Genomic DNA, 55429 nt, shown 5'->3' with positions numbered 1-55429 from the left:
CGTGAACATGACCGGTGTATTCCTCACCTGCAAGCACGCCATCCCGTCCATGCTCGCAGCAGGCGGGGGATCGATCGTGAACGTGTCGTCGACGGCCAGTATTCGGTACACCGGGTTCGACTACCCGAGCTACAGCGCGACGAAAGGCGCGGTCAATCAGCTCACCGTGGCGCTGGCGCTGCAGTACGCATCGAGGGGTATCCGTGCAAACGCAGTCCTGCCCGGGTTGATCGACACTCCACTCGTGTCCAACCAGTTGGCAGCAGATCCCGATGCGATCGCCGCTCGGCATGCAGGCAGTCCCACCGGACGCATGGGAACGCCGTGGGACGTGGCGTACGCAGCAGTGTTTCTCGCATCCGACGAGTCGGCCTACGTCAACGGCGTGTGCCTGCCTGTCGACGGTGGGCTTGCGGTGAGAGCACTGTGACCGCTGTCGTAGCAACCGAATCCGTTCGTGCGGTGATCGACGGTCTGCCCGCCGAGATCGTGGTGGTCGATCCGGACATCGTTCTCGGTTACGCCCGTGATCAATCGGGGTTCACCGACAACGCGTTGCCGGCGGCCGTCCTCCTGCCACGCACGACGGACGAGGTCTCGGCGTGTCTCGCTGCAGCACATCGACACTCCGTCGCCGTTGTTCCTCGTGGCGCGGGAAGTGGACTGAGCGGTGGGGCGAATGCGACCGAGGCATGCATCGTGTTGAGTCTGCATCGAATGACCGCGATCGTGGAGGTCGACGCGGTCAATCGCATCGCGGTGGTCGAACCGGGCGTCGTCACCGCTGATCTACGGGCACGCGTGGCAACCGACGGACTGTTCTATCCGCCGGACCCTGGAAGCGTCGAGTTCAGCACCATCGGCGGCAACGTCGCGACCAACGCCGGCGGAATGTGCTGCGTCAAATACGGTGTCACAGGCGACTTCGTCCTCGGACTGCAAGTTGTCCTCGCAGACGGTCGTGTCATGCGCACGGGTCGACGCACTGTGAAGGGCGTGGCGGGATACGACCTGACGCATCTGATGGTCGGCTCGGAAGGCACTCTGGGTGTGATCACCGAAATCACCGTGAGGTTGCTCCCCGCGCCCCGGCCTGCGCAGACTCTCGTTGCCTCCTTTCCGACTCTGGATGGAGCTGGACGCGCTGTCTCGGGAATATCGGCGTCGGGTTCGACGCCGTCGATGCTCGAGATATTGGATCGCACGACGGTCATGGCCGTGGACGAGATGGCGAAGATGGGAATGGGCGAGAACACGGCTGCACTGCTCCTGGTACAGAGCGACGATGTCGATGCCGATGTGGTCCTCGCCGACATCGCCGCCCTGTGCACCGGTTTCGGGGCGGAGGACGTGGTGGTCAGCTCCGATCCGGCAGAGGCGTCGATGCTTCTCGAAGCCCGCCGACTCGCGCTTCCCGCTCTGGAAGGACTCGGTGACTGGCTGCTCGACGATGTTGCCGTGCCCCGTTCTCGCATCACCGACCTGATCGCCTCCGTGGAACTGATCGCCTCCGAAACCGGGTTGACGATCGGAGTGTTCGGGCACGCAGGTGACGGAAACCTGCATCCGACGATCATCTACGACGACAGCGACGATGCCAGTCGAGCTGCTGCGATGTCGGCATTCGATGCGATCACACGACGTGCTCTCGAACTCGGCGGAACCATCACCGGTGAACACGGTGTGGGACGTCTCAAGACCGGCTGGCTCAGCATCGAGCAAGACGAGACCGCACTATCGGTGCAGCACGCCGTCAAGGCAGCTCTCGACCCGTCGGGAATTCTCAATCCGGGGGCAGTGCTGGCTCGGTGAGGTTGGCCGCGCCGACGATACCTGGGCATAAACCGGACATCTTTGGCATGGTGGTTCTCATGCAGCGGCGAACGGGCGAGAGTTGGTCCGCTGGGCCGATCCCAGGGGTAACCCCTGGGCGAGAGAGAAGAACTGGGCACTGCGTCCGATGCCGGTCCGCACGCTCCGCGTGCTTGACGGCGCCGAGTACGAAAGATTCAGGTCGCCCGTCGCCGCTGCACCTACGCCGAGAGCCCCGATGAGCCGCCAGTTCAGCCCGCAGATGGCCGCGTGGCTCGCTTCCCTGGCGGCTGAGGCGCCGTGGACACGGGGCGGCCTGGAGGAAGCGTTCATGCCGCTTCTGGGTGACAAAGCAGCGCGCCTCGCCTATCGCTTGATCGACCTCTTGCCTTCCGCGCCGTACGACACGGAATCGTTGCGTGGTCTCATCACCGGTCTTCCGCTGTTGCCGGAACCCCGCTCGGTCGAGCCTTCTCGCCGCAGGGACGGCGTCAAACCGTGGCTGTTCGAGGTGCCGCGGTATGTGACCACCGGCGACCTTGCCGAGTCGCTGAACCTGACGATTCCGGAGATCGAATGGTTCGCCGACGCCCACTCCCGCCTCACCGTCGCGCCCGAACCACTGCGGCACTATCGCGTCACCCCGATCCCGAAGAGGGTCGGCGCGCGTCTACTCGAGATCCCGAAGCCGCGACTACGCGAGATACAGCGAAAGATTCTGCGACGCATACTCGACAACGTTCCAGCGCACGCTGCGGCCCACGGTTTCGTCAAAGGTCGAAGTCCACGTACCTTCGGGATTCCGCACGCCGGACGCGAAGTGGTCATGTCTGTCGATCTGAAGGACTTCTTCCCGACGGTCGGGATCAACCGTGTGGTCGCAGTTTTCGACGCCCTCGGATATCCCAGGAACGTGGCGTGGAACCTCGCATACTTGTGTACGACGAGTACTCCCGCCGGCCAACTGGGCGGAATGCCCTATGCCACAGCGTCGTTGTTGCGATCGCGCCACCTCCCTCAAGGAGCCCCGACGTCGCCTGCGCTGGCGAATCTCGTTGCGCGGAGGTTGGATATTCGCCTGACGGGCCTGGCTCGTTCTATGGGCCTGCGCTACACCAGATACGCCGACGACCTCGCCTTCTCCGGCTCCGCGGATGTCGACGCGGTGCTGTGGGTGGCTCGGCAGGTCATCGTCGACGAGGGATTCGTCGTCAATCCCGTCAAGACTCGGGTTCGCCGTGCCCACAAGAGGCAGATCCTCACCGGCCTGGTCGTCAACGACTGGCCCGCCGTACCGCGTAAGGAGTACGACGAGCTCCGAGCCATCCTGCACAACTGCGCCGTCACCGGTCCCGAGCCGCAGAACCGCCATGGTGTCCCCGATTTTCGTGCCCATCTCTTCGGGCGAATCGCGCGTATCGGCGAGACGAACTCGGCGAGGCGTCGTAGATTGCTCGAGATGGCCGAGCAGGTGGACTGGGCTTGACCCTCACACTATGTGAGGCGGAAACCTCGGAGGGGTCATGTTCACCATTGGAGAGTTCGCATCGATCGGCCGAGTGTCGGTTCGCATGCTCAGGCACTACGACGAGATCGGGCTGCTGACGCCGGCGAAGGTAGACAGGTTCTCCGGCTACCGCTTCTACGACGGTCGGCAGTTCGAGACGTTGGGCAGAATCCTCGAGTTCAAGGACTTGGGCTTCCGCCTCGACGACGTCGCTCGGATCGTCCACGGGACCGTCGACGAGGACGAGTTGCGAACCATGCTCGCCGACAAGCGAGCCGAGCTTGCGGGTCGTCTGGCTCTCGACGAGGCCCGCCTCCGCCGCATCGATGCGCGTCTCCAGCACACAGAAGGAGTTTCGGCCATGATCACCGTAGAAACGAAGTCCTTACCGGTACAACGCATCGCGCAGCTCAGCGGGCACGCAGACGGGTTCGGTAACGCGAACATCGGACCCGTCATCGGGCCGCTCTACGCGGCGCTGGCGGAAAGACTTGTCGCTGCCGGCATCGGATTCGGCCCGTCGGCGTTCGCGACCTACGAGGCTCTCGACCTTGGAATCAAGGTCAACGCCGCATTCCCTGTTTCCGGTGAGGTCGAGGTTTCCGAGCTTTCGGGAACGGGTGGGGGCTTCGAGGTGGTCGAGTTGCCGCCGGTCGAACTCGCTGCGACGACGGTTCATCACGGATCGATGGCGACGATCGGCGACACCTGGGAATCGTTGATGACGTGGGTCGGTGAGAACGGATTCGAACTGGCCGGGGTGTGCCGCGAGCGCTACCTTGTCTCCGAGCCCAAGCCCCAGGACGAATGGGTCACCGAACTCCAGCAGCCGATCGTCAGGAAGCTCTGAGAAGTTCGATCTCACCGACGCACTGGCATCCACCGGTGATCTCGTCGCACTCCAATATCAGGAAATGACGAACGTACTCGAAATCCACGCAGTCCGGCTCCGTGCATTCCGCGTCGCCGATTGCGTGGATGACGAGCGTTCCTTCGCAACGATCTTCGATGCTGTGCATGGGCACTCCCTTCGCGGTTGTCTCCTTCAATTCCTATCACCGGGTCCCGACAAGTCCGGGAGAAGAGATGCGTGTTCGACGCCTGACCTGGGGCAAGGTCATGGCCGGCACTGTCGCCCCAGGCTCGAGGCGCCAGGGTCAATACCGCGGCGCCGTTGCGTTCGGTCCACGCCAGGATAATCGCTGTCGGCAGGTTTGCGGGTGCCGCTAGCATCACCTGCATGGCAACTCCACACGACAAAGTATTCTTCGGCAACGGCATCGTCGACGCACAGGACGCAAAGCTCGGAGTCGCCACCTCGGCCGTTCTGTACGGCCTGAGCGTCTACACCGTCTTTCCGGTGCACGGCTCATCCACTACGCGCACGGCCTTTCGGCTGCCCGATCACTATCAGCGTCTCGTCGAGTCCTGCAAGATCATCGGCATCGACACGTTCGCGTCCGAGTGGACGTACGAGAGGTTCGTGGACGCAGTGCGCGAGGTGGTTGCCGTCAACGATCCGCAGGATGAGGTCTACGTCCGCGCGACCGTCCACGTCGACGAGTCCATCCCCGGCACTCGTGTTCGCGGCCTGCACACCACGGTCAGCATCTTCCTGTACGACGCGGCTCCCATCGTTCCGCAGGACGGTATGCGCCTGAAAACCAGTGTGTGGCGACGAATCCCGGACAACGCCATACCCTCCCGTGCAAAGGTCAACGGTGCGTACGTCAATTCCGTTCTGGCCAAACAGGATGCAATCGACTCCGGATTCGACGACTGCATCTTTCTCGACATCAACGGTCATGTGTGCGAATTGAGCGCAGCAAACATCTTCCTGGTGCGCAACGGAGTGTTGATCACCCCCGATGCCACCAACGACATTCTCGACGGCATCAACCGTCGAACGATCCTGACCCTCGCCGGCGAGGAGGGAATTGAGGTGCAGGAGCGGACCGTCGATCTCACCGAGCTGTACATCGCCGACGAAGTCTTCGTCAGCGGCACCTCCGCGGGTGTCGCTCCCGTCCACGAAATCGACGGCCGCGCAGTCGGATCACGCGAGACGGGCCCGATGACGGCCGTTCTGCGTGAACGCCATCAGGCAGTGCTCGCCGGTGACCGGACTCACGGTTGGGTGACGATGCTGTAGTCCCTTCCGCCGAGATCGAGGTTGTGTCGCAGTTTCGGCCGAAATGGGTGCGCAACTTCGATCTCGGCACTGGTTACGCGGGGCAGGTGGCGGCAAGGCCGGTGATCAGGCCGTTCAAGGCCGTCTGCTCCAGTGGATCCGATGCCGGATCGATAGCCGACGCCGTCCAGCCCAACGTCACCTGACGACCACCGTCGGGAGTGGAGAACGAGAGGGTTCGGTAGCCGAAACCGTTGCCGCGCTGACCGAATACCAACTCGGCGGCGCCCGGATTACATGCGTCCCCGCCCACCAGCAGTCCAAGCCCGTATCCCGACGGAGTTACCTGCTGCATCTCGGTGACGAGTTCTCGCGGCAGCATTGTTTCGTCGAACAGGCCGCGGAAGAACGTGTTGACGTCACCGACGGTTGACACGACCGCGGCGCTCGCGGACCAGATCGACGGATCGAAGTCGGTTATGTCGGAGTATGTTCCGCCCTCGACGATGTAGCCGTGCAGCCCGCCACCGGGCATGTCGGCCGCCGTCGGATACGTCGTCGAATTCATCCCCAGAGGTTCGAAAACTCTGGTGCGCAACGAATCCGCGAGGGATCGGTCGTCCAACGCAGCGACGATCTCACCCAGTACGACGTAGTTGGTGTTGGAGTAGGAAAATTCGGCACCCGGCTCCAGCGGCCACGGCTCCGCTAAGGCAATGTCGATCAGCTGGGCATCGGTGTAGGTGTTGTCAGCTGCATCGACCAGCCCCTGCGCATCGGGTGGGACGAGGGAATCGAGATAGTTCGGCAATCCGCTCGTGTGGTTCAACAACTGCCGGATGGTGACGGCTTTGGGCAGAAGCCCCGGCAGAATCTCGTCGACATCGGTCTCCAGTGTCAGCCTTCTCTCGTCGACCAACTGTAGGACGACCGCCGCGACCATCGATTTGGTGATACTGGCGATGCGCACCGGGTCATCGGCGGACGCTCGCGCGTCGTCGCTTCTGTCAACGACTCCGGCGGATCCCTGCCATTCTGCGTCACCGTCGCGCAATTCGATCACTGCCGCGGGGGCTCCCGCCGCGACCAGTTGGTCGACCACAGCTTGTCCGTCGGCGGTCCGTATGGTGCCTGGACTGCTGGACGTGGACGTGGACGTGGACGTGGACGGCGCGGCGTCGGTGCTTTGTTCGGTCGAACAGGCGGCAACGCCAACGACAACGGCAAGGGCGAGGGGGAGTACTGCCGAGCGCAGATTCACCCTTCGGACATTACCGGCAGCCGCGGGTCGTCAGATCGCGCCGACTCTCTTCTGCTTCCAGAGCCACGCCCGAGCAGGCACGACCGGTACGAGTATCAGGACGACATACAGTACGAACTGCCAGGGCTGGGCTGCGGTCGTGGACTCCGAGACCCACCCGGCGCCCCAGACCGATGCGGCGACGGCGAGTGCGCACATCACCATCGACCAGCCGTCGAATTGTCCCGCGCGTCGCCAGATCGTATTTGGGTTGCGTGAGTTGGCGCGAGAGATCATCGCGAACCACATGCCCACGGCTGCGAACAGTAGTACTACTCCGATAGTTAGCCTCACTATGCAACCGTGCATCAGATCTGGCCGGACTGCAACCCCTCGGACCCGAGGATCATGTGGCACGGCTACGGCCCCTCCGGGGCACTCAACCGTGCCGCTCGTTGACCAGGGCGGATGCTGCAGCGACCAGTTCTGCGTTTCCGGCGGCGGGGGTGCCGTCGGGCAGAATCAGGGTGTCTTCGAGTCCGATACGTGTCGCTAGGCCGAGTTCGACCGCCAGTCGCCGAGGGCCGTTGATGCATGCCTTCAGCTTCACGAGCGTGCGCCGACGTCGAGGAGGACTTCCGCGGCCTGTCGAGCGGCGATGGCGGATTCCGGCGACTCGGAGATCGCGGCGGTCGTCTGCGCACCTTCCGCGAGCAACGCGATCTGAAGCCCGAGTGTCGGTTGGCAGCCCAGTTCGACCACCAAATCGGTTACGTATTCGACGAATTCACGTTTGTGTCGGTGAGCGGCGTCGGCCACAGCGGGCATCGTCGCGCCGAGCTCGCCGAACGAGTTGATGAACGCGCAGCCGCGGAAGTTGTCTTCTCTGAACCATCCGTCGAGGAAGTCGAAGATGGACAGCACTTTGCTGCGGGGGGAGTCGTATTTGTCTGCCTCGGCACGTATCCGTTCGTTCCAGACCGCGGTGCGTCCGGCAAGTACCTCGGCGACTATGTCCGCCTTGGACGGGAACAGTGCATACATGCGCTTGAGTGAGATCCCGGCGGCTGCGCGCAGCTCGTCCATGCCCACAGCCTGAACGCCGCGTGAATAGAACAGCTCATCGGCCGCCCTGAGCACGGACTCCCGAGTATTGTCCGTTTCCATCTTCACCAACTCCTTGCGCAGAGAACCAGCGTTCTCTACGGTAGTCCATAGCGTGAGAACGTACGTTCTCGTCTCGCCTCTCGACCCCGACGAAAGGTTTGACCATGGCTTTCATCAACGTAGGAACCGAGAACAGCACCCCGGTCGACGTCTACTACGAGGATCACGGCAGCGGACAGGCAGTCGTGCTGATCCACGGCTACCCGCTCGACGGCAACTCCTGGGAACGTCAGAGCCGGGCGCTGCTGGGCGCCGGCTACCGCGTCATCACCTACGATCGTCGCGGCTTCGGCCAGTCCAGCAAACCTGTCACCGGGTACGACTACGACACCTTCGCCGCAGACCTGAATGCAGTCCTCACCGAACTCGACCTGAGTGACGTCATCCTCGTCGGATTTTCCATGGGTACAGGCGAACTCGCGCGCTATGCGGCCAAGTACGGTACCGATCGCATCGCCAAGTTCGCGTTCCTGGCTTCGCTCGAGCCGTTCCTGTTGCAGACCGACGACAACCCGGCAGGGGTGCCGCAGTCGGTGTTCGACGGTATCGACGCAGCAGCGCGCGAAGACCGGTTCGCCTGGTTCGACAATTTCTACAAGGACTTCTACAACCTCGACGAGAACCTCGGAAGCCGCATCGGCGAGGCCACCGTGCGCGCCAACTTCGCCACCGCCGCGTCGAGCGCACCAGTTGCCGCATACGCCGTGGTCCCGTCGTGGATCGAGGACTTCCGCGACGACGTGCAGAAGGTCCGCGAGTCCGGCAAGCCGACCCTCATCCTGCACGGCACGAAGGACAACATTTTGCCGATCGACTCGACAGGACGTGAGTTCACCAAGGCCTTCCCCGAGGCCAAGTACGTCGAGGTCGAAGGCGCACCGCACGGGCTGCTGTGGACACACTTCCAGGAGGTCAACGACGCACTTCTCGCGTTCGTGAAGGGATAATTCTTCGCCGCCGTAGATCCGAGAAGATGTCGAAGAACATCTTCTCGGTCTCGGCGTAGCGGTGAAAACCTAGCCGGCGGGCCTTCGATCCGTCGGCGAAGAAGTCGTAGTCCCAGCCGAACACGAAGTCGCCGAACGGCCAGGCCGCGACGTCGGCATACGGCGTCGGGAGCAAGTCGTAGCGTTCGATCATCGAATTCCACAGCGGCTCTTTGTCGGCCATCGTGTCCGCGAGCGACATTCTCAGCGGAGGTGCGACGTCGAGATCGAAGTAATCGGCGATGCGCGGCCACATCGTCTCCCATCGAAACAAGTCACCGTTGTTGATGTTGAATGCTTGGTTCGCGCACGCGGGAGTTGTTGCAGCCCAGACGGTTGCCTCCGCGAGTAGGCCTGCGTCCGTCATCTCCAACAGCGCGCCGTACGCTCCCATCTTCCCGGGAAACCTCAAAGGCATTCCGAGTTCCTTCGACATCGACGCGTAGACGGCGATCACCGATGCAAGATTCATCGGGTTTCCCAGCCCGAATCCACAGACCACGGAGGGTCTGATTGCAGACCAGCTCCATTGCGATCGAGAACCTTTGTCCTGGAGAAACTTCTGCTGCTCGGTATTGAACTCCGGTGGCATGTGGCCGGGGTCCGACTCTTTTGCGGGCGTGGTGAACGGGCCGAGGTGAGCGCCGTAGACCTTGTACCCCTGCATGAGGCTGATGTGCTGCAAATCCTGTGCCGCGGTCTCGACCGCCTCGACGACATTCTTCAACATCGTCACGTTCGGTTCGACCAATTCCGCCCAAGTCGGCCTGTCCTGATAGGCGGCGTAGAAGATATGCGTCGCATGCTCCAGTGACCCGAGTTTGTTTCGTGTATCAGTCTCATCGAGCAGGTCGACGGCGATATGCCGTACTCCGGGCTCGTCGATTCCACCTCGTCGAGAGAGTCCGACGATGTCCCAGCCGTCGAGAGTTTTCAGATGTTCGACGAGGTTTGCGCCGATCACACCGCGTGCCCCGACGACGACCGCCACTTTCTTCATGTCTCTCCTTGCATCGGTATATCGCAATTTCGCGATGCAAAGGATTCAACCACACACATCGTCGATTTGCGATATGGCGGTACGATGTCACGGTGTCCAAGACCTCCACGGAGGACGAACTCGCACTCGTCTTCAAGGCGTTGTCCAATCCTGCGCGGGTTGCGATTCTGCGTTGGCTGAAAGATCCGTCTGACTTTCCACCGCAGCTCGAGCCCCCCGAAGTTGTCGGAGTGTGCCTCAAGCACATACAGGCACGTGCAGGCGTATCCCAGTCGACTGCCTCCCAGTACATGGCAACGTTGCAGAATGCAGGGCTTGTATCGAGTACGCGCGTCGGGCAGTGGACGCACTACAAGAGGCGCGAGGATCGAATCCGTGAGCTGGCGGCCGACGTACTGAGCGAGTTGTAGACGTGGCCGAGCGTCCTTCGACGGTGGTCACGTCCGAGTCGGTCCGGCTCGGGGTGCTGCTTGCCGCAGTGGGTGGTTTCGTCGACGTCTATACCTTCATGACTCGAGACGGCGTATTCGCCAATGCTCAGACGGCCAACGTCGTGTTGTTCGGAATCGACATCGCGTCGGGTCACTGGAGATCTGCACTGGGGTATCTCCCGCCCCTGATCGCCTTCGCGTTGGGCGTGTTCACTGCCGAATTCCTGACGAGACCTGCCGTCGCCCGGATCGTGAAACGGCCGGTCCGTGCTGTGCTCGTTATCGAGATCCTGGTTGTCGCAGCCGTGGGATTCGTACCTCTGTCGGTACCGAATGCCGTTGTGACGATTTCGATCTCGTTTGTCGCTGCATTACAGGTCACGACGTTCCGTGTACTCGTGGACCAGGCATTCAGCACGACGATGACGACCGGAAATCTACGCAGCCTGTCGCAGGCCGTCTTTCACCGGCTCACCGACGGTGACAAGGCTGCCGGGGCGAGGGCTCGGAACTTCGGCCTGGTCATCATGGGCTTCCTCGCCGGTGCGGTACTCGGAGCGGTCATGGTGAGAGCACTCGACGTCGGGGCCGCATGGGTGGCGTCGGGAATGCTCGTTGTTGCGTTGGCGCTGTTCATGTTCGACGAATGGCGAGGGGTCCCGCGGGTGCGTCACTCGGAGTAGGCGGCTCCGCCGCCAGTGGTACGGATAAGTGCCTTGGAGGGCACCCGATCCTGCCACTGGCGGGGACCGCTGAGCGGCTGGAGCCGGGGCTGCTTACGGGGTTACGGCCACGACACCGTCGGAATCGCTGTAGACGATGTCGCCCGGAGTGAAGGTGATGCCGCCGATTTCGACGGGGACGTTCTTCTCGCCGGAACCGGTCTGCGTGCTCTTACGAGGATTGGTTCCGAGTGCCTTGACGCCGATCTCCAGCGTGCGCAGGATCGCCGAGTCGCGGATGGCGCCGTTGACGATGATTCCGGCCCAGCCGTTCGTGACGCCCTTGCCTGCGATGATGTCGCCGACCAGCGCGGTGTGAATGCTCGCATCACCGTCTACGACGAGGACGCCGCCGTTGCCGGGCTCGCCGAGAGTCTGCTTGACGAGCAGGTTGTCCTGGAAGCACTTGATGGTGGTGATCGGTCCGGCGAACTCGGTGTTCTTGCCGAACTGGATGAATTGGGTGTCGCAGCTGCGGATTTCGGGTCCGATTTCGTCGGCCAGGTCTGCAGTTGCCTTGAATTCGACAGAAGTCATGCCCCACAGCTTAAATGCCAGTCTCAGTCGAGTCTGCCGTGGCGTCTTTCGTAGTCGTCGCGGGTGCGGTCGATCTTGGCCTGGGTGTTGGCGTTGAGCAATTGAGGGTCGAGGTCGTGCACCAGTAGACGGTGACGCCGGTAGACGTTCATCAGCGCGATCGCGAAGTAAACCAATGGGATGAACAGCAGCGCCATCATCGCTAGACCGATCCACAGGGGACCAGGAATGAGGAGGAACAGACACAGCAGTGGTATGCCCGGCAGCGTGAAGCGAAACAGATAGCGAGCCTGCGCCCCGTTGCCGACGAGGTCTTCGCGAACCCAGTCCTCCATGGACGGGGGCAGCACACGTCCGAACTGGTAGCCCAGGTACTGCCAAAGGTTCGGTTTCACATGCTGGACCTTACGCTCTCACCTCGTTCAGAACGGCTGCCCCGATGGAAAGCGCGACGGCGTCCTCGACCAGCGCGGCAGCGATCGGCGGAACTCGCTTCGACGCCCAGCCGCGATAGGCATGACCTGCGTAAGAACCCACGATCGCGGTCAGCCCACCGATGACGGCCGCCGGAATCGCATCCTCGCCCAGGCGTCGAGCCACTACGTATGCAGCCCCGGCACCTGCGACGACGCGGCCGCCCAGCGGCCCTGGGTCCAGGCGCGACGGCGTGGTCGGCAGCTTGTCCATGACGAGTTCGCCCGCAGTCACGACGGCCGAGCCTGCTACGGCCAGGCGTTCGCGTTCCGTTCCGTTGAACCACGTGAGTAGGTTGAGACTGATTCCGACGGAGCTGCGAAAGCCGGTCGCTTTCCCGATCGCGGCGGACCGAACAGCTGAGCGAAGAGTCAGAGTCATGCTCGAAGTATCCCCTTGTTGCCGCTGACGCGGTGTCGGAACACCGTGTTAGCGTGTGGCGTCTTCGGGGGAGGTCGATCGAGTGTGTTGAAGCCGTTGCTTCGCATCGTGTTGGTGGTGGGGTTGTTGTACGCCGCTGTCGCGTTTCTGCCCAAGCTTGTGCCGGAAACTCCAGGTATGTACACCGGTGTTGCGGCAGCACCTTTTCAGACGACGACTATGCGTCCGTCGGCCAGTGCGGCACCGACTTCGGTGACCCCGACCTTGCCTCCGGGATTTCCGTCGATGGAGTTTCCACCGCCGGAGATCGAGGTGCCCGAGGGCGATCCGATCCCAATCGACACCAAATACGGCATCAGCTACACGGTGCCGGGGGATTGGAAGAACGCATCCACGGGAGTCGCCGGGTGGGAGAGCGACGCTGGATCCGTGACTTACGGCGCAATCGCCATGTACGGGTACGACTACTGCCCGGAACACCGTGACGGTGCCCGCAAGGCTGTGACAGGTATGACTGGGCGCAGGGGTGTCGACGTTCCGACTGCCGCGTTCGAGGCTAGCCGCCAAGCTGAGCTGATCTTCCGGGATGCGCCGGACGATGCGGTAGTTCTGGAGTACTCGGCCCCGACTGAGTTCGACATCGATGGAGCGGCAGCGGTTCGATACTCGGTGCATGCGTCGAATATTGCGCAAAAGTTCGATTGTGACCCAACAAAGGCCACCTTTGATGTGGTTGCGACCGAGGCTTTTTCGAATGCACCCATTGCTGTCTTCATGGTGCACACCGAGCAGGGAATCGATGGTGCACTGACGATCGAGCAGGTGGATCAGATCGTGTCGACGCTTCACCGAAAAGACTGAGACGGAGTTCGAACGTGGGAGAAACGTTCTATGCGGAGCCGAACGAAGTCGCCGGCCTCAGCCGCCTGATCTCCGAGACCGGATCGCAGACGCTTATGTCGTACAAGTACTTCAACGAACATGCCGGCCCGGAGGGCGGGTATTCGGGTGAAATTTTCGGCTCGCTGGTGGCACCGCTGGGCGGAATTCGAGATATCTGGCGAGATCGACATGTTCATCTCGCGGCCAACTGCGTCGAGCTCGGCGGCAAGCTCAACGTGGCCGCTTGGCTGTACGCAGATCAGGAGAAGCGGAACTACGAGGCGCTCAACGCGCACACCGACGTTGTGCCGATCCCGTACTCGGACCGAGGGGATGCACACCGGCCGGCAGTGGGATCCGTTGAGTTATACAGCAGCCCGGCAGATTACGGGCACCCGGAGGGAATCGACTACCCACCGCCCGTGCACCTTCCTGACGACACAGCCGACGTCATAGCTGATGCCGCTGGGTGGCTGGGTGACGTGGACTATGCCATCGAGGAGCTCATTGGGCACAGTCCGCTTCGGCAGCTGATCGACCCGATAGGTGGGAACTGGAACGATTTGCGACGCCTCGGTGCGGCCTATCGGATCGCGGGTGAAGCGATGGCGTGCGGGGGCGATGCACTCGAACGCGGTACAGCTGCAGTCGACGAGTTCTGGGACGGCATGGCGGCTGTCGCCTACGAGCAATACGCGGCAAAGCAGATCGCTGCTATGCGGTGGGAAGGCTCATGCGGGCGAGTTATCGAAGCGGTCGCCGACAGAGCTGCTGACGAGATACGCAAGTCCGTGTTCGCCATTGTGTCGAATACGAGGGAACATCTCGAGGCCCAGTTCGATCTGAGCAGCGGCGCCAAAGTAATCGACTTCTTGTCGAAGAAGGTTCCGGTCGTCGGCTCTGGGTACCAGCTCTACATCATCGCCGACATTCTGTACTCAGGATACGAACTTTCCAAGAGGATGGTCGACGACATTCGAATGGTCACCGATGCGTTCCAAGAATTTCTATCGTTGGTTGCGAGTCCGAGCGGCTACCTGAACGAGAAGTTCCAGCAGAGAATCGAACCGATCACCAAAGGGTTGAACAAACTCGATCTCGCGAAAGACATCCACGACACTGCGTCGGCGAGCCCCATGTACAACGTGCCGAAAGATCCGTATTCGTTTGGAACAGGCACACAACCGTGGGCGGATGCATGACCGTACCGGACGATCCGCTCCTGCGGCTGGCCCTCCAGAAAATGACGGACGCGTTCGATCGAATGGCCCACACGCGTGCCGAGATCGAACGAACCCCGGTGCCGTCGTTCGGAGAACCGCGCACGATCGACAGTGCGCTCATGTTCGATATCGCGTTGCTTCCTGGGGCATCTCCCGAACTGAGGGCCTACGCTTCGCGGGTAGCGGCTGGCGAATGTACGTGGGACGAGATCGAGACTCTGGCTCGGCCGGTACCGCCCGAAGTCGCCGAGCTCAAACGCGATCCGATGTTGATCTGGTTTCCACCCAAGCGAACCCCGACTTCGAACGACGAAGAGCCGTACCGGATTCCGTGGCAATGACGGCCAGATCTACCCCCATGTTGTGCGGTTCGGCCCACCGATTGCGCACAACACGGGGGTAGATTGCTTACTTGTCAGCAGCATTCGCGACGATGCAATCGCGGATGTACTGCGCGAGTCCAGGTGCCACGTCGTCGTAGTGCTTGGTGAACCGCTCGTCCGCGATGTACATTTCGCCCAGGCAGACGTGCATTTCGTAACCACAGTCGTAGTAGTTCTCGATGCTCGCGCGGTGACGTTCGGCCAAGACCGCAGCCGCTTCCGAATCGGCTGCAACTCCCGTGGACAACGCGTCGGCGAAATCTGCTTCCAAGGCGTCCGTTTCAGCTTTGACCCGCTTCCAGTCCTCCTTGGTGAAGGACGCCGTGCGCGCCTGCGACTGCTTCCACTCGTCGGTCTGGCCCCACCGCTCCTCGGCCTCGCCCGCATACTCGTCGCCGGTCCAGTTCTCACCGAACACCTCACGTTGTTCTGCCGGCGTCAACTGAATTCCCATTTTCTTCGCCTCCATCATCTTGTCCACGGCCGCAGCCATCTGATGTAAGCGATCGATCCGCGCGTCGAGTAGCTCGCGCTGGCGTCGTAGATGCGCCATCGCGTCGACCGTCGGATCGTCGAGAAGAGCCGCGATATCGTCCAGCGCGAAACCGAGTTCGCGGTAGGTCAACACCTGATGCAGCCGCTCGACGTCGGACGCCGAGTAGCTGCGATAGCCCTTGGGGGTGCGTCCGGACGGCACCACCAACGAGATCTCGTCGTAGTGGTGCAGTGTCCGGACACTGATCCCGACGAGGCGGGCCACCTCGCCCACCGTCATCGCTCCCGAATCGCTCACAGAAGACACTCTGCAGCCTCCCGTGACGTCAGGGTCAAGCTATCGGACGACCCTTTCGCATCCACCGGTCGAGACACCGGCGAGGCGCTGCGACATCCACTCGAATGCGCCGGGTCGGCCACCGCCCTCGGCCTGGGCGTGGTCGCCGGGGATCTCCTCCAAATGGACCGAGGCGCCCGCTGCACACCACTGATCCTGGACTGCCTCAGCGCCCTCTTTCGGGATCAAGAAATCCTGGAGACCCTGGTAGATGTAGATCGGAGCCTCGGGCTTGATCTGGCCCATTCGGTTCTCTTCGACCACCGTTCGGGTGATCGGGTGGTTGAAGACGTCGGGGACGTTCGACAGGTTCTGCTGATCGAACAGAGCAAGCCCGCTGTAGGACAACACGTCGACGCACTGGTCCTTCTGCACGAGCGCCAAACGCTTGCCGTTGTCGTTGGCGAGCGCACGCATCTCGGGGTACTCGCGGCTCAATCCGATGGTCGCTGCAGTGAACAGTCCCGACCCGATACCGCCGTTGAGCGAACGCTGCAAGATCTTGTAGTCGGTGGGCGGGCCGCCGAATGCGACTCCGACGATGTTCAACTCGGGTGCGTAAGTGGGCGCGAGCTGTGCGGCCCACCCCGACGCAATGGCACCGCCCGAGTAGCCGGTGATCGCGGCCGGGGCGTCCGGTGAAACTCCCACGCTCTGCGATGCGCGGAGGCCGTCGAGCACCGTGTGCCCGGAGACCAGACCGGCCGAGTACGCCTGGCGCGGACCCTGGTAGTCGGTGACGACCACGGTGTACCCGCGTCCCAACAACTCCTGCATGTTGTCGAGTTCCTTGTTGGTGCCGCGCGGCAACGTGGAGGACGGTGCGCAGGCGTTGCCGAGCGAGTCGGTCGCTTCGTTGTAGGCCACGACCGGCCGGGGCCCTCCGCCAGTCCACGGCGAGTCCGGGACGATGACCGTCGTGGCAGCTGCGATTGGGTTGTTCTTCGAGTCGGTGGAACGGAACAAGAGCTGTGTCGACGTCGTACCTGGTTGTACGGCAACACCTCTGGTGTTCAATACCGTCCCGGGCGCCTGAGCTTCGAAGCCTGCGGGCGGGGTGAACCACGGATCACCGAGTGGGGTGGGGAGATATGCGTCGGGATTGCTCGGGGGAGCGATGAGGTCGCCCAGTGGATCTGCCTGGGCCGATGGCGCCAGCGCGACCAGTAGAGCGGCCGCACCTGCAAGGACCAATGTCCTGCGCATTGTCGTCTTCATTGTTGTTGCCCCACCCTGCTTCGTCTCTAGAGCGCCCCGACGCCTAGGAAAGACCGCTTCCCATGGTGCCATACGGCGCAAGGTGAGCACTGCACACCGATCGTGCTCGCTACAGCGGGGGATTCGCCGGTTGAGCTCGAAAGATCGGTGCGTCCTGCTCACGCTCGTTCACTTCGACGTCATCGTGGTCTGAATCAATGCACACCTATGACTGCACCCGCGTTCGATCAAGAGTTCCTCGGGGCACCTGCACCCATGCCGAGCCGCGCCGGACTGATCGACCTGCCGTATACACATTTCTCCGTCGCGATGGATCCGGTGAGGCGTCTGGCCGCGACGACAGCAGTCAACATCGACGGTGGGCAACTGAAGACCGTGGCCCGCAGCGACAACTGGCGGCTCGACGATCGACTACCGGCAAACCAGCAGGCCGGCGCAGGGCTGTACTCCCAGAACGACCTGGACCGCGGGCATTTGGTTCGTCGCAACGAACCGGTGTGGGGGCCGCCGGAGGTGGCTAGGCAGGCGAATTCGGACACCTTCCACTACACCGTCTGCGCACCCCAGACGGCAACGTTGAACCAGTCGAAAATGCTGTGGCTCGGTCTCGAGGACTACATTCTCGAGCATTCGCGCAAGTACGGGCACCGGTTGTCGGTGTTCTGCGGATGCATTTTCGACGACGAAGACCCGATCTATCGCGACATTGCCATCCCGCGAAAGTTCTTCAAGATTGCTGCGTGGGCGCAGGGCAACGATCTCGCCGCGACCGGATACGTGCTGGACCAGTCGCCGTCGCTCGATCCGATAGTCGACAAGAAGGCACTCCCCGACACGGATGTCCCGCCGTTGGGCCCCTACCGGACGTTTCAGGTTCCGATCGCGGACATTGCGGCTGCGACCGCGCTCGATGTGGGCGCGTTGGAGGCCGCGGACCGATACGCGCCTGGTGCAGCCGCGCGAGGGGGCCGGGGCCGCTGGAAAGAGCTCACCGACTTGGAGGAGATCGCAGTGCCGTAGATCGCGCGCTGTGATCCGAGCCACCGAGGGGGTAGTTTGTCATCTAACTCCAAAAACTACTCACCAGTAGGGGTACGAAATGCCAGCTCCGAGCGCTGCGACCTTTTCGCGGCTCGCCGACCTGATCGCCATTCCCGACGCCGCCGCCCGGCCGACGAAGTCCATCACGGAGGTGTTCACCGGCAAGGAGCTGGCAACCATCCCCGTCGGGACGGCCGAGGACGTTGCCGGGGCAATCGCCCGCGCCCGCGTCGCGCAGAAGGCGTGGTCCAAGCGACCGGTCTCCGAGCGCGCCGAGATCTTCCACAGGTATCGGGACCTGGTTCTCGCACACCGCGACGAGCTGATGGACATGGCGCAGGCCGAGACCGGTAAGTCGCGCGCAGCGGCTCAGGAAGAGGTCCTCGATATCGCGATGACGTCGCGGCACTACGCCCGCACCGCGGCCAAGCTCCTGGCGCCCAAGCGCGTGACGGGCATGCTGCCAGTCCTGACGAAGACCACCGTGCGGTACCAGCCCAAGGGCATCGTCGGAATCATCTCGCCGTGGAACTACCCGATGACCCTCGCGGTCTCCGACGCGATCGCCGCGCTGCTCGCGGGCAACGGCGTCGTGCTCAAGCCGGATTCGCAGACCCCGTACTGCGCCCTTGCCGTAGTCGAACTTCTCTACAAGGCCGGATTGCCGCGTGATCTGTTTGCGGTCGTTCCGGGACCGGGCTCGGTCGTCGGCACCGCGATCGTCGAGAACACCGAATACGTCATGTTCACCGGCTCCACCGCGACGGGCCAGCTCCTCGCCGAGCAGGCAGGGCGTCGACTGATCGGATTCTCGGCCGAGCTCGGGGGCAAGAACGCGATGATCGTCGCCCAGGGCGCCAACCTGCGGGAAGTGTCCGACGCCGCCGTGCGTGCGTGCTTCTCCAACTCGGGTCAGCTCTGTATCTCGATCGAGCGCATCTACGTCGAGCAGTCCATTGCCGACGAGTTCACCGCCAAGTTCGGTGAGCGCGTGCGGAACATGAGCCTCGGTGCCGACTACGAGTTCGGCATCGAGATGGGGAGCCTGATCTCCGAGGATCAGATCAAAACCGTCTCGGCTCACGTCGACGATGCAAAGGTCAAGGGCGCCAAAGTTCTCGCGGGAGGCAACGCACGTCCCGACATCGGCCCGCTCTTCTACGAGCCGACCGTCCTGACGAACGTCCCCGCCGACGCCGAGTGTGCGGCAAGCGAGACGTTCGGACCGCTCGTCTCGATCTACCCGGTCGCCGACGTCGAAGAAGCCATAGCCAAGGCCAACGACACCGAATACGGCCTCAACGCCAGTGTGTGGGCCAAGACCAAAGCCCAAGGTGAAGCCATCGCGGCTCGCTTGCACTCCGGAACCGTCAACGTCGACGAGGGCTATGCACCCGCATGGGGAACCACGGCGGCACCGATGGGCGGTATGGGTGTCTCGGGAATGGGACGACGCCACGGGCCGGACGGGTTGCTCAAGTACACCGAATCTCAGACGATCGCCACGACGCGTCTGCTCAACCTCGGCGGCCCCCGCGGTCTCCCGCCCAAGCTGTGGGCGAAGATCATGCCTCCGTTCGTCAAGGCGCTGAAGTACGTTCCGGGTCGGTAATCCCGGCTGGTCCGGGGTGGCTTCGGGTGGACTCGGGTGACCTCGGGTGACCGAATGAGACATTCGCTACCGCTCGGGTGACCGAATGGGACATTCGCTCACTCTGAGTGACCGGAACAGACATTCGCTCACTCTGAGTGACCGGAACAGACATTCGGTCACCCACCCGGACCCCGGCACCCCGGTTGACCTGGCCCCGGACCAACAAGAAGGCCCGCACACCACCTGGTGTGCGGGCCTTCTCGTTTCGGTGGACTAGTTGACGCTGTGGCCGTTCAGTCCGGAATTGACGTAGTGCTGATGAGGATCGGGAACGTGTGCGTCACCGAGTACTCGGGCGATTTGGTCTTCGCTGAGTCCGAGGCGACGGAGTCGCTCGCAGACGGCGTCGAAGTCGAGCATCTTGGCGTCGAGTTCCTGCTGGAGCGCAACAACCTCGGCGCGAATGGCTTCCGCTTCGTCGAGCGCTTGGAGCGTGTCCTTCGGCTCCGGGAGGAGCAGGTTCAGCAGTCGATCACGTGCGTCGGTGCTGAGTCCCTCGAAGGGCGCCGAACCTGCCGGTGCTTCGTGCCTGCCGACGATGGTGTCCTCGGAACGCACGTCTTCGTCGACCTCGGCCGCCAGGTACTCGCGAGTGTTCCCGAACGACGGGATCTCGATGGTCTCTTCACCCTCGGCAGGTGCCTGTGCGAAGTCGATCGTCTTGCGCAGCGGACGGTTCGGGATGAGGACGACCGCGATGAGCGTGACGATGGCGACGAATCCTGCGATGAGGAAGATGCGTCCCGTTGCGTCTCCGTAAGCCGTACGAATGACCGCGAGAATCGGTGCGGGCAGTGAGGTGAGATCGAGTGATCCGCCTCCGCTTCCTGCACTGTCGACGCCCAGTTCGGCGAGGCCTGCAGCAGACTTCTCTGCGACTCGGGTTGCCAGAAGCGATCCGAGAACCGAGACGCCGATTGCGCCACCGAAAGTACGGAAGAACGCGACGGTCGACGACGCTGCGCCGATGTTGTGCACGCTCACCGTGTTCTGCACTGCGAGAACGAGGTTCTGCATCAGCATGCCGGTTCCGAGGCCGACGATGGTGATGAAGATGCCGACGGTCCACAGGCTGGTTGCGTGGTCGATGGTTCCGAGGAGCAGGAATCCGATGACCAGCAGAACCGATCCTGAAACGATGAACGGCTTCCACTTTCCGAACTTGGTGATGAGCTGACCGGATCCGACCGATGCGACGAGCATGCCGAACACCAGTGGGATGGAGAGCAATCCGGCCTCGGTGGGCGAGTAGCCGCGTGCGGTCTGGAAGTACTGACCGAGGAAGGTGGTGGCTCCGAACAGGCCGACGCCGACGGCGATGGACGCGATGATGGCGAGTCCGGTGGTGCGCTCGGTGACGATCTTCAGTGGGATGATCGGGGACTTGTGACGTGCCTCGACGATGACCGTCAGGACGAGCAGTAGAAGTCCGCCGCCGACGAGGTACGCCGTTTCACGCGAGATCCATGCGTAGTAGTCGGCCTTGCCGGCGAACGAAACCCACACGAGCAGAACGGAAACGCCTGCGGTGAGCAGCAGTGCACCGAGCCAGTCGATGGAGACGTTGTCCTTGCGTTCGGTCTTGATGTGGAGCGTCTTCTGCAGTAGTGCGAGGGCGACGACAGCCAGCGGCACACAGACGAAGAAGCACCAGCGCCAGCCGAGGGGGCTGTCGACGATGACGCCGCCGAGGATCGGACCACCGGACATCGAGACCGCCATGACAGCGCCGGTGTAGCCGGAGTAACGACCACGATCACGTGGGGAAACGATCGTGCCGATGATCGCGATGACGAGTGCCGTCAAGCCGCCCATGCCGATGCCCTGGATGACGCGGGCGCCGAGCAGCAGCGGCACGTTGTGGGCGAAGCCTGCGATCAGCGAACCGATGACGAAGATGACGATCGCACTCTGAACGAGGACCTTCTTGTTGAAGAGGTCGGCGAGCTTGCCCCAGATGGGCGTCGATGCGGCGTTGGCCAGCAGGGCTGTGGTGATGACCCAGGCGTAGGCCGTCTGGGAACCTTGAAGGTCGCCGATGATGGTGGGCAGTGCCGTCGAGACGATCGTGGTGCTCAGCAGCGCGGTGAACAGCGCGGCGAGCAAACCGGTGAGGGCTTCGAGGATCTGCCGATGGGACATGGCGTCGGGATCGGCCTGTTGAATATTGGGCGGAGCTTCGGTGGTTGACATCTGTCTTATCTCGCAATCAGTTTCAAGTGCGCTGTGTCCTGCGCGTCTTCGTTGAATGTGTTGTTGAGCTTTTGGATCGAATCGAGGGCGGAAAGCGCCTCCGTCTCGCTCCACTCGCTCAACATTTCGCGCAGTCGATTCGCGCGAAGGTCCCAGATGACCTTGAGCTTTTCCCCGCCTTCGGACGAGACACGAACTCGGGATGCGCGCTTGTCGTCGGGATCGGGGGTTCGGTCGATGTATCCGAGATCCACCAGGTCTGCGATCTGCCGGCTGAGGGCGGACTGGCTGACGCAGAGCCTGTTGGCGAGGTCGGTCTGTCTGCATTCACCTTCGGTCGCGAGGATGGCCAGTACTCCGGTCAGTGCCTGCGGCAGCGGTGACGCCTCATCTCCGGTGGTCACGGCCCGCTTGAGCGCGCGTCCGAAGAGGAAAACCTCTTCGACCAACGCCTCCGCGGTGGTTGTTCTTACTGCCATGAGTGCTCCAACGGTTGGGTCAATTACTTGCTGTCCGCAACCATATAGATAAATAGATGAGGTAAACAACTATTTTACCTATCTCGTGAGTCACACTAAGGACCCTGGACGAGGTTCCCCAGCTCAGCCCTGTTTACGCCGGGTCGAACAGCCCGCGCTCGACGGTGATGGTGACTTCGTCACCGACGGACGGCCTCGGCCCGCGCACCGAGCAACGGAACGACCGACCGTGCGACAGGACGACCACATCGCTGGTCTCGCGCCCGAACAGTGACGACGTCACGACACCGGCCCCGCAGTCATGGGGGAAGCCCGAGCTCAACGAGAGGTCGGCAGGCAGCACGGCCAAGGAGCCCCGACCATCACGCGCGTTCTCGATGACATCCACTGTCAGTTCGAGGGGATGATCGTCGGCATGGAATCGGCCGCCGTCGATGACACCGGAGATGACGTTGGCGTCGGAGAGAAAACTTGCGACGAACGCCGACGCAGGCCTCGTCACCAGCTCCTCCGGCGTTCCGATCTGGGCGATCCGGCCGCCGTCGAGCACCGCTACTCGGTCGGCCAACGCAAGTGCCTCGGAACGATCGTGAGTGACATGGACGACGGTGAGTTCTGCGGCACGCGTCAGGGAGCGGAGTTCGAGCCTGAGTCGGTCGCGCAAGGGCTCGTCCAGCGCCGCGAGTGCTTCGTCGAGTAACAGAGCTCGTGGCGACCGCACCAAGGCTCGGGCGAGCGCCACCCGCTGACGTTGGCCGCCCGACAGCGTCGCCGGATTGCGAGATTCCAAGCCGGGAAGTCCGACGAGTTCCAGGACGTCGGCGACGCGCTTCTTGCGATCGGAGCGAGACATTCCGGCGAGCTCCAACGGATAGGCGACGTTCTTCCCGACGGTGCGGTGCGGCCACAGCGCGTGTTGCTGGAAGACCATTCCGAGACCGCGGTGCTCGGGGGCAACCGAAGCGCCGCGTCCCGCAACGACGTCGCCGCCGATGGTGACCGTGCCAGAAGTGGGCTCCAAAAACCCTGCGACGGTGCGTAGGAGCGTGGTCTTGCCCGAACCCGACGGTCCGACGAGCGCAAGGAACTCGCCGTCGTCGATGTGCAGGTCTATCGCTGCCAGACCGACAGAACCGCCTGGATACTCCAGGTCTACGGCGTCGAGCGAGATAGTGGACATCAGGAAGTCTTCTTTCGATCGGTGACACCCGCGACGAGACCGAGTCCCGCGATTCCGGCGAGTGCGACGAGCAGAGACAGCGCTGCGGCTGCGTTGTAGTCGCCGGCCTGCTGCAAGTTGAAAATCGACACACCGAGGGTCTGAGTTCCTGGTGCCACGAGCAACACCGACATGGTCAGCTCGCGCACTGCCGTCAGGGCCACCAGTACGCCGCCTGTCACTGCCGCTGGGATGGCCAGCTTCCACGACACGTCGTACAGCGCGCGCATCGGTGAGGCTCCCGACGAGCGCGCAACTTCTTCGAGCGCAGGTGGCGTCGCTTGAAGGGGTGCCCGTACCGCCTGCACCACGATCGCCAAGAACGCCATGACGTAGGCACACAGGATGACCCACCGCGTATCGAACAATCCCGTGTAGCGGCCCACGATCAACCAGCCGACTGCGATGACCAGGCCCGGTATGGCTTGCGGAAGCATGGCGACGAGGTCGAGGCCGACGTTGTCGCGGGATCTGGTTCGGGTGACCACGACTCCGAGAGCAAGGCCGACCACGCCGCAGATCACTGCGGCTCCCACTGCGAGAAATATCGAATTCCGAATTCCGACAACGGTTCCGGGTGCGGTAACGGCGCCGACGATACTGTCCATGGTCAGATTTGCCCACGTGAACGGAACGCCGGGTGCGGGCAGGAGCGCCTGTGACGCCAGCGACAGAATTGGCAGCGCGGTCACCGCAAGTGCCAGCATCCACACGACTGCGCCAGCCGGAATGCGATTGCGCCCCAACGCGAGACGCTGAGCTGGCGTGGACGGACCGTCGACGGCGGCACCGCGTCGTCCGAGCAGGCGGTCCAGCGCCACTGCCACGACGGCGAGCAGGAGCAGGACGATGCCGATGGCTGATACCACTTCGAGAGGCTTTGCCACCGTGCCGGATTGAATGAAGCGATAGATCATCGTCGACAGCGTCACGTAACGGTCGGGAAGTCCCACGAGCGCAGGTATACCGAAATCGGCGAGGTTCGACACCGCGACCAGCGTGAACGACGCGACGGCTGCCGTCCGCAACAGTGGAAGGGTGACGTCGGTCAGTGCACGCATCGGACGTGCGCCGGATATCCGGGCTGCTTCCTCCAGATCGCTGGGGATGCGCCGCAGCGCGGCAGCGATGATGAGGTAGGCGAGCGGATACGAATGGACCGTCAGTAGAAATACGACGCCGTCGCCGCCGTAGATGTTCCACAGCGGACCTGAGAAATGTGACGCCCAGAACTTGTTGATCGTCCCACTGGGGCCGAGCAATCCGGTCCATGCGATCGCACCGACAAAGGGCGGAATCAGCAACGGGCTCAGGAGAACCAGCCGAAGGACCGAGCGACCTGGCAGATCCGTTCGATCCAGAATCAGCGCCATCGCGACGGCAATTACCACCGCGAACAACGCCGACAACCCCGCCGAGACGAGACTGTTGATTGCCGCGTCGACGATTCCGGCGTCGAGAAGCTCGGCAACGTGATTGCCACCCAGCCCGATCGAGACAACGGCTGCGATCGGGACAAGGATCATTGCGGTGACGACGAGCCACAGAGCGGCCCGGGTCAGGGAGAGGCTGGTCACCCCATGTGAACGACAATACATAGTGGGCTATGTACTTTCGTTCACATGCGCGAAGCGCCTCACATCAGCCGACAAGCTCGTTGAACCTCTTCACGGCCTCGGGCTGGGATGCGGTGATCTGCGCCAGGTCCGGGTTCAGTAGGTTCAGATCAGCGAGTGCCGGTGCGCCTTCCGGCGTTCCGACGTCGTCGCGGACTGGAAGGTACTGCTGTTCGACGGCAACTTCTTGGCCACGCTTGCTGACGAGGAAGTCGACGTATTTCTTCGCGGCTTCCTGGTTGGCGCCGTCGGCGAAGATGCCTGCGGGCTGCGAGATGTACGGAACGCCGTCGGTGGGGTATTCCAGGGCGATGGGTGAACCCTTCTCGGCCAGTTCGCGGACCAGATAGTCCACCACGATGCCGATGGGCTGGGTGCCTGCGGCGACGGATTGCCCGACGGGGCCGTTGCTTTCGGCGACGACGGGTTCGTTGGCAGCGAGTCCTTCGAGCCAGGGCTGACCCAGCGACTCTTCACCGAGCCACACGGCCGTGTTGTATGCCGCGGCGCCCGACACGTCCGGGTTGGGAAGAGTGATCTGCCCCTTGTACTTCGGGTCGGCGAGATCCTGCCACGACGTAGGCGGTTCGGTGACCGCGCCGGTGTTGTAGGCGATGACCGTCGGGATGATTCGAGTGCCGACGTAATACCCGTCGGGGTCGACTATGTCGGCGTTCAGCGCCTCGACATCTGTAGGCGTGTACTGAACCAGCAGGTTTTCGTCCTTGTAGCCTTCGAAGGTCGGCGCATCGGCGGCGAGGAGCACGTCGGCGCCGATCTTGCCGGTTTCGCGCTCGGATGCGATGCGAGCGTTGAGGTCTCCGGTACCGGCACGGTAGACCTGGACTTCGATGCCAGGGTTGGCCGCCGTGAATTCGGCATTGAGTGCGTCGATCTTGGCCTGCGGCTCGGAGGTGTAGACGGTGAGAGTGCCGTCACCGCCGGACGACGATGCCTCCGGTTCGGCAGGTTCAGAGCATGCAGACAGACCTGCGGTCATGGCAATGGATGCGACTGAGGCCACGAGGAGTCGGCGCGCGGTGTTCAAGGTGTCTCCTGACGAGCGAAGGAAGCGCGATCGTCGCTCACGGAGGCGTCGTTCTTCGGACAACTCGGACAACGTCCGGTTACTCAGTGGTGAACGCCGTGCCTCACGCCGTCGTGGCCAGCGCCGCAGCGAGTCCGAACGCCAGCGTGAGGATGCACACATGCACCGCTGCACGCACGGTCGACTCGTCGGCCTTGGTCCGGTGGGCTGCGACCGAGACGAGCCAGGTGGCCCGTAGTCGTCGTGCGAGCAACACCAGAATCACCAGCAGCACGGTTTTCGCGAGCACGATCCGCCCGTATCCGGTGTCGACCAGAGCTCCGAGTCCGCCCAGCTTGACGGCTGCGTTCACGGCCCCCGTGACCGCGAGAATCCACACCGACCACCAAGCGAGCCGCGAGTACACCGGCAGCATCGACGCCCATGCACCTTTGGCGCGCAACGTCAGTGCCATCGCGGCGAGCACACCGAGCCAGACCGCGGCGGCCACGGAGTGGGCCGAAACTATCAACGCACCGAACACCTGCTGAGACATGTGCCCGGTGACCGGGCGCGCGACGAGCGCCACGACAGCAAGAGCGACAACGGGAATCGACGACGTGTCGGTTCCCGTACGAAACGCCCAGAGCGCGTACACACACGCAGTTGCCGTGCACATCACGGTCACCAGACCGAGCTGCCCGACGGTGATGTCCGTGAGATATGCGCCGAACGTGGACACCGTCAGATTCCCGATGCCGCCGCCGAGCGATTCGACCGCCGACATGACGATCAACGCGGCCTCGACGGCTGTCCACCCACCCGCGACGACAGCCGTGACACGCCAGATGGGCGGTCTGCTTCGTACCGGAAACAAGCCGGTACGAAGCAGACCGAGCCCGAGTGCCGTAGCACCGAGGCAGTCGGCGATTACTCGGAGAAGCGCTGACGGGTCCGGCCCATCAGGACGCGCAAGCAACCACGCAATGCCCACCCCGACAATGCCCGTCGCGACGGCAGTGACAGTCCACCACCGACGGAACATGTTCGGTTACGCGCCCTTGGGCTTGCGAAGCGAGAAGGCCAGGACCCCACCGAACACGAGAACGCCGAAGACGAGGAACGGCCATACCGGCAGTCCGCCGCCACCCTCGGAATCCTCGGTTGCAGAGGAATCGGCCGCGGCACCCGGTGTCCCCGAGCCCTCCTCGGTCAGCGTGAACCCCAGTGTGCCGCTGATGGGATGGCCGTCGGCCGAGGTGACACGGTACGCAATGGTGTAGTCCCCTGCAGGACCGAGCTCACCGACGTCGACCACGACACTCTGGCCTTCGATCCGCGGGTCGCCTTTCGACCACAGGTTGCCGTCGGGCCCGACCACGTTCAGCGTGGCGAACTTCGATTGTGGAACCTCGTTGAAGGAGATGGACACCTGTGCGGGGCCGGTCGCCACCTCGGCTCCGTCGGCCGGGTTGGATCCGGTGACCACCGAGTGCGCCGACGCTGTCGGTGCTCCGACGAGCAGCGCAGTCACTGCTATCGCTGCGACGATGAACTTTCTCATGAACGGCGGCTCCGAACGGTCGCACCGATGCCGAGCGCAGCGCCGATCGCGCCGAGAACCAGTGCGACGCCGGCGATCCAGCGCGCAGTGGTGTCGGACTCGGAGGATTCGGACTGGCCGGATGCCTCGGTGGTCGCGGCAGTGGCGCCGTGAGCGTCGGACTCTTCGGTGGCGGCGGCGAGCTCCAATGTGGGAGCCGGCTTTTCGGGCTCACTTCCGTCGGCGGCAGGCTCCTCGTTCCATTCGACGATCTCACCGTCGTTGTAGGTCTGGGTCGCCGGGAAGCTGACGGACTCTTCCTCGGGAAGGGGTCCAGCCGAAAGCAAGAACTGCTGGAACTGGCCGGGAAGCACCTCGGCGCCCGGCCCAGCGGTCCATGTCACTGCCGTCGCGAGGCCTTCGGCGTTCTTGTCGACGACCGATGTCCATCCCGGAAGCGGCTGGGTGCGTGCCGAGTTGAGGCCTGGGAGCTCGACCTTCACCGACGTTGTTGCGGCTGTGTCGGATTCGGTGGGGACTCGAAAGGTCAGGACGGTGTAGCCGCCCTGTTCGGCGCCGGGTGCGGAGACGACGACGTGCGCGGACGCAGCGCCTGCACCGACGGCAAGTGCGAGTGACGTGACACCTGCGAGGACGGAGGCGCGGCGAAGGAAGGTATTCATGTCTACTGGGTTCTTTCTCGAAAAGTACTGTGGCAGTTAATTGTCGGAGTCATACCGACAGGGGAGGGCCACGTCTCGAGATCGAGTTCGACAGAAGATGGAACGAGGCGCCGTCGTGGTCGCCGGTTGCGATCAGCGCGCCTACGCGCTGGGGAAGAGGAAGCGGGGGGTCCAGAACTGCACGGACGATGGAGGTCAGCGGCCCGTACAGGCTCTCGGCCGCACACAGCAACGCTGCGGTGACCGCCGAAGCCGCGAGGTGGAAGCCGAGCATGCCCGGGCTGGGCAGGAGGGAGTGCGCGTGCGCCATCTCGTGCGATACCCCGACCGCAAGAGCAACGTGCGACGCAATCTGGCCGAGCGCAAGTCCGGCGAACGCGCCGCGGACGCGGGATCGGGGACTCGGTATTGCGACGATCGCGCCGACGCCCAGGCCGACGATCAGAAGCAGCACCGCCGCCGACCCCGACGGGTACCCACCGTCGGCCATCCCGTGGGCTGCGACAGCGAGCGCAACCGTCAGTACACCGACGGCTCCGCCGCGAATCGAGGCGGCGGGAGGCGTCATCAGGTGTGGGGGGGTTAACGGACGCCGAGTCGCGCCAGAAGATCGGCTTCGATGCCGTCGAGCTCTGCGGAGATGGCGTTGTGGGCAGCTTTCCTGCGTGCAGGAGGCATCTGCTCAGAAGTGCGGACTGCGGTGCCGAGGTCGGTGAGTCGCTGCGAGATGGCGTCGGCGAACTTGCCGGTTTCGCCGTCCGACTTCGCGGAGGCAACCTGTGCAAGCGACTTCTCGGAGGCCGCGATTCTGGCGCTCAGCTTGGCGCCGTACCCGCTGTACTCGCCGAGCTCGGCTGGATTGACGCCCAACCTGCCCGCCTTGCGCTCGTCGAGCTTGCCACGCACTACGGCGGCACCGCGGTAGACGATGGGAGTGAGCACCGGAATGAGCACCCGGGCGATGGATATGTACTTGCGCACCGATGCGGCGTTGAACGACCCCTGCAGCGCAGCCTTCTGCTGAGCTCTGAGGGCCGCGACCTGTGCCTTCTCGACGTTCTTCTGCGACTTCGCCTCGACCGAGCTCAGCTTGTTCTGGGCTTTCGCGATGGACTTCAGCTGCTTGCGCTCGTTCTTCGCACCGAGCTTCGCCTCCAGCGTCGCCTTGTGCTTGAGTGCCTTGGCCTCGGCCTTCCGAGTGGCACGTCCTTTGCGCTTACGGAACAACCCCATCGACAAGGCCCCTTACGTCAACTTCACACGGCATCGGCGCGGCGTTCGCGCTGCATTCGGTGTTCAGCCTATCGGTTCGAGGCGGTGGGTCGCATCGGGTGTGTCGGTAGAGCGATCTAGGCTCGGGGGCGTGAACAGCCAGCCCGTCGCGGCGCCAGTGTCCTCGGGGAGAGAGACGTCGGTACTCATCGACGCCGGATCCCTGACGCGCTGCAGGCATCGGCTGTATCTGGATACCGCCTATTCGTCTTTGCAACGCCGGGAACCCGAGAATCCTGGTGTCCGGCAGCGTCGCGAAGGCGCACAGGCGCACCGCGAGAACATCCGCGAGATGTTCGCCGGTGACCTGGCCGGATGGGTCGAGATCGACGCTCCCGACGCCAGGACTGCCTCGGAGCGAACCCTGGCGGCATGCCGTCGGGGTGCACCGTGGATATGGAACGCCGTGCTCCCCGCCGAACGAGGCACAGGGCGTCGCGGACGAAGCGAAATGCTGATGCTCGATCCGGCGGGAAGCGGGTACATCCCGATCATCGTGGTCAACCACAAGGTCACCGATCCAGGTCGAGGGGCAGTGACGACGCCTTTCGGTGCTTGGTCACCTGCAGTCGACGAGTCCCGCAAGGTGCGCAGTCAGCTGCGTGACCAGCTGAGGCTTGCGCACCTGTATCGGATGCTCCAATTCGAGGGCCTCGCGTCCGAGACCGTCGTCGGTGGTGCCATCGGATACCGGGGGGACTGCATTCTGGTGCACGACCTGAAAGCTGTTTTTTCCGAGTACGACTCGCGCTTCGCCGACCGTCTGGCCATCGCGCGCGGTGAGAGTTACACCGTGCCGTCCCAGGTCAGCGAATGTCGGTCGTGCTCATGGTGGACCGACTGTCAGCCGCAGCTCGCCGCCAATCGTGACGTCTCGCTGGTGGCGTCGGGCATGCGGGCGGAGGTCCTCCGTCGTAGCGGCGTGTTCACCATCGACGAGCTCGCAGAATGGTCGGGCCCGGAGCCGGAAGACTGGCCGTTCGGCAGCTTCGACGACGCGGTAGCCGCGGCGACGGCATGGCGGGCGGATGTTCCCTTGCTCCGCAGGACGGAGAATATCTCCGTGCACCGAGCCGACGTCGAGGTCGACGTCGACATGGAGAGCTACCAGGAGCACGGCGCGTACCTGTGGGGAACGTTGCTGACCGAAGCGGGCGGACCACCGGCGAAGTACCGCGGATTCGTCACGTGGGACCCACTGCCTACCGTCGACGAGGGGCGATCGTTCGCCGAGTTCTGGGGCTGGCTCATGGACACGCGAGCTGACGCCGCCGCCCGCGGGAAAACGTTCGCAGCGTACTGCTATTCGCGTCAGGCGGAGGACAAGTGGCTACTCGATTCAGCCCGACGGTTCGGCGACGTCCCGGGGGTTCCTACCGAAGCCGAGATACGCGAGTTCATCGACAGCGAGCAGTGGGTGGACATCTACCAGGCCGTGAGCGACCAGTTCATCTGCCCGAACGGCAAGGGCCTGAAGAAGATCGCACCCGTCGCCGGCTTCCATTGGCGTGACGACGAAGCAGGCGGGGAGGCGTCGATGGGGTGGTACCGCGACGCGGTCGGCTACGACGCCCAGCCGGATCTGTCTCAGCGCCAACGTCTTCTGGTCTACAACGAGGACGACGTCCAGGCGACCAAAGTGCTGCGTGAATGGATGTCCGACCGCGCAGAAATCGACATCCCGACGATGGCCTCACTGCGCGTCGGCTGAGCCGCCCATCGCTTGAATGTCACCTACTAGCTATCTGCTCGTATGAATGGACCATTCAAGCGATTAGGCGCCGGACCGCCCATCGCTTGAATGTCACTTACTAGCTATCTGCTCGTATGAATGGACCATTCAAGCGATGGGGCGGCCGCAAACGAAAGCCAATTACCGCGGCGCCATCCGGATTGCGCCGTCCATGCGGATGGTCTCGCCGTTGAGGTAGTCGTGCTCGGCGATCATCTGGACGAGCTGTGCGTACTCGGCGGGCTGAGCGAGTCGGGAGGGGAATGGGACGCTGGCCTCGAGGCCCTGTCGGTACTCCTCGGTGACACCGGCGAGCATCGGCGTGTCGACGATTCCGGGTGCGATGGTGTTGACGCGGATGCCCACCTGAGCGAGGTCGCGGGCAGCGGTGATGGTCATGGCGTGTACGCCACCCTTCGACGCGGTGTAGGCGATCTGTCCGATCTGGCCCTCGAACGCCGCGACCGATGCAGTGTTGATGATGACGCCGCGCTGGCCGGCGTCGTCGACCGTCGACAGCGACTGGATGCGGTTGGCGGCCAGACGCATGACGTTGAAGGTGCCGAGCAGGTTGATGGTGATGACCGTCCGGAAGAGCTCGAGATCGTGCGGGCCCTTCTTGGACAGAATGCGGCCTGCCCATCCGACGCCTGCGCAGTTGACGACGATGCGTAGCGGAACGCCTGATTCGGTGATCTTGTCGAGTGCGGCCTCGACCTCGTCCTCGCTCGTGACGTCCGCTGGGATCAAGGTGACGCCGTCGGGAACGCTGTCGCCTGCACGTTCGATCGATTGTGCGAGGTCGAGTCCGAAGACTGTCACCCCGGCATCCGCCAGGCGCTTGGCTGTCGCGGCACCGAGGCCGGACGCCCCTCCCGTGACCAAAGCTGCTGTTCCCGAAATCTCCACGTGCACATCTCCTCGATTAGGGCGGTGCGGGCGATCTACCGAACCCGATCAACGCTGACCGCTGTGATTCGCATTGCACCATAACCGGACGGGCATGACGTCGGCCCGATGGAGGGTGCAAAGTGGACTGGATCACACCTGTGAGTGCTCGACGATTGTGCCGTCCGGGCCGTATTCGAACCGATGCGTGTCGTCGGAGTCGTTGTGCAGAATGGTTGCGAGAGTCGAGCGGCCGGGCGGCAGCATGCGGACAGTGACCGTTCCGGAGTCGATCGAATCGAGCTGTGCGGCAGCCGAGGCTGTCAGCTCGGTGAGAATGGGGGCATCGAGTGGTACCTCGCCTCGGTCGTCGAGCATGACCACCTGAACCCCGCGGCTACGGGCCGATCGTGCGGCCTGGCTGAGCTGCGATCCCGCCAAACCACGGGCGCGCAACGAGTCTCGCAGATCGGCTTCGAGTAGCTCGCACGCCAGTAGTTCGTCGGCGTTGAGGTCCGGCCCGTCGACGATCCGACCGAGAAGCGGGCGTGCCTGTTCGTCGAGTCGCTCCAGTTGGGCGTCGCGCTCCTCGAGAACCGCGGACGCAGCTGCGGCCGACGAGATCCGCAAGGTCGACTGGATGCGCAGTTCGAAAATCGAGCGACCGAGCGGCCTGATCGTGAAGGCGAAGAACGTCGCCATGAGCAGAGGCGCGACGTTGATACCGCTGAAGGATAACCCGTAGGCGATTCCTTGGCCGGTCACGACCGCCCAGAACAGTGACGATCCGATGGTCAGCGTCAGCCCGACCCAGGCGAACAAGGTTCGCCCGCGGACACACATGAACGTGTAGATCGCGACCGAGGCGCCGAGCGGCCAGGTTTGAAGACTGCTCGATGCCGGGACCGGCATGACAGAGTAGACGAGCCCGCAACTCACGGGTCCGACTAGGATCAGCGCAAGAGATGGCCTGAGCGGCAATGGATCTCCGGGCGAGGCGAGGAGAATCAACGCACCGCCGACACACACCGCGACCGATCCGAGCGGAGGCCAGACGCTCGTCATTCCCTCCATGGTCGCCAGGGCAGACACAAGGCACGTCACTGCATACAGTGCGACCACCGAATACGCGGCACGTGAGCGCATTCCGATGAGATCTCGAACGTCCTGAATCTGGGTCATGGCGCAACAGCTGCCAGAGGGACCTCGGTAGCGCGCCAGGTGAGGCGCACGGTTGTGCCGCGTCCGGGCGCGGAGTCGATGGACGAGGAGCCGCCGGGTATCTGACGGAGACGCCCGCGAATACTCACAGCGACGCCGAGCCGGTGCGGAGGGATCGAATCGGGGTCGAAACCGACACCGTCATCGATGACGCCGACCTCGAGTAGGCCGGGCCGCATCGTCACCACTATCGACCGTTCGGCCTCGCCTGCGTGACGGATGCTGTTACGCAACGCTTCTGCGAGCGCACCGCCGACCGCACGCACGGCATCGGCGGGGTAGGGCTCGCAGTTGTCTGGAGGCGGGCCGGCCTCGGCGAACCGAACGGTGATGGTGTCGTCGATATCGGTTGCGGCGGCTCGCAACTGAGCTGCGGCCTCCTCGGCATCGACGGCATCGGGGGAGGAGTGCGCGCGGAGCGAGTCGAGTTGCCGGAGGGTCAGGCTTGCTTGCCTGACGACGCTGGGCGATCGACCCTGCCTGGTCACCGACAGCAACGAGGACATGACACCGTCGTGGATCAAGGCGTCGAACCGCTCCCGTTCCACCGCTCTCGCCCCTGCCGCAGCCGAACTGGCGGCGTCGGCCTGGGTTCGAACGATGGTGGCGTCGAGAACACGGGCGGTTCTCAGCGCGGCAAGAGTTGCGGCGACGAAGATCGTGCAGAACATGATGCCGAACAGGATGTCGGCCACCAGGTCGTTGTTCATGAACGGTTCGCGCAGAACGTAATTGCTGGTCTGAACCGAAATTAGCACGGTGACCAGGTGGGCGAACACGGGGACCGGGGGCCACACCGACGCGGCCGCCAACGTGGCCAGCCCCGGGAATGCGCTCAGGTAGTTGCCGCCTACGTCGAACAGTGCACCGTCCCATGCGATCCACCAGGTCAGCGCGGCAACGAGATACGTCGATGCAGCGAGGCTGCCGGCAAAACGAATGAGCGAGATCTGCTTGGAGAACGAGACGATCCCGAACAGCACTCCGGAGCCGAATACCGCGACGACGCAGAACCATACCCACCAGGTCGACGTCAGATAAGCGGTCCGCCGGAGCTCCGGAAGCAGCAATATGAAGTAGACGACGTAGCCCGTGCTGACGAAACGCGCGAACATTCGGATCAGCCGGTCGAGGGAACGGTGTTCGTCACCGGGCTCGGTCTTCTCGGGTGTCGACGTGGACGTTGACATACATTCCTCCGCGGTCGTGCGCGTGTTGGATTGTATGTCAGGGGAGTAGGGCGCAACGTCCCTTGTCAGCTGTCCTTGGACACTGTCGGTCGTTCGAATGACACCTGCGCAGAGGACTTTCTGCGTTTGCGGAGGACAACGACGATCCAAACGACGGCGGAGATGGCGACAACTGCGGCTGCGGCGATGAGGGGCGCCGACGTGCCGGGCATGACGCCCTCGAAGAACAGTGAGACGCCGAAGACGAAGAACAGGACTGCCGCGCCGAACTGAATGACCCGCTCGGGAAGATGCTTGCCCAGCACCGCGCCCAGGACGATGGCAAGTGCGTCGGCCGCAACCATGCCGACCGTCGAGCCGATCCACACCCCTACCCAGTCGTTGTCCGTGGCGAGTGTGACGGTGGCGAGCATGGTCTTGTCACCGAGTTCGGCGAGGAAGAAAGCGGATGCAATGGCGATGAACGCCGAGCGCGTCACTCTCGACGCTTTGTCGCCCTCGTCCTCGGTGAGGCTGTCGCCGCGAAGCGTCCAGAGACCGAATACGACGAAAGCAATGCCGCCGACGATGGATATGGCTTCCGTCGGGATCGACAGCCCGAGAAAATGTCCGACGGCGACCGAGACCAGGTGGACCACAGTGGTGGCCACGGTGATGCCGCCGATGACGATGTACCACTTGTAGCGCAGTGCGAACGTCATCGCCATGAGCTGAGATTTGTCACCGAGCTCGGCGACGAAGATGACTGCGAAACTGAGCAGCAGGGCAGAAAGCATGACGAAAAAGGCTCCTCGGTCGATCGATTGACCGAAGGTCTCGCCCACCGCATCCATTCCGGGTGCGGTTCATGCGCCGGGCCGGCGGAGACGGCCAGTATGTCGACACGGTGATTGGGGGCTACTCCCCTTCGCTGCATGCAACGTTAAGTGGGTGCGCGCCAAAAGTCCAATGCCACAGAGAGTTTGGGACCCCGAACAATACCGTGACGGGTGTGCTCACGAAGCGAGAAGCATTGCCAAAACTGCGGTGTCGGGATCGCTGATCGGGTCGAGTCCGACCCTGCTCACCATGGACGTCACGGTGCCGTCGGATTCGGCTTCCACCCAGGCAGCACGGTGATCGAGGCCGAGGTGCGGCAGGCCGGGAAGCAGTACACATCCCGAGGCAGCCCCTGCGCATTCGGGAAGCGACGGAGTCGTTTCCGACGGCGGGTGAAGCATCAGAATCGCGGGAGGCTGGTGAGTCGCGAAGCGTCCGGGTGTGACAGCCATCTCCCCGAGGACGGGCCCTTCGGCGAGCACGAGTCCTACCGTCCCAGGCTCCGGATCATCCGGAAGCTCTTCGCGTGCTCCGAACACCGTCGAGGTGACGAGCAGCCCCGGCATGGACGCGACCTGCACGGCCAACGCGAGGAATTGCGCCCACTCCTTCGTTGTGTCCGGCCAGCGTCCCGAGATCACGAAACCGCGGAGCAATCCGTCGGCATGAAAAGGCGATACACCGATGAGATTCCGATCGTTCATCTCGCAGCTCCCTTTGGGTCGTTCCAGAGTCGAGGTCCGGCACACCACGTTGGGTAGCGCAAGCATGGATCAGAACGTCGCTGGCACACAAGACGGTACGAGTGCCAGCCGTTTCGTTCGCCCACTGTTTTCCGCGCACCACCATCGCTTGAATGGTCCATTCATACGGTCAGATGGCTTGGATGCGACATTCAAGCGGTGGCGCGAGCCCGCGACACAGCCGATCGACCCCACCACACAGCCGAGCGAGCCCGCGACACAGCCGATCGACCCCACACAGCACGAATGGGCCACTGCGCAGTGCGCAGTGGCCCATTCGAGGAGAGGAACTACGGGAAGATGAGTCCTGGGGTCTTCGAGGTCGCGGCTTCGAAGCGAGCCTGGACGTCGGCCCAGTTCACGACGTTCCAGAATGCCTTGACGTAGTCGGCCTTGACGTTCTTGTACTGCAGGTAGAAGGCATGCTCCCACATGTCGACCTGGAGCAGCGGGATGATGCCGAGCGGCACGTTGGCCTGCTGATCGTAGAGCTGGAAGGTGAGCAGCTTCTTGCCGAGCGAGTCGTAGCCGAGCACTGCCCAGCCGGAGCCCTGCAAGCCGTTGGCGGCAGCGGTGAACTGTGCGCGGAACTTGTCGAACGATCCGAACTGATCGTCGATAGCTGCAGCGAGTTCGCCTTCTGGCTTGTCTCCACCGTTGGGGGAAAGGTTCTTCCACCAGATGGAGTGGTTGACGTGTCCGCCGAGGTGGAACGCAAGGTTCTTCTCGAGGAGGAAGATGCTTCCGTGGTCCTCGGCGTCGCGCGCTGCGGCGAGCTTCTCGAGTGCCGTGTTGGCGCCGGCGACGTAGGTCGCGTGGTGCTTGGAGTGGTGCAGTTCGTTGATCTCGCCCGAGATGTGTGGCTCGAGGGCGGAGTAATCGAAATCAAGGTCGGGCAGTGTGTACTCGGACACGTGTTTCCCTTCTCTATCGACGACGCGCTCAACGGTGAAGTTCAGGCGCGTTCGTCCTACTGCGGATTCTCTCTCGTGTTCAACCCAATCTCATTACTACCCCTAGTGCAACCGTTCTACTCGAGACGCATTTCTCGGAATAAATGTGCAGGTGCGCGCCAGCGGTCGAAAGGTCACGGCGAGATAACAAGATGGTGTCTCAATTGGTCCGACGGGTGAACGGGATCCTACGATGGCCGCGTGGGTGCCCCGGGCAGGTCGAGTGAACAGGACAGCTCGACGACCGCTCGCGCCGTCGTCGCCCCCCGGGTCGAACTTGCGGGAGCAAACCTTCTTCGAACCATAGCGGTCCTCGCCGTCCTGTACTCCCACATCTCGTTCTATTTGATCGACGACCGCGGTGAGGGCTGGTGGGTCATCGACGTCGTCTACCGCGTACTCATCGAAGATGCGGGCCTCAACAACCACCTCTCGTTCGTCGGCGTCGCCATCTTCATGCTGCTCACCGGCCTGCTCGTCACCCGATCCGCGATGCGGCAGACCCGACGTGACTTCGCCGTCAGCCGCCTGTCGAGGCTCGTTCCCGCGCTATGGGTGTCGATCGCACTCGCTATCGTGCTGGTCAGGCTCGGGATCAATGGAATGTTCAGTGGTCAGCCCGGTATCAGCAACTCGGAGGCGGCGCTGAGCTTCGTGCTCGGTGGGTTCTTCCTGAAGCCCGAGGTCGCGGTCCTCGGTGTCACCTGGACGCTGACTGTTCAGCTGATGTTCTATCTGTACTGCGTGGCCGCGCGAGACCTTCTCCGCAAGTGGCCCGTGGTCGTACCTCTCCTCGGCGCCGCGCTGTGCGCGGCGGTTCTGGTGTACAACCTCTACATCCCGCAGCCGTGGTCGGTGCCGATGCTCTCGAAGATCGCGGCAACGCTGCCGACGCTCTTCCTCGGTCAGATCATCTATCTCGGCTGGGCGCGCATCATCGGCTGGCGAATGGTCGTCGTCGGTGTGCTCGCGCAGGCCGAAGTGGTTCGCCTCGCCACCGACGTGCATGCGTACTGGGCGGGCGATCAGTATCTGTGGACGATCGTCGTCGTCACCGGTCTCGTCCTGCTCCTCGGGCGGTACGACGGACGAATCGGCAACCTGTGGATAGTGCGGTGGACAGGAACCCGTAGCTACGCGATCTACCTCGTGCACACGTTGATCCTGTACCGGGTGTACGAGAACGTCGTGCCGTACACCGGTCCCACCGGCGCCGTGCTCGCGTTCGTGCTCGTCACGGCCGGGGTGTCGGAGGCCGTGTATCGGTGGGTGGAAACCCCGGCCGCGACGTGGCTGAACGGCCGGCTCCGCACAGGCGGCGGAGCCGCGCGTCGCAGCTGAAGCCGCACGTCACAGCTGTGGAATGACCTCCGACGCCACCAGCTCCAGGTGATCCAGGTCGCCGAGATCGAGCATCTGCAGGTAGACGCGTGAGGCGCCGAGTTCGCCGTACCGCCCGATCTTGTCGACCAACTCCGCCGGCGAACCTGCGGCACCGTTCTCACGCAGTTCGGCGACCTCGCGGCCGATTTTCGCTGCCCGGCGAGCGATCTCGTCCTCGGACTTACCCGCACACAGAACCAGGGCGTTCGAGTAAGCGAGCGACTGCGGGTCGCGGCCTGCGGCGGTAGCGGCAGCGCGAACCCGATCGAATTGGATTCCAGTCGTTTCGAGCGACGCAAACGGAATGTTGAATTCGTCGGCGTACTTCGCCGCCAGTGCCGGCGTTCGCTTCTTGCCGCCCCCACCGATCAGGATCGGCGGGCGAGGAGACTGCACCGGCTTCGGCAGCGCGGGCGAATCGGTGACGGGGAAGTGCTTGCCGTCGTACGAGAATGTCTCGCCGACGGGCGTCTCCCACAACCCCGTGATAACGGCCAGCGACTCTTCCAACTTGTCGAAGCGCTCGCCGAGAGATGGGAACGGGATGCCGTATGCACTGTGCTCGTCCTCGAACCAGCCTGCTCCGAGACCGAAGTCGACGCGGCCACCGCTCATCGCATCGACCTGCGCGACGCTGATGGCCAGCGGGCCCGGGTAACGGAACGTCGCCGACGTCACCAGCGTGCCGAGTCGGATGGTCGAGGTCTCGCGCGCGATTCCAGCGAGCGTGATCCACGCGTCCGTCGGACCGGGCAGTCCGTCGCCGCTCATCGACAGGTAGTGATCGGAGCGGAAGAACGCGCCGAAGCCGAGTGTCTCCGCTGTCTGCGCCACGCGCAGAAGCTCGTCGTAGGTCGCACCCTGTTGGGGTTCGGTGAATACGCGTAGTTCGATTGCCATATGCCGAAGTCTAGGAGCGCACAGACGCCTGTGGATAAAACCGGCATCTGCCCGGTTTCTGTGGATCGGTCTGTGGATAATGTGGACAACTTCCGGCATTCATCCACAAGTGCGTCGGATTTGCGGGTGGCAGCCTAGGCCGAACGCGTGACAAGATCGCGTATGTGTCTGCTCCGGATGTGTCCTCTGTCCCCGCCGCCGAACTTCCCGTCGAGCTTGGTGCGTCGATAATTCTGCTCGACGTTCGCGAGAACGAAGAGTGGCACAGCGGTCACGCACCGGGTGCCGTGCACATCCCCATGGCGGAAGTGCCCTCCCGCATCGGTGAGATCGACGCCGATGCGCAGCTGTATGTGGTGTGCAAAGCAGGTGGACGGTCTCTGCGCGTCGTGGAGTACCTGGCGCAGATCGGCTACGAAGCGACCAACGTCGACGGCGGTATGTCGGCCTGGGAGGCAGCGGGCCGCCCGATCGTGCGCGACGACGGCGCCGAGGCGAGAATCGTCTAGTGTCCGCATTCCAGGTCTGCGCACGCTGCGCGACGCGGTGGCCCGTCGGCACCCGCCCTGCGGTGTGGTGCCCGCGTTGTCACGGAGTGTTGCTGTCGCCGGTGTCTGCTTCGGCGCCCGCGGCAGGCCAGCGGAACTTCAAATGGGTCGCCCGTCGTCCCCGCACCAAATCCCCCCGACGCGTGCAGCCGTCTGCGCCCAGAAGAACAGCAACACCGAAGTACGACGAGATTCCACGCTGGGGTTTGATCGACCGTCCCCGCGCAGTGGCTCAGGATAGTGAATCCCGACTCGTACGGTGGGCCGGTTCGGCGTCCGGATTGCTGCTGCTCGTCGCAGCGCTTCTCGGCCTCGCGGCAGTCGCCGAGTTCGTTCGCTACGGGGTCCTTCTGTACAACCGCACACGTTTGGTGAGCCGAACAACCCTCGCCGCGTCGGATGCGCTGGTCTTGTTCGCCCAGGTCGCGTCCGTTGTCATCGGCGTCGCCGCGGCCGTTGCGTCGGTCTGCTGGCTGGTCGACCGCCGGCGGCTGATGTTCGAACGAGCCGGATTGCGTGACCCGCGCAGCGCGCGAAGCATATTCGTCGGAAGTCTCGTTCCATTCCTCACTCTCGCTCTCCCCGGGGTGTTCCTGACCGAATTGGTCGACGTCAGAGGTCGCGCCGATCGAGATCGATTGCGGATACTGGTGCGCGTCTGGTGGACGGCATGGGTGGCGAACTGGGCTTTCGTGTTGGCCGCTTCTCTGTGGCGGCTACGAGATTCGCTGCAGGCACAGGCCGACGGCGTGCTGCTCTCTGCGGTGGTCGCGCTGATCGCTGCGGCGGTCGCCCTCCTGACCATCCACCTCATGCGGAGGGTCGACGGACTCGGTTGGCGAGGTGGACGCCGGGCGTCGCCCACACGATGGGTCGTCGCGATCCCAGGTTCCACGTCGGGTCCCGCGTTGGTTCCACGTGAAACCAAAGCAGGTGAAACAGGTGAGCCCGAAGCAGGTAAAGCCGAGGTACGTGAAGACGGCATGGCAGCGATCGAGGCGCCGGAATCCGAGGATCAGCCGCTGAAGGTGGCCGCGTCGTGAGCGGAGAACGCGCGTGAGGGCCGAGCGGCGAGGCCCGTTCGTCGTCGCACATCGCGGAGCCTCGGAGGAGAAAAAGGAACATACTCTCGCCGCATACGACCTCGCGCTGCGCCACGGTGCCGACGGCCTCGAATGCGACGTCCGGCTCACCCGTGACGGCCGCATCGTGTGTGTGCACGACCGGCGCGTGGATCGGACGTCGAACGGAACCGGCATCGTCAGCGGACTCGACTACGAGACCCTGCGGGGATTCGATTACGGCGACGGCGCCGAGCCCGCAGACTTGCTGACCCTCGGCGACCTCATTGAGCTGGTGCTCGATTGGACGTCGAAACCGACCAAATTGTTCATCGAGACCAAACATCCGGTGCGCTACGGATCGCTCGTCGAAAACAAGGTGCTGGCCGAACTGCATCGGTACGGGATCGCCCAACCGGCGTCGGCCGCGCATTCGAGGGCGGTCATCATGTCGTTCGCGCCGACGGCGGTCTGGCGAGTTCGACGGTTCGCGCCGCTGCTTCCGACTGTCCTACTCGGCGACGCTTCGTACTATCTCGGCGGCGGAGCCGCCACGACGGTCGGTGCCACCGCGGTGGGGCCGTCGATCAAGAGTTTGCGTGCGCGCCCGTCGATCGTGGACAGGGCTGCGGCATCGGGACGCGCGACGTACTGCTGGACGGTGGACGAGAAGGCCGACGTCGAACTCTGTCGCGATCTGGGCGTCGGATGGGTGGCTACCAACAACCCGGCGCGTACACGCGCGTGGTTGGAGGCGTGAGCGGAGCCTGCGGAGTGAACTGGGGGGCGTGAGCGCATCTCATCCTGCGGAGTGACCTCGGATATTGCTCAGCGTGTAGGTTTCGAGCGTGGGAAAGAGCAAAAGAAACAGTGGTCCGAAGCAGGACAGCAACAGAGCCGCGAAGCTCGCACAGCGTGAGGCCGAGCGTGCGAACCTCCAGGCCGCGCCGACGCGCCCGTTCCAGGGTGTGCAGGCAGAATGCGACCTCGTCGCGCTTCGTGAGTTCGTTCCGTCCGCTACTGCGCCGGTTGTCGTCGACGGTCGCTCTCTGACGATTGCGACGGTTCTTCCGGGTGCCGTCGCCGCGCTCGTGCGCGAGGAGAGCGGGGAGGCCAGAGGATTCGCCGGTCTGCAGGTGCAGGTGCATTCGCCCAACGTGGCCGCCGATCTGTCCAGCGCGTTGTCCTGGGCGTCGATCGCGCAGCCAGGCGAGTCGCTCGAATCGGCGGGTCCGGACGGCAATACCCCGGCACTCAAGGAGGTGCTCGATCCGACGCTGGAGCTCGATATCACCGTGCACCAGAATTTCAACTGGTGGCTGCCTGCCGGCGTCGAGCCTGCCGCAGATGTCGCGGCTACCGTCGAACGAGCGAATCAAGCGATCATGCCGTCCGCGCGGTTGGAGGGCGAAGGCCTGACGGCAGCGTGGTGGGTCGACGCGGGCGACAAGGCGCACCTGCGGTGGGTTCGTCCCGAGAGTGAGGACGACCTGATGTTCGCGCTCGCGCGGTTGCACGCTGCGGGCGATCTGACGCTGGGGGAGGGCTCGCGGTACGCCGGATCGTTCCGGACGCACGGGCTGTTGGTTCCGGTGTTCGATCTCGATCCGGAACTGCACCCGACCGAGTGGGCAGCACCGACATCGGAATTCGGTAGGAAACTAGCCGAGGCTTTGGCGGTAGATGCGCCGCTGACCTCGGAGCAGCGGCGGTCACGTGACGGTCTGCGTGGTCGTCAGGTCACCTTGCGCTGAGCGGCTTCGCTGCCGGAGCAGCTCCGCCGCAGTGGCATGGCTGAGGCCCTCGGCGGGCACTCAACCATGCCACTGTGAGCGCAGCGAACTGGACTTAGACGGCGCCGCCTGCAGCCTTGGGTGCACCGGTGTCGGCCGGGGCGGAGTTGCTGTACTCACGGGCGACGAACTGCTCGAGGTCGAACAGGTTGTGGCCGGCGCGGTCAGCGACGTTGAGCAGCGTCTTCATGCTGGCAACTTCCTCGACCTGCTCCTTGAGGAACCACTGCATGAACTGCTCGCCGAGGTAGTCGCCCTCCTCGCGTGCAGTGCTCGCAAGGGCGATGATCTGCTCGGTGACGGTCTCCTCCTGCGCGAGAGCCAAGGCGATCGGCTCGCGAGCATCGGTGAAAACGGACTTTGCGCCGTCGACGCCGTTGAGCTCGACCGTGATGTCGCGGTCCAGGAAGTACTGGACGATCATCATCGCGTGGTTGCGCTCTTCGACGGCCTGCGCGTAGAAGTGCTTGGCCAACTGCGGCAGATCCGTGTTGGCGAAATAGACGGCGGTCGCGATGTACTGATGCGACGCGTTGAACTCGTTGCGGATCTGATCCCGCAGGAGTCCGTGGAACTTGGAGTGTGTGGTTTCTTTGATGTCTGCGCTCATGAAACAAGAGATTATGCTGGTCAGAGGGCATTGTCATCCAAGTTCACCCTTATTGAGGTCAAGGTTGCCTAAATAAGATCGCCCTAATACTTGACTATGACCAGCAGATTGTTCAGAATGCGCCCGCTTGCTTGGGTGCTTGTGTGGTCCGGTTCACTCGGGTCGCAGTTTCGCGTGCAACGAACGTCTCCACATCGAACAACTCGGTCCCCGCGCGACGGACGACGTTGAGCAGGCTCCGGATACTTGCAACTTCCTCGACCTGCTCCTGCAGGAACCACTGCATGAACTGCTCCCCGATGTAGTCGCCGTCCTCGCGTGCGGTCCGCGCGAGCGCAGTGATCTCGTCGGTCACCCGTAGCTCTTGGTTCAGGGCCAATTCGACTGGTTCGGTGACCGTGGAGAACTCGTCGACGACGTCGCCGATTCCGGAAATTCCGACCTTCGCTTTCCGATCGATCAGGTACTGGACCATCATCAGCGCGTGGCCGCGCTCTTCTGTCGCTTGCACGTAGAACCGACGGGCGAGTTGTGGCAGATCGTTGGTCTCGAACCACACCGCGACGGCGAAGTACTGATGCGACGCCGTGAACTCGTGGCCGACCTGTGTGCGCAGGAGATCGTGGAATCGTGAGGAAGCCGCAGTCGAGGTCATGGAAGGTGAGATTACCGTCAGGGCGCCGTGAAATGGGCGTTCGTGTCAGGGCCCGGACGTTCTGAGCTCGGGGGGTATCTGCTGATCCTGCTCGAGTGCGCCGAAGAACTGCGATGCGCGGTCGGAGTCCCACAGCAGAACGTTGCCGACGTCGGTGTCTTCGAATCCGGATACAGGCACAGTCGTCGTGACCAGTTCTCCGCGCATCGCCCACGCCAGCGCGGCCAAGTTCCAGATGTGGTCGCCGTCGTCGACGCTGAGCGAGGAGGCGGTGTCCTTGACCAATGGCCACAGGCGCAGCGGATTCAGGTACGTCGACGGGCTCGTGGCCTTCGACAGGAGGGCGGACATGAACTGTCGCTGGTTGTTCATGCGATCGAGGTCGGCGAGTGCTGTAGCGCGAGTTCGGACGAATCCGAGTGCTTCCGAACCTGCAAGTTCCTGGCATCCCGCCGGAAGGTCGATACCGGCAAGCGGATCCGAGATGGCGTTCTGTAGGCAGACATCGACGCCGCCGATGGCATCGACGATGCCGGCGAAGCCGCCGAACCCGATCTCCGCGTAGTGATCGATGTGTAGGCCTGTGGCACCTTCCACCGTCTGGACCAGCAGCGGCGCGCCCTCGAACGCGAACGACGCGTTGAGCTTGTCCTGTCCGTACCCCGGAATGGAGACGTACGAGTCACGCGGGAGACTGACCATCGTCGTCGCCCCGCCGCCCTCGGGTATGTGGATCAAAATGATCGTGTCGGTGCGGCTCGGGCCCGTCTCGCCGCCGGTCGCGAGCGCGGCCTCCTGCTCGGGCGTCAACCCGGTGCGTGAGTCCGAGCCGACGAGCAGCCAGTTGGTACCCGGAGTGTCCGCGATTTGCCCGTCGTAGCTGCCCAGCGCATCGACACGTGTCAGAGAACTGTCGACGTAGTAGAGCAGGCCACCGAAGACGAGCAGAAGCGCCAGGAACGTCAGGCCGAAGCGTCGGCCCCAGTGCCGCTTCTTGCGGGCGCGAGGCGGCTTCGCGGGGGCGGGACGTCGTTCGGGGCGTCGCAGCGCCCGTTCAGGCGGTGGGGGCGTCGGGCGGCGGGGAGGCTGATCGTCGGTGTACGGCTGAGGCGTCTGCCGGGGCGCGTAGTCGTTCTGTTCCCGCGCCTCGTGCTCGAGCGGTCGGTACTGCTCCGTCGGTCGGTACTGCTGGCTCGATCCGCGAGACACGACGCCCGGTTCCGGGGCCTGCGACCAGGCCTGTTGACCTTGTGGCGACGGAGTGCTCGGACGTCCGTCGCGCCGGATGACCTGGGTGCCCTCGGGCGGAAGGGGCTGCAGACGATCGGCGGGCGGCTTGTGGCCGGGAGGTGGTTGGCGGTTGCTAGACGGTGGCGGCCGGTAGCCCGGAGGCGGGGACTGGTAGCCCGGGGCGGCTGCCGGTTGCCAGGAGGAGGCGGCCGGTTGCCCGGAGGAGGCGGCCTGTGGCCGGGGTGGTTGGCGGTTGCCCGACGGTGGGGCTGGTAGCCGGGCGGTGGCTGACGCCGGGGCGGTGGGGGCGTGCGGCGATCCGGCGGCGGCTGCCCCGGTCCGGGGTTCCGGCGATCCTGCTGGTCGTCGCTCACGCACCGACTGTACCCAGTGACGGCGAGGTGTCAGGGCAGCCAGTGACGGCACGGCGTCAGGGCAGCCAGTGACGGCACGGCGTCAGGGCAGCCAGGTGAGATGGCCGCGGAGTGCGGTGTAGCCGACGAACGCGACGATGTCTATCAGTGCGTGTGCGATCAGCAGTGGCCACAATCGATTGGTTTTCTGCCAGAATCTGCCGAACACCAGCCCCATCAGGAAGTTTCCGACGCCTGCGCCCACGCCTTGATACAGGTGATACGAGCCGCGGAGCAGCGCCGACAGCAGAAGGGATCTGTTCTCGGACAACCCGAGCCGTCGAAGACGCGAGATCAGGTAGGCGACGACGAGAATTTCCTCGGCCCCCGAGTTCGCGAAGGCGTAGGCGATCAAGGCTGGAATTCGCCACCAGTGATCGTCGATGGTGCTGGGGACGACGGTCAGGTTCAAGCCGACCGCGTTGCCGACGAGGTAGAACACCAGGCCTGGCAAGCCGATCAGCGCGGCCAGGCCTAGCCCCTGAAGCAGGTCCGTCTTGGCCCTCGGGCGAGCGAGCCCGATCAGTCGAGGTCCGAGCCCAGCCCGCCACAAGAGATAGAGCCCGAGTGCGCCCCACGCAGCGAGCCTCAGGATCCGCAGAACTTGATACAGCAGGTCGATGATGCCGAGCGACGAACTCGAGGTGTTCAGCGCGACGGTCTGATCGGACAGACTGCCGGCCAGCAGCGCGTCCTCGACGAGCGAGAGGATGCTGCTCAGGCCGCTCAGGCCGAAGGTGACGAGCAGAACGATCGCGATCTCGATCTTGATTGCTCGTCGCTCGCCCGGTTCGAGTGGTGGCGACGTCTCGGGCTTCGGCGGGTTGATCCAGCTCTTCAGATCGATCACCGAACAAGTATGGGCTAGCCCCTGGCCCGCAATCCGTTGAGGAACGGGCAGCCGGCCAGAACGCGGAGCGCACGGCTCAATGCCATTGTGTCGTCGACGGGTTCGGCGAACCCGAGCCGAACGTCGTTGTCGCCGTAATCGCTCTCGATCCGAAGACGAATGCCGTATCGATCGATTCCCAGCGGACGGATGCGACCTTGACGCAGCGACGGCGGGAGGCGTCGGGCGAGCTGGTTGACGAGGTCGGCATGATCCTCGTCGAGGTGCTGCAGCCAGCTGGTTTCCATTTCCCAGAAGGGGTCCGGCTCTGCTGCGAGTAGGTCTGCGACTGCTACCGGCTCGGCGCCCGTGCTGTCGGCGACGACGGCCGAGCCGAGGATGAGCCGCAGGAGAATCGAGCTGTGCCCGACGTCGAGCAACGCGGGGTGCGGGTGCTCGGCGGCCACAGCCCCTGCCATGGGCCGCATGAGCGACTCCGGCACGGGCCGCAGCTCGCCGCGCAACCACACCAGCGAACGAACCGGCTCGCGCAACGCCAACGGCGCGTGATCGGTCAGTTCGAGAACAGCCGGAACCCCTGCACGGGTCGACTGCCACGCGATGGTGCCCATTGCCGAATCGCTGGGCACCGCCACGACGATTTCGCCGTTCGGACGCAAGTGATGAAGTGACGTGATGACGGGTTCACTGCCTTCGATCGCCAACGCCGCACCCTCAGCGCGCGCACATGCGCTGCGGACTCTTTCTGCGGTGGACGGTCCGGTCGTCGCGCTGCCGATCATGGGCTCCTCCGGTGCGATAGCTGGTAGGTGAGGCAAACCTAAGTTAGTTGACGCTTGCCTGTATCGCAAGTGCTGGCCGCCGATTGCCTCCCGCTACGGTGGGTCGGGTGTCCATCCCCCTGACTCTGGGCGTGCCCGACCGACCCGATCCGCAGGCGCTCGTAGCCGGTCTTCTCCTTCAGCGCTGCGCGGGAATCGACGCCCTTGCGCACACGCACAGCGGAGTGACCGCAGGTCCTCCCGTCCTCGCGGCCTCGCTCGTCAGAGACGTTCCGAAGGGCACCGACTTGGGCAGAATCATCGTTCAACTCGACATCGATCCAGAGGAACTGCGCGCGAGCAGCGCCGCGTACGAGGTGGTCCGGTTCCAGGTCGACGTCGATTCCACAACCGTCGACGACGCAGTTCGACTGAGATTGCCGTCGCCGCTGGTGATCTTCCCCGATGCGACGGAAACGGACGTCATGGACGTCGTCACATCCATCGTCGACAAGGGCCGTACCCCCGGAATCTCTGCTGACGTACGCCCGCGCCACATCGCCGACGTTCTCGCCGTCGTCGCGCACGCGGACACCGGAGTCTCGGCCCGAGCCCGTGACGGCCAGGATGTGCTCGCGATCCTCGCGGCCACCGTCGCAGCCCTGCGAGGTGACGACATCCCGACGGCTCTCGCCGCTCCCAACCTCGGCGCCCTGGCGAAATTACGCCCCGAAGCGGCGCAGGCAGTCCGTACGGTCCTGCTCGGAATCGAGATCGCCGACGCCGCCGGCGCTCACCGCAGCCTCGCCGCAGCGCAGCTGATCGGATGATCTGCAGCGACGCTGCGTGAGTGATCCGAGGCGGGCAGCGCGCGAGGACGACGTAATCTGGGCTGGTGCCAACAATCGGGTATTTCGGTCCGTCGGGAACGTTCACCGAGATGGCTCTCGGCCAGTTCGAGTCTGCGGGTCTGTTTCCGCGCCTCGGCTTCGACGGTGAGGTAGAGCGGGTAGCGCTCCCGAGTCCCACGGCGTCCCTCGACGCGGTCCGCGACGGCCGTGTCGATGCCGCCGTGGTTCCGATCGAGAGTTCCGTCGAAGGGTCGGTGTCACCGACGCTCGACGCCCTCGGCGCTGGCAGCAGACTCCAGATACTTGCCGAGACCGAGGTGGACATCGCGTTCTCGATCCTCGGTGCACCCGGGATCGCGCTGTCCGACGTGCGGTCGGTGCGGGCGTACCCGATCGCGGCGGCGCAGGTGCGTGTGTGGCTGGAGAAGAACATCCCGGACGCCGAGGTGCAGTTCGCGTCGTCGAATGCTGCTGCGGCAGAAGACGTCGCCGCCGGTTCGGGTGATGCGGCGGTGTCGACCCCGCTGGCCGGCGAGCTTCTCGGACTCCCGACACTCGCCGGAGCGGTCGCCGACAACGACAATGCCCGAACACGATTCGTCCTGGTGTCGGCGCCTCGTCCAGCTCCTGCGCGCACCGGTGCCGACCGGACAGCACTGGTGCTGATGCCGGACAACGTTCCGGGTGTGCTACTCGAGGCATTGAGCGAGTTGGGTATTCGAGGCATCGATTTGACGAGAATCGAATCTCGGCCCACCAGAGCGGAATTCGGAACCTACTGGTTCTACGTCGACTGCGCAGGACACATCGACGACGCCGCGGTGGGCGAGGCTTTGCGCGCGCTGCACCGAAAGATGAAGCTCAGATTCCTCGGGTCGTGGCCTGTTGCTGCGGGAACAGGACGCCGCCCTCCGTCGTTGGAGGAGGAGATCGACTGGCTGAGCAGGCTTCGTGAAGGGGAGGGGGACCGATGACGGGAAAGCTCGTACTCGTGCGCCACGGACAGACGTTTTCCAATGTGGACAAGATTCTCGACACCGCACTCCCCGGCGCTTCGCTGACCGAGCGCGGCCACGACCAGGCACGCCGATTCGGTGAGTCCATTACGGGTGCTGCTCCGAGCATCCTGGTGTCGTCTGTTGCATTGCGCGCCGTCCAGACCGCCGAGCACATCGCAGCAGCGACCGGCGTGACGCCGTACCAGCGTGAAGGGCTGCACGAGGCGCAGGCGGGCGAGCTCGAAGGACTCAGCGACGAAGCTGCTCACAAGCAGTTCACCGAGATCTACGGGCGCTGGCACTCAGGTGATCTCGACGCTCGGGTGCTCGGCGGGGACAGCGGGCGCTCGGTGCTCGACCGCTACGTCCCGGTGCTCGACGATCTGCGTGCCGAGTTCCTGACAGAGCTCGATTCGCCGGATGTGGTGGTGGTCAGCCACGGCGCCGCCATCAGGCTGGTTGCGGCGGTACTTGCGGGCGTCGACGGCGAGTTCGCCGCCGACAACCACTTGGACAACACCGAGACGGTCGAGCTGCTCCCGATCGCAGGCGGTGGCTGGTCGTGTGTCCGTTGGGGCACGTTCGTTCCCCCGTTCGAGGGCAAAGGTAGTCGGACAGCCGACAATCCGATCAGCTAGCGCGGGCGCGCGCTGTCAACTCGGCTAGTGCCGATGTGACTCGCCATCCGCTTCCGGGCGACAGGGTGGTCCATCTGCGTCCGTCGGCCGCAGTGCTTGACGTCGCGACGATCCGTCCCCGCCGAGTGTCGAAGAACGCGACAGGGTGCGCTCCAGCGGTTCTTTTGCCGTCACGGACCGAGACCGACGTGATCTCGGCGTGAGCCGAACAGGTGCTCATGGCCGTCGCGACATCGAACGCCCTGCCCTTCTCGACGCCGATTCGAGACAAGCGTGCAGCAGTGCTCGTCACGTCGGTCGGCGATGCGTCGAGCGCCTCTGCCAGGAGGTCGGTCGGGGCTGATATCCCGTCGAACTCCATGGCGTCACCGTCACCGAGAGCGGCAAGGAGCTCGGTAGCCGGATCGTTCTCCGACGCGCGGAGGACCAACGAATCGCCCTTTTTCACTGCGACGACTGTGCCGGAGCTGTTCTCTGCCACACAGATCCTGGCTAGGGATGCCTCTACGGTGAACGGCCTCGGTATCAGTCGTGCGGAGGCGAACCACTGCGGCTGCTCGAGGATCCGCAACCAGATTTCGACGTCGGGATGGATTCGACCGTCCGAAATCACACCGTCCTCGGTGAGCCCGGCACGCCCGCGCGCCAACGCAGCCCCTCGCTGATCGTACGAATCATGGCGTGGGAACACGTCGAGCACCACGGGGAGTTCGACGAGGTTCAAGGCGTCGACGAGAAAATCGATCCTGTCGGCATCGAACTCGGCCGACGACAGGGTGTGGCCGAGCGGCTGGGTTCCCAAGTCGATCAACGATCGTTCCAGGAAGGATCCGCCCCGATAACCGACGGTGCGACGGTGCGTCCATCGGCGAAGTGCTCGAATTGCTTCAAGTAGCCGGGTGTTTCGTGCTCGTCGTCGTCACTGCCCGCGGCCTGGCTGCCGCCCATCGGGGCGCCGCCGTGACCGCCGCGCGCAGCCGCAGCACCGTCGGCCTGAGCGCCGAGAGCCGTTCCCGTTCCCGGCCACCCAGCGCCGCGTTCACCGCCGAGGCCGCCAGCCGATCCGGAAGACCCTGCGACCGGCCCTCCGAGACCCCCTGATCCGGTCCCCGATCCGCCGATTCCACCTCGCAGACCGCCGCCACCGCCGGCAGCTCCGCCCGAGCTCGAACTCGATACGGCCCGCGTAGAGGCAGAAGCGCCGAGCGGCGATTCACCTCGAATCGGTGCCGACGACGCCCCCTGCGCGCCGCCGCCAGCCGAGGGCAATGAACTCGACGCGACAGTGCTGACGATGTTCGACGCGGCCGATGCCACGGTGGTCACCGACGATCCGGCAACCGATCCGGCTGTGCTCGCAAACTGGCCTGCCGCACCTGCCAGCGCCGGATTCTGTAGAGCCGCACCGACGGCAGCCATTGCCGCCTGGGCCGGTGACGTCGTCGTACTGAAGCCGAATATGCTTGTCTCGGAATATGATCGAGAGGAATCGATCGGGCGTCCCTGGCTGTCCACGGCGCCGTCGTTGACGATTTTCGGCGGACGATCGAACGAGATGTGCGCCGCGAGTGGGGTTGTTGCCGCCTCGTAAGCTTCCATCACGATCGCAGCTTGAATGTCGAGTGCGCGATCGGCAGCCTCCAGTGCTTCGGCGCTGCCGTTCAGCGCGCCTCCGGTCGAATACGCTGTCGCCTTGGCCGCCTTGACTGCGACGATCGCTGCCGGATTCGGAATGGTCACCGCCGCAGTCGTGTACGCAGCGGCCTCGCCTGCTGCCAGCAAAGACACCTGCGTCGCCGTCGCCGCCGCACCCTGCGTCCAGGCGAGGAAGCCGCCGAGTCGGGCCTGCGCGGCGTTCGCTGCCTCGCCTTCCCAGCCTGCGGCCAGGACCGCCATCACCCGACCTACGGTGATCGATGCGTCGGTGTATGCGAGCGCAACCGATTCCCACGCGCCCGCGGCAGCAGCGAGAGGGGTCGGCCCTGCTCCCGCGAGCAGCGACGCCGAGTTGACCGTCGCGGTCCGTGGCAGCCACACCACTCCGGTGACTCCGAGTGTCATCTCGTCTCTCCTCTGCAGATCACGTTGCTGCTCCCGGGTTCTCGTGTCATGAAGGGTTCTGGTGTCATGAAGGGTTCTCGTGTCATGAAGGTTGTCGCGTCATCCGCTGGCGCGGAAGTTCGGCGGCTCAGTGGCCGAGCGCCCGACCGTGCTCGAAGTCGACGTCCTTGTAGGCCGCCGCCTGCGCGCGAAGAGCGGCCGCGGTCTCGATCAGTTCGTTGATCGCATCGGCAGCCGCCGGGGTGAAGGTCGACGCCGAGTGTCTGAAGAACCGGTTCGCCAGGAACGAGACCTCTTCGCTTCCGGTCGGAACGGCCTGGATCGGCAGGGACACCGCGGCGAGGTTGGCGTGCAACCTCGCCGCGGCAGCATCGAGATCTGCCGCTGCCGCTTCGAGAGCAACCGGATCGACTCGCACCGTACCTGGCATGTGCACCCCTCGAATGTGTGGAAATCCGTCGTGGTGACTCGGTAGTCGAATCACACCCTCGTAGGAATTGGACGGCGAACAGTGCCGATCGGTTCCACGATCTCGGGAGAAAGTTCAGATTATTTTTTCGGCGACCGTTCGGAGGGTCCACCTGCCGTTCCTGCAGTGGAGGGTCGTCGTGGTCAGGGGCGGAATGTCGACCCGCCAGAAGGACGACGACGGTGCGTCGAGTGCCCGTACGACGACGGCTCGGATCACCGACGGGTGCGTCACGGCGCATATTCGGCGCGGATCGGCGGCGACGCCGCTCATCCAGCGGCCGACGCGTCCGAACAGGTCGTCGATGGATTCGCCGTCGGGCGGCGTCGTCGACGTGTCAGTGAGCCAGCTCGCCAGGGTGGTCTCGGGTAGATCCTCCATCGACGAACCCGCCCAGGTGCCGTACGAGATATCGGACAACTCGGGTGCGATCGGGCCGTGGAGACCGAGGCCCTCCGCCGTCATTCGAGTTCGGCGTTCGGGAGCGATGAGAACGGTGTCCGCCCGGTTCTCCAACCTGACGTGGCCGAGCTGCCGCAGGCCTGGGTCGTCGACCGGTTCGTCCGAATTGAACCGAGCGCGGCGCATGGCGGCCGTCGTGGCATGGCTGACCAGCGACAGTCGTGTCACGGGCACAGGCACCCGCTCACTGTAGTTCCGATTGACAGTTGCATGAGATCGGTGCCACAGTTCGCTGGTAAGTGCGACGTGTGCAGGTAATTCGGTGCAAATCCGGAGCGGTTGCGCCACTGTGATCGGCCCGGTGGGCCCGAGAGTCAGAAAACTCACTCGTCGCTGACGTTTTTACGGGACGCACAATCCCAGAAGGCGGTACCGAACTATGGCTACAGTCGTAACCCCCAGCAACGCCACCGAGTCGGCGGCCCTCGCCCTCGCCGTGGCTGCGGTCATTCTGCTCGCATTCCTCGTGCTCTACCTCGTCGGCTTCGACCAGGGTGCCATCTCGCGCAGCGGGATGTACATGCACGAACTGATGCACGACGGCCGCCACCTGCTGGGCCTGCCATGCCACTGATCAAGACTTCGCTGCAGGGGACCTTCCTGCAGTTGCTCGTTCGTGGACTGCTGGCCGGTCTCATCGCAGGTCTGCTCGCAGGTGCAGTCGCCTTCACGATCGGTGAGCCGCACGTCGACTCGGCCATCGCGATCGAGGAAGCCGCAGGCGCCGCCGAACACTCGCACGGTGAAGAAGCCGCCGCCGGTGGGCATTCGCACGACGAGGAAGAAGCCCTCGTCAGCCGCGACGGCCAGCGGGCCGGGCTGTTCCTGGCGACCGGACTCGCAGGTCTTGCGCTCGGGGCCATCTTCGCGACCGTGCTGCACTACGCCCGACGGTTCACCACGTTGTCGGGGTCGTTGCTCGCACTCACCGGCGCCGTTCTCGGGTGGGTAGCCATCGAGGCCGTCCCGTTCTTCAAGTACCCCGCCAACCCGCCTGCAGTCGGCGATCCGGACACGATCAGCCAGCGCACCTGGTTGTGGCTCGCCACCGTGATCCTCGGTCTCGCTGCCGTCGCCATCGGCGTGTACGTCGCAAAACTGGTTGCGGCGCAGACGTCGCTGGCTGTGCGGGTCGGTGCTCCGGTGCTCGCGTTCGTGGTGATCGTCGCCCTCGGGTACGTCCTGCTCCCCGGAATCAACGAGGTCGGCGAGGACTTCCCAGCGACACTGCTATGGGAGTTCCGACTGTCGTCCCTCGCCACCCAGGCAACTCTGTGGCTCGGTCTCGGGCTCGTGTACGCCTACTTGACCGACCGCGCGGCGTCGTCGGCTCGGGAGAGCGTCGCGGCGTGAGCTTCAGCATCGCTTGAATGGTCCATTCATACGATTCGTTCGTATGAATGGACCATCCGAGCGATCGGACTCCAGCGCACGCACTGCTTGAATGCGCCCCGCACGCTATCTGTCCGTATGGATGGACCATTCAAGCGATAGCCGCCGCACCCTCAGCCGAACCCCAATTCGTGCAACCGGTCGTCGTCGATACCGAAGTGATGGCCCACCTCGTGGGCGACGGTGATGGCTATTTCGCGCCTGGCTTCGTCGGCGTCGGCGACCATGTCGAGGATCGGCTTGCGGTAGATGGTGATGACGTCGGGCAGATGTCCGCTGTACTCGTACCGATCGGTCAGCGCGATGCCCTCGTAGAGGCCGAGAATGTCCTCGGTGGGGTGTTCTTCCTCGACCAGGATGACGACGTTGTCCATGCGGTCCGTGATGTCGGGCGGGAGCGTGTCGAGTGCGTCGCTGACGGCCTCTTCGAATTCGGGCCGCGTCATGTCGGTGGGGATGTCACCCTCCCGGGGTGATCGGCGCTGCACCCGGCAGCGGAGTGGGAAGTGCGCGACCGTCAGGCGCGGCAGGTGGCGGTGCGGGAGGTGCCCCGTTGATCAGGATGTCGCCCGTCGCCGAGCCGGTGATCGTCGCGAAGCCGCCTTCGTCGAGTTCCTTGCCGATGGAACAGCTCACCTGCCTGCTTCCGGCGAGCCAGCTCGTCACGTCGATCGTGTTCCAGAACAGCGTGAGCGTCTTGTCCCGCAGCGCGGTGTCCGAACCGAGGTAGGTGTTGACCGCGCCCGTGCAGGTCGGTTCCAGGTAGGCGTCCTGGTCGGCTTCGCTGGGGATGCCCGACGGGAACTGCTGGGCCAGATCGATGACCGACGCGACCTCGAATGCGTGCGGCTGACCGCAGTCGACGGGGTCGGCAGGCACGTTCTGGTTGATCCCGATGCAGGTGCCGAGGTCCCAGACGTTCGACTGGTCCTGATCGAGCACGGAGCCGGTCATTTCCTGGGGAACCCCGGTGTTCGACGATTGCTGGATGCCGCATCGCAGCGTTCGCTCGCCGGACGCCCAGCCCGACTGGCTCGGAAACATCAGCCCGACGCTGAACTTGCCGTTGGGGTCGAACTTGGTGCCCAGATAGTCGTCGACGATGTCGGTGCAGTGCTCGTCGCGTAGTTGGCCGAACCTGATCGCGCCCGGATA

The 55429-nt window shown here is 64.0% G+C and carries 63 protein-coding genes (2 of these 63 running past the window's edge); 24 read left to right on the top strand and 39 right to left on the bottom strand.

The window, feature by feature from the left end:
• The 4 genes from D8W71_RS02995 to D8W71_RS02980 form a co-directional block, all read left to right on the top strand.
• A protein-coding gene (locus D8W71_RS02995; protein ID WP_121110878.1) for an SDR family NAD(P)-dependent oxidoreductase crosses the window boundary here: on the top strand, nucleotides 1-430 show its 3' portion. Its footprint begins 353 nt before the window's first position; 430 of the gene's 783 nt are visible here — the last part of the coding sequence; its start codon lies beyond the left edge, outside the window; it ends in the stop codon at nucleotides 428-430.
• Nucleotides 427-1812, top strand: coding sequence for an FAD-binding oxidoreductase (locus D8W71_RS02990; protein WP_121110876.1), 1386 nt, complete (start codon nucleotides 427-429; stop codon nucleotides 1810-1812). The genes D8W71_RS02995 and D8W71_RS02990 overlap by 4 nt, the downstream gene beginning before the upstream one ends.
• A 238-nt stretch (nucleotides 1813-2050) precedes the next feature.
• A complete protein-coding gene (locus tag D8W71_RS02985) occupies nucleotides 2051-3298 on the top strand; it encodes a reverse transcriptase family protein (RefSeq protein ID WP_236077681.1) in 1248 nt (415 codons plus the stop codon).
• Between the two features lie 37 nt (nucleotides 3299-3335).
• On the top strand, nucleotides 3336-4169 hold the full coding sequence (locus D8W71_RS02980) for a MerR family transcriptional regulator (RefSeq protein WP_121110872.1): 834 nt from the start codon (nucleotides 3336-3338) through the stop codon (nucleotides 4167-4169).
• Here D8W71_RS02980 and D8W71_RS02975 read toward each other — a convergent pair.
• Nucleotides 4156-4338 carry a hypothetical protein gene (locus D8W71_RS02975; protein WP_121110870.1) on the bottom strand — a complete coding sequence of 61 codons (183 nt, stop codon included), beginning with the start codon at nucleotides 4336-4338 and terminating at the stop codon, nucleotides 4156-4158. The two genes, D8W71_RS02980 and D8W71_RS02975, sit on opposite strands and share 14 nt — an antisense overlap.
• Before the next feature lie 221 nt (nucleotides 4339-4559).
• Here D8W71_RS02975 and D8W71_RS02970 point away from each other — a divergent pair, with 221 nt between their 5' ends.
• A complete protein-coding gene (locus tag D8W71_RS02970) occupies nucleotides 4560-5471 on the top strand; it encodes an aminotransferase class IV (RefSeq protein ID WP_121110868.1) in 912 nt (303 codons plus the stop codon).
• A 73-nt stretch (nucleotides 5472-5544) separates the two neighbouring features.
• Here D8W71_RS02970 and D8W71_RS02965 read toward each other — a convergent pair whose 3' ends face one another.
• The 4 genes from D8W71_RS02965 to D8W71_RS02950 form a co-directional block, all read right to left on the bottom strand.
• On the bottom strand, nucleotides 5545-6711 hold the full coding sequence (locus tag D8W71_RS02965; protein WP_236077680.1) for a serine hydrolase domain-containing protein: 1167 nt from the start codon (nucleotides 6709-6711) through the stop codon (nucleotides 5545-5547).
• A gap of 30 nt (nucleotides 6712-6741) precedes the next feature.
• Entirely contained in the window at nucleotides 6742-7005 is a 264-nt protein-coding gene (locus tag D8W71_RS02960) for a hypothetical protein (protein WP_153275296.1), read from the bottom strand.
• Between the two features lie 124 nt (nucleotides 7006-7129).
• Nucleotides 7130-7300: a 3-keto-5-aminohexanoate cleavage protein gene (locus D8W71_RS27820; protein WP_442972010.1), complete on the bottom strand. Its 171-nt coding sequence runs from the start codon at nucleotides 7298-7300 to the stop codon at nucleotides 7130-7132.
• Nucleotides 7297-7857: a TetR/AcrR family transcriptional regulator gene (locus D8W71_RS02950; protein ID WP_201265237.1), complete on the bottom strand. Its 561-nt coding sequence runs from the start codon at nucleotides 7855-7857 to the stop codon at nucleotides 7297-7299. Before D8W71_RS02950 ends, D8W71_RS27820 begins: the two co-directional genes overlap by 4 nt.
• A gap of 104 nt (nucleotides 7858-7961) precedes the next feature.
• On the opposite strand from D8W71_RS02950, the gene D8W71_RS02945 reads away from it, so the two are divergent.
• Nucleotides 7962-8804 carry an alpha/beta fold hydrolase gene (locus D8W71_RS02945; RefSeq protein ID WP_121110862.1) on the top strand — a complete coding sequence of 281 codons (843 nt, stop codon included), beginning with the start codon at nucleotides 7962-7964 and terminating at the stop codon, nucleotides 8802-8804.
• On the opposite strand, the gene D8W71_RS02940 is transcribed toward D8W71_RS02945, so the two are convergent.
• A complete protein-coding gene (locus D8W71_RS02940) occupies nucleotides 8770-9843 on the bottom strand; it encodes an SDR family oxidoreductase (RefSeq protein ID WP_121110861.1) in 1074 nt (357 codons plus the stop codon). The genes D8W71_RS02945 and D8W71_RS02940 overlap by 35 nt on opposite strands.
• Before the next feature lie 92 nt (nucleotides 9844-9935).
• On the opposite strand from D8W71_RS02940, the gene D8W71_RS02935 reads away from it, so the two are divergent.
• Entirely contained in the window at nucleotides 9936-10253 is a 318-nt protein-coding gene (locus D8W71_RS02935) for an ArsR/SmtB family transcription factor (RefSeq protein ID WP_121110859.1), read from the top strand.
• A gap of 2 nt (nucleotides 10254-10255) precedes the next feature.
• Nucleotides 10256-10957, top strand: coding sequence for a YoaK family protein (locus D8W71_RS02930; protein WP_121110857.1), 702 nt, complete (start codon nucleotides 10256-10258; stop codon nucleotides 10955-10957).
• Nucleotides 10958-11050: 93 nt separating this feature from the next.
• Here D8W71_RS02930 and rraA read toward each other — a convergent pair whose 3' ends face one another.
• From rraA to D8W71_RS02915, 3 genes are read right to left on the bottom strand one after another with little or no spacing between them, the layout of a single operon-like run.
• Complete coding sequence (rraA, locus tag D8W71_RS02925; protein ID WP_121110855.1) at nucleotides 11051-11533, bottom strand: ribonuclease E activity regulator RraA; 483 nt, start codon at nucleotides 11531-11533, stop codon at nucleotides 11051-11053.
• Between the two features lie 23 nt (nucleotides 11534-11556).
• Nucleotides 11557-11928, bottom strand: coding sequence for a DUF5313 family protein (locus D8W71_RS02920; RefSeq protein WP_121110853.1), 372 nt, complete (start codon nucleotides 11926-11928; stop codon nucleotides 11557-11559).
• 10 nt (nucleotides 11929-11938) lie between these two features.
• Entirely contained in the window at nucleotides 11939-12388 is a 450-nt protein-coding gene (locus D8W71_RS02915; protein WP_121110852.1) for a hypothetical protein, read from the bottom strand.
• Nucleotides 12389-12472: 84 nt separating this feature from the next.
• Between D8W71_RS02915 and D8W71_RS27815 the strand changes: the two genes are divergently transcribed.
• From D8W71_RS27815 to D8W71_RS02895, 3 genes are read left to right on the top strand one after another with little or no spacing between them, the layout of a single operon-like run.
• Nucleotides 12473-13249, top strand: coding sequence for a hypothetical protein (locus D8W71_RS27815; protein ID WP_236077679.1), 777 nt, complete (start codon nucleotides 12473-12475; stop codon nucleotides 13247-13249).
• 14 nt (nucleotides 13250-13263) lie between these two features.
• Nucleotides 13264-14472: a hypothetical protein gene (locus D8W71_RS02900; protein ID WP_121110850.1), complete on the top strand. Its 1209-nt coding sequence runs from the start codon at nucleotides 13264-13266 to the stop codon at nucleotides 14470-14472.
• The gene (locus tag D8W71_RS02895) at nucleotides 14469-14834 is read left to right on the top strand and encodes a hypothetical protein (RefSeq protein ID WP_121118459.1); all 366 of its coding nucleotides are present in this window, start codon (nucleotides 14469-14471) and stop codon (nucleotides 14832-14834) included. Before D8W71_RS02900 ends, D8W71_RS02895 begins: the two co-directional genes overlap by 4 nt.
• A 67-nt stretch (nucleotides 14835-14901) precedes the next feature.
• Here D8W71_RS02895 and D8W71_RS02890 read toward each other — a convergent pair whose 3' ends face one another.
• Both D8W71_RS02890 and D8W71_RS02885 read right to left on the bottom strand, forming a co-directional pair.
• On the bottom strand, nucleotides 14902-15651 hold the full coding sequence (locus D8W71_RS02890; protein WP_121118457.1) for a MerR family transcriptional regulator: 750 nt from the start codon (nucleotides 15649-15651) through the stop codon (nucleotides 14902-14904).
• 57 nt (nucleotides 15652-15708) lie between these two features.
• Nucleotides 15709-16926 carry a lipase family protein gene (locus D8W71_RS02885; protein ID WP_121110848.1) on the bottom strand — a complete coding sequence of 406 codons (1218 nt, stop codon included), beginning with the start codon at nucleotides 16924-16926 and terminating at the stop codon, nucleotides 15709-15711.
• Nucleotides 16927-17133: 207 nt separating this feature from the next.
• Between D8W71_RS02885 and D8W71_RS02880 the strand changes: the two genes are divergently transcribed.
• Nucleotides 17134-17946 carry a DNA/RNA non-specific endonuclease gene (locus D8W71_RS02880; protein WP_121110846.1) on the top strand — a complete coding sequence of 271 codons (813 nt, stop codon included), beginning with the start codon at nucleotides 17134-17136 and terminating at the stop codon, nucleotides 17944-17946.
• 79 nt (nucleotides 17947-18025) lie between these two features.
• Entirely contained in the window at nucleotides 18026-19579 is a 1554-nt protein-coding gene (locus D8W71_RS02875; RefSeq protein WP_121110844.1) for a succinic semialdehyde dehydrogenase, read from the top strand.
• 255 nt (nucleotides 19580-19834) lie between these two features.
• On the opposite strand, the gene D8W71_RS02870 is transcribed toward D8W71_RS02875, so the two are convergent.
• The 10 genes from D8W71_RS02870 to D8W71_RS02825 all read right to left on the bottom strand — a co-directional run bounded on the left by D8W71_RS02870 (nucleotide 19835) and on the right by D8W71_RS02825 (nucleotide 29614).
• Complete coding sequence (locus D8W71_RS02870; protein ID WP_121110843.1) at nucleotides 19835-21814, bottom strand: MDR family MFS transporter; 1980 nt, start codon at nucleotides 21812-21814, stop codon at nucleotides 19835-19837.
• 5 nt (nucleotides 21815-21819) lie between these two features.
• Entirely contained in the window at nucleotides 21820-22293 is a 474-nt protein-coding gene (locus D8W71_RS02865) for a MarR family winged helix-turn-helix transcriptional regulator (RefSeq protein ID WP_121110841.1), read from the bottom strand.
• A 133-nt stretch (nucleotides 22294-22426) separates the two neighbouring features.
• Nucleotides 22427-23473, bottom strand: a complete 1047-nt coding sequence (locus tag D8W71_RS02860; RefSeq protein ID WP_121110839.1) for an ABC transporter ATP-binding protein — start codon at nucleotides 23471-23473, stop codon at nucleotides 22427-22429.
• Nucleotides 23473-25110 carry an ABC transporter permease gene (locus D8W71_RS02855; protein ID WP_121110837.1) on the bottom strand — a complete coding sequence of 546 codons (1638 nt, stop codon included), beginning with the start codon at nucleotides 25108-25110 and terminating at the stop codon, nucleotides 23473-23475. Before D8W71_RS02855 ends, D8W71_RS02860 begins: the two co-directional genes overlap by 1 nt.
• A gap of 43 nt (nucleotides 25111-25153) precedes the next feature.
• Nucleotides 25154-26128, bottom strand: a complete 975-nt coding sequence (locus tag D8W71_RS02850; RefSeq protein WP_121118455.1) for an ABC transporter substrate-binding protein — start codon at nucleotides 26126-26128, stop codon at nucleotides 25154-25156.
• Nucleotides 26129-26279: 151 nt separating this feature from the next.
• Nucleotides 26280-27200, bottom strand: a complete 921-nt coding sequence (locus D8W71_RS02845; RefSeq protein ID WP_121110835.1) for a CopD family protein — start codon at nucleotides 27198-27200, stop codon at nucleotides 26280-26282.
• Nucleotides 27201-27206: 6 nt separating this feature from the next.
• Entirely contained in the window at nucleotides 27207-27719 is a 513-nt protein-coding gene (locus D8W71_RS02840; protein WP_121110833.1) for a copper resistance CopC family protein, read from the bottom strand.
• A complete protein-coding gene (locus tag D8W71_RS02835; protein ID WP_121110831.1) occupies nucleotides 27716-28381 on the bottom strand; it encodes a YcnI family protein in 666 nt (221 codons plus the stop codon). Before D8W71_RS02835 ends, D8W71_RS02840 begins: the two co-directional genes overlap by 4 nt.
• A gap of 49 nt (nucleotides 28382-28430) precedes the next feature.
• Nucleotides 28431-28949: a hypothetical protein gene (locus D8W71_RS02830; RefSeq protein WP_121110829.1), complete on the bottom strand. Its 519-nt coding sequence runs from the start codon at nucleotides 28947-28949 to the stop codon at nucleotides 28431-28433.
• 14 nt (nucleotides 28950-28963) lie between these two features.
• Nucleotides 28964-29614, bottom strand: coding sequence for a DUF6474 family protein (locus D8W71_RS02825; RefSeq protein ID WP_121110827.1), 651 nt, complete (start codon nucleotides 29612-29614; stop codon nucleotides 28964-28966).
• Between the two features lie 130 nt (nucleotides 29615-29744).
• Here D8W71_RS02825 and D8W71_RS02820 point away from each other — a divergent pair, with 130 nt between their 5' ends.
• Nucleotides 29745-31364: a TM0106 family RecB-like putative nuclease gene (locus D8W71_RS02820; RefSeq protein ID WP_121110825.1), complete on the top strand. Its 1620-nt coding sequence runs from the start codon at nucleotides 29745-29747 to the stop codon at nucleotides 31362-31364.
• 162 nt (nucleotides 31365-31526) lie between these two features.
• Here D8W71_RS02820 and D8W71_RS02815 read toward each other — a convergent pair whose 3' ends face one another.
• From D8W71_RS02815 to D8W71_RS02790, 6 genes are all read right to left on the bottom strand, one after another.
• Nucleotides 31527-32294 (bottom strand): SDR family NAD(P)-dependent oxidoreductase, encoded by a 768-nt coding sequence (locus tag D8W71_RS02815; RefSeq protein WP_121110823.1) that lies wholly within the window; start codon nucleotides 32292-32294, stop codon nucleotides 31527-31529.
• Nucleotides 32295-32426: 132 nt separating this feature from the next.
• On the bottom strand, nucleotides 32427-33455 hold the full coding sequence (locus tag D8W71_RS02810) for a hypothetical protein (RefSeq protein WP_121110821.1): 1029 nt from the start codon (nucleotides 33453-33455) through the stop codon (nucleotides 32427-32429).
• On the bottom strand, nucleotides 33452-34684 hold the full coding sequence (locus D8W71_RS02805) for a sensor histidine kinase (RefSeq protein ID WP_121110819.1): 1233 nt from the start codon (nucleotides 34682-34684) through the stop codon (nucleotides 33452-33454). The genes D8W71_RS02810 and D8W71_RS02805 overlap by 4 nt, the downstream gene beginning before the upstream one ends.
• 65 nt (nucleotides 34685-34749) lie before the next feature.
• Nucleotides 34750-35460: a TMEM165/GDT1 family protein gene (locus tag D8W71_RS02800; RefSeq protein WP_121118453.1), complete on the bottom strand. Its 711-nt coding sequence runs from the start codon at nucleotides 35458-35460 to the stop codon at nucleotides 34750-34752.
• Between the two features lie 219 nt (nucleotides 35461-35679).
• On the bottom strand, nucleotides 35680-36207 hold the full coding sequence (locus D8W71_RS02795; protein ID WP_121110817.1) for a peptidase: 528 nt from the start codon (nucleotides 36205-36207) through the stop codon (nucleotides 35680-35682).
• 329 nt (nucleotides 36208-36536) lie between these two features.
• Complete coding sequence (locus D8W71_RS02790) at nucleotides 36537-37160, bottom strand: superoxide dismutase (protein WP_121110815.1); 624 nt, start codon at nucleotides 37158-37160, stop codon at nucleotides 36537-36539.
• A gap of 240 nt (nucleotides 37161-37400) precedes the next feature.
• On the opposite strand from D8W71_RS02790, the gene D8W71_RS02785 reads away from it, so the two are divergent.
• On the top strand, nucleotides 37401-38540 hold the full coding sequence (locus D8W71_RS02785; RefSeq protein ID WP_121110813.1) for an acyltransferase family protein: 1140 nt from the start codon (nucleotides 37401-37403) through the stop codon (nucleotides 38538-38540).
• Between the two features lie 9 nt (nucleotides 38541-38549).
• Here D8W71_RS02785 and D8W71_RS02780 read toward each other — a convergent pair whose 3' ends face one another.
• A complete protein-coding gene (locus tag D8W71_RS02780) occupies nucleotides 38550-39476 on the bottom strand; it encodes an LLM class F420-dependent oxidoreductase (protein WP_201265351.1) in 927 nt (308 codons plus the stop codon).
• A 170-nt stretch (nucleotides 39477-39646) separates the two neighbouring features.
• Between D8W71_RS02780 and D8W71_RS02775 the strand changes: the two genes are divergently transcribed.
• The 4 genes from D8W71_RS02775 to D8W71_RS02760 all read left to right on the top strand — a co-directional run bounded on the left by D8W71_RS02775 (nucleotide 39647) and on the right by D8W71_RS02760 (nucleotide 42845).
• Nucleotides 39647-39991 carry a rhodanese-like domain-containing protein gene (locus D8W71_RS02775; protein ID WP_201265236.1) on the top strand — a complete coding sequence of 115 codons (345 nt, stop codon included), beginning with the start codon at nucleotides 39647-39649 and terminating at the stop codon, nucleotides 39989-39991.
• Nucleotides 39992-40092: 101 nt separating this feature from the next.
• A complete protein-coding gene (locus D8W71_RS02770; RefSeq protein WP_201265235.1) occupies nucleotides 40093-41073 on the top strand; it encodes a DUF4328 domain-containing protein in 981 nt (326 codons plus the stop codon).
• A gap of 13 nt (nucleotides 41074-41086) precedes the next feature.
• Nucleotides 41087-41851: a glycerophosphodiester phosphodiesterase family protein gene (locus D8W71_RS02765; RefSeq protein ID WP_121110809.1), complete on the top strand. Its 765-nt coding sequence runs from the start codon at nucleotides 41087-41089 to the stop codon at nucleotides 41849-41851.
• Between the two features lie 88 nt (nucleotides 41852-41939).
• Nucleotides 41940-42845, top strand: a complete 906-nt coding sequence (locus tag D8W71_RS02760) for a DUF5926 family protein (protein ID WP_201265234.1) — start codon at nucleotides 41940-41942, stop codon at nucleotides 42843-42845.
• Nucleotides 42846-42939: 94 nt separating this feature from the next.
• On the opposite strand, the gene D8W71_RS02755 is transcribed toward D8W71_RS02760, so the two are convergent.
• The 5 genes from D8W71_RS02755 to D8W71_RS02735 all read right to left on the bottom strand — a co-directional run bounded on the left by D8W71_RS02755 (nucleotide 42940) and on the right by D8W71_RS02735 (nucleotide 47424).
• Complete coding sequence (locus D8W71_RS02755; RefSeq protein WP_121110806.1) at nucleotides 42940-43494, bottom strand: ferritin; 555 nt, start codon at nucleotides 43492-43494, stop codon at nucleotides 42940-42942.
• 112 nt (nucleotides 43495-43606) lie between these two features.
• Nucleotides 43607-44149 (bottom strand): ferritin, encoded by a 543-nt coding sequence (locus D8W71_RS02750; RefSeq protein WP_121110804.1) that lies wholly within the window; start codon nucleotides 44147-44149, stop codon nucleotides 43607-43609.
• Nucleotides 44150-44194: 45 nt separating this feature from the next.
• A complete protein-coding gene (locus tag D8W71_RS02745; protein WP_442972037.1) occupies nucleotides 44195-45469 on the bottom strand; it encodes an LCP family glycopolymer transferase in 1275 nt (424 codons plus the stop codon).
• Nucleotides 45470-45835: 366 nt separating this feature from the next.
• Nucleotides 45836-46642: a CPBP family intramembrane glutamic endopeptidase gene (locus D8W71_RS02740; protein WP_121110802.1), complete on the bottom strand. Its 807-nt coding sequence runs from the start codon at nucleotides 46640-46642 to the stop codon at nucleotides 45836-45838.
• 14 nt (nucleotides 46643-46656) lie between these two features.
• Complete coding sequence (locus D8W71_RS02735; protein WP_121110800.1) at nucleotides 46657-47424, bottom strand: DUF2470 domain-containing protein; 768 nt, start codon at nucleotides 47422-47424, stop codon at nucleotides 46657-46659.
• A gap of 107 nt (nucleotides 47425-47531) precedes the next feature.
• On the opposite strand from D8W71_RS02735, the gene D8W71_RS02730 reads away from it, so the two are divergent.
• The 3 genes from D8W71_RS02730 to D8W71_RS02720 all read left to right on the top strand — a co-directional run bounded on the left by D8W71_RS02730 (nucleotide 47532) and on the right by D8W71_RS02720 (nucleotide 49890).
• Nucleotides 47532-48233, top strand: coding sequence for a hypothetical protein (locus D8W71_RS02730; protein WP_121118442.1), 702 nt, complete (start codon nucleotides 47532-47534; stop codon nucleotides 48231-48233).
• 65 nt (nucleotides 48234-48298) lie between these two features.
• Complete coding sequence (gene pheA, locus D8W71_RS02725) at nucleotides 48299-49228, top strand: prephenate dehydratase (protein ID WP_121110798.1); 930 nt, start codon at nucleotides 48299-48301, stop codon at nucleotides 49226-49228.
• Nucleotides 49225-49890, top strand: a complete 666-nt coding sequence (locus D8W71_RS02720; protein ID WP_121110796.1) for a histidine phosphatase family protein — start codon at nucleotides 49225-49227, stop codon at nucleotides 49888-49890. The genes pheA and D8W71_RS02720 overlap by 4 nt, the downstream gene beginning before the upstream one ends.
• On the opposite strand, the gene D8W71_RS02715 is transcribed toward D8W71_RS02720, so the two are convergent.
• From D8W71_RS02715 to D8W71_RS02700, 4 genes are all read right to left on the bottom strand, one after another.
• Complete coding sequence (locus D8W71_RS02715; RefSeq protein ID WP_121110794.1) at nucleotides 49883-50701, bottom strand: ESX secretion-associated protein EspG; 819 nt, start codon at nucleotides 50699-50701, stop codon at nucleotides 49883-49885. The genes D8W71_RS02720 and D8W71_RS02715 overlap by 8 nt on opposite strands.
• A complete protein-coding gene (locus tag D8W71_RS02710; protein WP_201265233.1) occupies nucleotides 50698-51951 on the bottom strand; it encodes a PPE domain-containing protein in 1254 nt (417 codons plus the stop codon). The genes D8W71_RS02715 and D8W71_RS02710 overlap by 4 nt, the downstream gene beginning before the upstream one ends.
• A gap of 127 nt (nucleotides 51952-52078) precedes the next feature.
• On the bottom strand, nucleotides 52079-52381 hold the full coding sequence (locus D8W71_RS02705) for a PE domain-containing protein (RefSeq protein ID WP_121110792.1): 303 nt from the start codon (nucleotides 52379-52381) through the stop codon (nucleotides 52079-52081).
• A gap of 114 nt (nucleotides 52382-52495) precedes the next feature.
• On the bottom strand, nucleotides 52496-53062 hold the full coding sequence (locus D8W71_RS02700; protein ID WP_121110790.1) for a histidine phosphatase family protein: 567 nt from the start codon (nucleotides 53060-53062) through the stop codon (nucleotides 52496-52498).
• A gap of 199 nt (nucleotides 53063-53261) precedes the next feature.
• Here D8W71_RS02700 and D8W71_RS02695 point away from each other — a divergent pair, with 199 nt between their 5' ends.
• On the top strand, nucleotides 53262-53456 hold the full coding sequence (locus D8W71_RS02695; RefSeq protein WP_121110788.1) for a CbtB domain-containing protein: 195 nt from the start codon (nucleotides 53262-53264) through the stop codon (nucleotides 53454-53456).
• Nucleotides 53447-54235, top strand: coding sequence for a CbtA family protein (locus tag D8W71_RS02690; protein ID WP_121110786.1), 789 nt, complete (start codon nucleotides 53447-53449; stop codon nucleotides 54233-54235). Before D8W71_RS02695 ends, D8W71_RS02690 begins: the two co-directional genes overlap by 10 nt.
• A gap of 152 nt (nucleotides 54236-54387) precedes the next feature.
• Here the strand turns inward: D8W71_RS02690 and D8W71_RS02685 are convergent, their stop codons facing one another.
• Both D8W71_RS02685 and D8W71_RS02680 read right to left on the bottom strand, forming a co-directional pair.
• Nucleotides 54388-54732, bottom strand: coding sequence for a metallopeptidase family protein (locus D8W71_RS02685; protein WP_442972036.1), 345 nt, complete (start codon nucleotides 54730-54732; stop codon nucleotides 54388-54390).
• 1 nt (nucleotide 54733) lies between these two features.
• Nucleotides 54734-55429, bottom strand: the 3' portion of a protein-coding gene (locus tag D8W71_RS02680) for a septum formation family protein (protein WP_121118438.1). It continues 375 nt past the right edge of the window; only the last 696 of its 1071 coding nucleotides appear in the window; its start codon lies beyond the right edge, outside the window; it ends in the stop codon at nucleotides 54734-54736.

Source organism: Rhodococcus sp. P1Y (assembly GCF_003641205.1).
In the GTDB taxonomy this organism is placed as follows: domain Bacteria; phylum Actinomycetota; class Actinomycetes; order Mycobacteriales; family Mycobacteriaceae; genus Rhodococcoides.
The sequence above is the reverse complement of the archived record's forward strand: the minus strand, read 5'-3'. Positions and strand labels throughout refer to the sequence as shown.

Coding starts and splice junctions, on each gene's coding strand:
- D8W71_RS02830 (WP_121110829.1), bottom strand. CDS start 28,949: ATGACGCCTCCCGCCGCCTCGATTCGCGGCGGAGCCGTCGGTGTACTG.
- D8W71_RS02810 (WP_121110821.1), bottom strand. CDS start 33,455: ATGACCCAGATTCAGGACGTTCGAGATCTCATCGGAATGCGCTCACGT.
- D8W71_RS02985 (WP_236077681.1), top strand. CDS start 2,051: ATGAGCCGCCAGTTCAGCCCGCAGATGGCCGCGTGGCTCGCTTCCCTG.
- D8W71_RS02980 (WP_121110872.1), top strand. CDS start 3,336: ATGTTCACCATTGGAGAGTTCGCATCGATCGGCCGAGTGTCGGTTCGC.
- D8W71_RS02835 (WP_121110831.1), bottom strand. CDS start 28,381: ATGAATACCTTCCTTCGCCGCGCCTCCGTCCTCGCAGGTGTCACGTCA.
- D8W71_RS02890 (WP_121118457.1), bottom strand. CDS start 15,651: ATGACGGTGGGCGAGGTGGCCCGCCTCGTCGGGATCAGTGTCCGGACA.
- D8W71_RS02735 (WP_121110800.1), bottom strand. CDS start 47,424: ATGATCGGCAGCGCGACGACCGGACCGTCCACCGCAGAAAGAGTCCGC.
- D8W71_RS02860 (WP_121110839.1), bottom strand. CDS start 23,473: ATGTCCACTATCTCGCTCGACGCCGTAGACCTGGAGTATCCAGGCGGT.
- D8W71_RS02845 (WP_121110835.1), bottom strand. CDS start 27,200: ATGTTCCGTCGGTGGTGGACTGTCACTGCCGTCGCGACGGGCATTGTC.
- D8W71_RS02850 (WP_121118455.1), bottom strand. CDS start 26,128: ATGACCGCAGGTCTGTCTGCATGCTCTGAACCTGCCGAACCGGAGGCA.
- D8W71_RS02855 (WP_121110837.1), bottom strand. CDS start 25,110: ATGTATTGTCGTTCACATGGGGTGACCAGCCTCTCCCTGACCCGGGCC.
- D8W71_RS02895 (WP_121118459.1), top strand. CDS start 14,469: ATGACCGTACCGGACGATCCGCTCCTGCGGCTGGCCCTCCAGAAAATG.
- D8W71_RS02705 (WP_121110792.1), bottom strand. CDS start 52,381: ATGCCAGGTACGGTGCGAGTCGATCCGGTTGCTCTCGAAGCGGCAGCG.
- D8W71_RS02970 (WP_121110868.1), top strand. CDS start 4,560: ATGGCAACTCCACACGACAAAGTATTCTTCGGCAACGGCATCGTCGAC.
- D8W71_RS02885 (WP_121110848.1), bottom strand. CDS start 16,926: ATGAAGACGACAATGCGCAGGACATTGGTCCTTGCAGGTGCGGCCGCT.
- D8W71_RS02840 (WP_121110833.1), bottom strand. CDS start 27,719: ATGAGAAAGTTCATCGTCGCAGCGATAGCAGTGACTGCGCTGCTCGTC.
- D8W71_RS02710 (WP_201265233.1), bottom strand. CDS start 51,951: ATGACACTCGGAGTCACCGGAGTGGTGTGGCTGCCACGGACCGCGACG.
- rraA (WP_121110855.1), bottom strand. CDS start 11,533: ATGACTTCTGTCGAATTCAAGGCAACTGCAGACCTGGCCGACGAAATC.
- D8W71_RS02880 (WP_121110846.1), top strand. CDS start 17,134: ATGACTGCACCCGCGTTCGATCAAGAGTTCCTCGGGGCACCTGCACCC.
- D8W71_RS02875 (WP_121110844.1), top strand. CDS start 18,026: ATGCCAGCTCCGAGCGCTGCGACCTTTTCGCGGCTCGCCGACCTGATC.
- D8W71_RS02950 (WP_201265237.1), bottom strand. CDS start 7,857: ATGGAAACGGACAATACTCGGGAGTCCGTGCTCAGGGCGGCCGATGAG.
- D8W71_RS02800 (WP_121118453.1), bottom strand. CDS start 35,460: ATGCTTTCTGCCCTGCTGCTCAGTTTCGCAGTCATCTTCGTCGCCGAG.
- D8W71_RS02870 (WP_121110843.1), bottom strand. CDS start 21,814: ATGTCAACCACCGAAGCTCCGCCCAATATTCAACAGGCCGATCCCGAC.
- D8W71_RS02940 (WP_121110861.1), bottom strand. CDS start 9,843: ATGAAGAAAGTGGCGGTCGTCGTCGGGGCACGCGGTGTGATCGGCGCA.
- D8W71_RS02695 (WP_121110788.1), top strand. CDS start 53,262: ATGGCTACAGTCGTAACCCCCAGCAACGCCACCGAGTCGGCGGCCCTC.
- D8W71_RS02690 (WP_121110786.1), top strand. CDS start 53,447: ATGCCACTGATCAAGACTTCGCTGCAGGGGACCTTCCTGCAGTTGCTC.
- D8W71_RS02805 (WP_121110819.1), bottom strand. CDS start 34,684: ATGTCAACGTCCACGTCGACACCCGAGAAGACCGAGCCCGGTGACGAA.
- D8W71_RS02720 (WP_121110796.1), top strand. CDS start 49,225: ATGACGGGAAAGCTCGTACTCGTGCGCCACGGACAGACGTTTTCCAAT.
- D8W71_RS02795 (WP_121110817.1), bottom strand. CDS start 36,207: ATGAACGATCGGAATCTCATCGGTGTATCGCCTTTTCATGCCGACGGA.
- D8W71_RS02945 (WP_121110862.1), top strand. CDS start 7,962: ATGGCTTTCATCAACGTAGGAACCGAGAACAGCACCCCGGTCGACGTC.
- D8W71_RS02975 (WP_121110870.1), bottom strand. CDS start 4,338: ATGCACAGCATCGAAGATCGTTGCGAAGGAACGCTCGTCATCCACGCA.
- D8W71_RS02750 (WP_121110804.1), bottom strand. CDS start 44,149: ATGACCTCGACTGCGGCTTCCTCACGATTCCACGATCTCCTGCGCACA.
- D8W71_RS02825 (WP_121110827.1), bottom strand. CDS start 29,614: ATGGGGTTGTTCCGTAAGCGCAAAGGACGTGCCACTCGGAAGGCCGAG.
- D8W71_RS02915 (WP_121110852.1), bottom strand. CDS start 12,388: ATGACTCTGACTCTTCGCTCAGCTGTTCGGTCCGCCGCGATCGGGAAA.
- D8W71_RS02865 (WP_121110841.1), bottom strand. CDS start 22,293: ATGGCAGTAAGAACAACCACCGCGGAGGCGTTGGTCGAAGAGGTTTTC.
- D8W71_RS02755 (WP_121110806.1), bottom strand. CDS start 43,494: ATGAGCGCAGACATCAAAGAAACCACACACTCCAAGTTCCACGGACTC.